This is a genomic window from Tsukamurella ocularis (assembly GCF_965138335.1).
GTDB lineage: Bacteria > Actinomycetota > Actinomycetes > Mycobacteriales > Mycobacteriaceae > Tsukamurella > Tsukamurella ocularis_A.
Genome location: NZ_CBCSDV010000005.1, coordinates 113094 through 168229 on the forward strand (window position 1 = coordinate 113094; position 55136 = coordinate 168229).

Consider the following 55136-nt stretch of genomic DNA (forward strand, 5'->3'; position numbering starts at 1 on the left):
ACGGAGAACCACACCACGTGGAGCTTCACCCTGGTGCCGGACGGCGACAAGACGACCGTCGTCGAGCGCCGCGAGGCCAAGGACGGCAAGACCACGGCCGTCAGCAGCTTCCTCGTGGGCGCCCTCCTCGGCGGCAACGACGACTTCGAGCGCGGCCTGCTGGTCGGCATGAAGCAGACGCTGTCCCACATCAAGACCGAGGCCGAGGCGAAGTAGCCTCCCCGAACCGGACGAAGGGGCGCACCCGCGTGGTGCGCCCCTTCGTCGTCTCCGCAGTCAGGCGTCTCCGCGGTCCGTCGCTGTCCGGCGTCTCCGCGGTCAGGAGTTGTTCTTGAGGATCAGGTAGGCCGCACCGATGGCCTGGATCGACTGCTGTCGCTGCTGCCCGGAGTACTCCGCGACGTACCGACCGACCGCGACGGCGCACCAGGTCAGCTTCGTGGTCGCACCCTCGTAGATGGGGAAGGTCAGGCAGACCGAGCCGGGCACGCCCTTGACCTGCTCCTTCTCGACCTTGGGGAAGGCCTTGCTGTTCTCGTCGGTGAACTCGTCCACGACGTGCTGCGCGCCCTTCGCGTCCTTCGCGCGGTAGACGGTGCTGCCGCCCATGCCTATCACGTCGACGCCCGCGTCGGCGAAGGTCTTCACCGACCGCGCCACGTCGGTCTGTCGCAGCACGCCGGCCCGCGTGGGCAGCGAGTAGCCGCCCTCGGACTTCTCCGGGGCGAGGGTCAGCTTCGCGACGCCCTCGGGGTCGCGCTGCAGCGTGCTCACCTTGTCGAGCGGCGTCGGCTGGAAACCGTCGAGCGCCTTGGTCTGCCGGTCGAAGAAGGTGCGCAGCTGCTCCACCCCCAGGTCGCCGTAGGCGCCGATCACGTACTGCTTGTAGGCGAGGAAGGCGACGGTCACCGTGCCGGAGTACTGGTACGTCTGGGTGTAGGCGACGGCGTCGTCGTACCCGGGGACCTTCGTCTCCACCTTGGCCGGGGAGTCCTTGCCGTCCGAGCCCTTCTCCCCCGCGCGGAGCGCGGGCCCGACGACCGAGGCCGCGTCGCCCGCGTTCGCCATCCGGAGGAGCGCGAGGGTCTCCCCGCGCCGCTTCGTGTTCGCGTCGTACTTCGTGCCCTGCGCCTTGTCGCCCGCGCCCACGGAGACCCAGATCTCGGGCTTGACCCCCACGGCGTCCGCGGCGACCTGCCCGAAGAGGTTCTTCACGCCGCGCTGGATCGTCTCCCGGCTGCCGGTGTTCACGTCGCTCCGGAAGTGCATCGTCGAATCGATCTCGTAGAGGTACGGGATGAGCTCCGCCATCCGGTAGCCCTCGAGGGTCTCCCCGTCGCCCTGGGTCGACGGGGCGATCGTCCGGGACGTGGTCACGAACGAGCCGGTCTCCGGCTTGGGCACGCCGGACGGGTCGGCGACGGGGGTGCCGGCCACCGTCGACGAGCACCCCGCCAGGAACAGGGACGCGGCAGCGAGCACCGCCAGGGACTTCTTCATCGTTCTCCTCACTTCGCTTGCCGCAGAATCAGGTACGAGGCGCCAAGAGCCTGCTTCGCCCGCGCGTCCTGCATGTCACTGACTTCGGCGAGATAGCGGCCCACGGTCACCACACAGTAGGTCCGTTTGTCCTTCGAGCCCGTGTACTGCGGGTAACTCAGGCAGCGACCGCCGGGGACGCCACGCACCGTCGAGGTAGTGCTCGTCGGATAGAAGCGGGTGTTCTCCGCGATGAAGTCATCAGCGAGCTTCGACGCTCCTGCAGCATCGCGCGCCCGGTAAACAACGCTTCCGGCATTGGCGATCCGGTCGACGCCCGTGGCGGTGAAACTCGCGAACGAACCCGGGGTGTCCGTCGAGCTCAATGCGGCGAAGGCGCGCGGCGAGAACGTCGATTCCCACACCGTCGGCGACTCCTCCACCAACGTGTACCGCAGCAGGTCCTCGTCCGCACGCGTCAGGGTGGCGAACTTGTCGACGGGCGTCGGGACGAAACCTGCGAGAGCCTTGACCTGCAGGTCGAAGAACTTCTTGATGAGGTCGGTCGAGCCGCTCGTCCAGGCGGCCAGGACGTACCGCCCGCTCGCCATCACCCCGACGCGCGACGACGAGTATTCGGTCTTCGTGCTGTACGCCTTCGCGTCCCCGTAACCCGGGATCGTCTCGGGTGTCTTCGCTGTCGGTGCAGCGGTCCCGGACACCTTGTCGGGCGACATGATCACGGGATTCCCCGCCGCCGCGCGCGCCGCGGCGTCGTCCTTGAACCGAAACAGACCCGTGACCAGGCTGCGCTCGGACTTGGTATCGGTCGACCCGGGTGCTGTGTCGTCGGCCGAGGTGTACGCACCGACCTCCATGCCGGCGACCGCGGTCCCGACGCCGTCGCCGAAAGCCATCTTGGCGGTGGTCTCGATCCGCCCCACCGACGGGCGACCGCTGTATCGGAGTGCGGCGTCGACCTCGGAGGCCAACGGGATGATCTCGACCATCCGGAACGCCTCGGCCGCGATGTACATCTTCTCGGTCATGGCGCCGAGCTGCCGGGGAGCGGTCGCGTAGGAACCCGTGTCCGGCTTGGGGACGCCCGACGGGTCGGCCACGGGCGAGCCCGGCACAGTCGTCGCACAGCCTGCGAGCATCAAGCCCGCCGCGGTCAGAACAACCGCCCTGAAAGTCATTTCAGGTCCCGCAGCATGAGATAGGAGGCGCCGGTCGCCTGCTTGACCTTCTCGGCCTGAGCGCCGGACATCTCAGCGACGTAGCGCCCGACCGGCACAACACAGTAGTTGGACGTGTCCTTGGCCCCCTTGTACGACGTGAAGGCCACGCACCGTGACCGGGGCACGCCCTTGACCGTGGAATCGACGGCGTCCGAGAAGAACCCCTTGGCCTCCGCGACGAACCTGTCGGCCAGCAGCGCCGCCCCGGCGGCATCCCTGGCGCGATAGACGGTATTGCCCGCCCGCGCGACGTAGTCGACCCCGGCATCGGCGAAGTTCGTCACCGAGCCGGTGATGTCGGATTGATCGACCACCGCGGTCCGCGCGGGGAGCACGACATCGCGGGGCGCCTCCGGGGGCAGGGTGTACTGCAGGAGGTTCTCCCGATCCTTCGGCAGCGTGCCGAACTTGTCGACCGGGGTCGGAGTGAAGCCGCCCAGCGCCTTGCTCTGGAGGTCGAAGAACTTCGCCGGGGCATCCACACCCGTCGTGGCGTAGGCGAAGAGAACGTACTGACCGCGCGCCTGGACCGCCACGGTCGCCGTCGCCCGGCTCTCGGGCCACGTCTGGAGGTACGCGGTCGCATCCGGGTGGCCCGGGACGGTCACCCGCCGCTTCGTCGGGTCGGCCGTGCCGAACCGCGCCTTCTCGGGCGCGAGGACGGCCGGGTGGGCGGAGGCCGCCGTTGCGGCGGCGGCGTCCTTCATGCGAGCGAACCCCATGACGAGCGACGTCGGCGTGGTGTCGACGCTCGACGCACCGGGCACTCGCGATGTCGCCGAGGTGTACGCGGCGACCTCCATGTCCTTGAGCGCGGTCGCCACCCCCGCGCCGAACGCCGAAGCGAGGTCGGGCCGCCCCACCACGATCGCGCCGTTGTAGCGCTGCGAGGGGTCGACGTCCGGCGGGAGCGGGATGATCTCCGCCATCCGGTACCCCTCGGCGGAGCTCGCTTGCGCGTCCGTGACCGGGGCGACGGTCCGCGGTGTCGTCGGGTACGAGCCCACCTCCGGCTTCGGCATCCCGGACGGGTCCACGACCGGGCTGCCCACGACGGTGGTCGAGCAGCCCGCGAGGAGCACTCCGGCCGCCATCTCCGCCAGGACGATGCTGGATCTACCCGCCATGTCGCTCCCCCGCTGACCGTGTCGCACCCGTGGCGCGACCATACGAGTAAAGAATATGCGATACCGAATCTGCGGGTGACGCGGTGCATCGCCGACGTCGCACGTCACACCGATGCGTCCGCGACGAGCGAGCCGTCGTGCACGTGCGCCGCGCTAGGGTGAGCCGATGAGCCAGCGCAGCCTGCAGGACACCGTCGAGAAGCTGATGGAGAAGGCCCGGTCGGACCTGGCGGAGCTGGTGGCGCACCCGTCCGTGCACGACTCCCCCGATTTCGGCGCCGAGCCCAATGCGGCATCGGCGGCGTGGGTGGCGCGGGCCTTCACCGAGGCCGGCGTCGGGAACATCGAGCAGGTCACCACCTCCGACGGGTCGATCGCGATCGTCGGACACACGCCCGCGCCCGAGGGCGCCCCGACGGTGCTGCTCTACAGCCACCACGACGTGCAGCCGCCCGGCCCGCGCGAGGCCTGGGAATCCGACCCGTTCACCCTGACCACCCGCCCCGGCCCCGACGGCGCGGACCGCTGGTACGGCCGCGGCTCCGCCGACTGCAAGGGCAACCTCGTCGCGCACCTCACCGCGCTGCGGGCGGTCCGCGACGCGGACGGGTCGTTCCCCGTGGGCGTGCGGATCATCATCGAGGGCTCCGAGGAGGGCGGCGGCGCCGGCCTCGACGACCTCGTCGCCGAGCGGCCCGAGCTGGCGCAGGCCGACCTCATCGTCATCGGCGACACCGGCAACGTCGCCGTCGGCCGGCCGACGCTGACCACCTCGCTGCGCGGCGTCGCGAGCGTGCGGGTCGAGCTCAGCACCGGCACCTCCGACCTGCATTCCGGCGCCTTCGGCGGCGCGGCCCCCGACGCCCTCGCCGCCCTCATCGCGCTGCTCGCCACCCTGCGCGACGGCTTCGGCAACACCACGATCGACGGCCTCGACAGCTCCGCGCGGTGGGCCGGCGAGCCCTACGAGCCCGCGCAGTTCGCGGCCGACGCCGCGATCTACGACGACGCCGCGATCCTCGGCTCCGGAACCATCGCCGATCAGCTGTGGGCGCGGCCCGCGGTCACCGTCATCGGCCTCGACGCGCCCGCGACGGCGACGGCCGCCGCGGCCATCCAGCCCCGCGCCGCGGCCCTCCTGAACCTGCGCGTGCCCCCGGGCACCGACCCGCACCGGGCCGGCGAGCTCCTCGTCGCGCACCTGCGCAACCACGCCCCGTGGGGCGCGCACGTGGACGCCGCCGTGGAGTCCGTGGGCGAGCCCTTCGCCGCCGAGACCACCGGCCCCGCCTACCGGGTGCTGCAGGAGGCGCTCGTCGAGGCCTACGACGGTGCCGAGGTCGCCTTCAGCGGCCAGGGCGGGTCCATCCCGCTGTGCACGCAGCTGCGCAGGGCCGCGCCGAACGCGGAGATCGCGCTGCTCGGCGTCGAGGAGCCGCAGTGCCGCATCCACGCGCCCAACGAGTCCGTCGACCCCGGCGAGCTGCGCCGCACCGCGCTCGCCGAAGCGCTCCTGCTCACCAGGCTGGGCTCCGCGTGAGGTCCGTCGACGAGCATCGCGCCGCCGTCGCCGCGCTGGTCCCGGCCCCGCGGACCGTCGAGCTGCCGGTGCCGGACGCGCTCGGCCTGGTCCTGGCCCACGACGTCCCGGCGCCGCTCTCGCTGCCGCCCTTCACCAACTCCGCGATGGACGGCTACGCGGTGCGCGCCGCCGACGCCGCCGCGGGCGCCGTGCTCCCCGTCGCCTTCGACGTGCCCGCCGGCCGCACCGACGTGCCCGCGCTCCCGCCGGGGGCCGCGTGCCGCATCATGACCGGCGCGCCCCTGCCCGACGGTGCCGACGCCGTCGTCCCCGTCGAGCGGACCGACGGCGGCACCTCGCGGGTCCGGATCGACGAGGCGCCCGAGCCCGGCCGGTTCTTCCGCGCCGCGGGCAGCGACATCGAGGCCGGCGCGGTCGCGCTGCGCGGCGGCGAGCCCGTGGGCCCGGCGGTCGTCGGGTTCGCGGCGGCCCTGGGCCTGACGACGGTGCCGGTGCTCGCGCCGCCGCACGTCGCCGTCCTGTCCACGGGTTCCGAGCTGGTGGAACCCGGGACGCCGCTGCTCCCCGGGCAGATCTACGAGTCGAACGCGCCGATGCTCGCGAGCGCGATCCGGGACGCCGGGGCCACCGCCGAGGTCGTGCGGTTCGTGGCGGACGACGCCGACGCCTTCCTGGCCCGGCTCGCCGAGCGGATCGCCGCGGGCGGCGTCGACCTCGTCGTGACCAGCGGCGGGGTCAGCGCCGGCGCCTACGAGGTGGTCAAGGACGCGCTGGCCGCCCGCGGCGTCGCCTTCGGCAAGGTCGCGATGCAGCCGGGCATGCCGCAGGGGTGCGGCACCGTCGGATTCGACGACGGCGCGCGAACCCCGTTCGTGACCTTCCCCGGCAACCCCGTCAGCGCGCTGGTCTCCTTCGAGGTGTTCCTGCGGCCCGCGCTGCGCGCCGCGATGGGCCTGCCGGACCGCCCACGACGCACCGCGCGGCTCGCCGAGCCCGTCGACTCGATCCCAGGGAAGCGCCAGTACCTGCGGGGACTCCTCACGAGGAACGACGACGGTACCGATTCGGTCTCGGTTCTCGGCGGTCCGGGTTCGCACTACCTACGATGGCTGTCACAGGCGGATTGCCTACTGGACGTGCCCGCCGAGGTCGAGCATCTGGCCGCGGGTACCCCGGTGGACTTGATCGTCCTGGATGGCACTCACTAGGAGGCACCACATGATCACCCAGTACGCCGACGCACTCCTCGCAGCTTCCTTCACCCCCGACAAGGTGGGGTGGATCGGATGGATCGTCATCGGCGGCCTCGCCGGCTGGATCGCCAGCAAGTTCATGGGCACCGACAAGCAGATGGGCTTCATCCTCAACGTCGTGGTCGGCATCATCGGCGGCGTCGCCGGTGGTTTCATCCTCACCAAGCTGGGGATCGACGTGAAGGGCGGTGGCTACTGGTTCACGTTCTTCACAGCGGTCGCGGGCGCGTGCATTCTGCTGTTCATCGTGAAGCTGGTCACCGGACGCAAGGGATAGCCGCGTCGGGTGACAGAATGTCCCCCGACATGAGCACTGCATCGAAGGGACGTTAGGTGGCGCGCCGACCTCGCACACCGGTCGACGGACATCTGACCGAGCACACCACCGGTATCGAGCACATCACGGAGCTGATCCGGCACACCGTCCCGCCGCTGCACCCCGCGGGGGCCCCGTTCATCGCGGGCTCCCTCGGGGTGGCCGCGGTGGGCTACCGCAAGAGCTGGATCCGGGTGCCCGCCCTGATCACCGCGGCGGCGTGCGCCGGCTTCTTCCGGCATCCCGCGCGCGTGGTCCCCACCGCCGAGGGCGTCGCGGTGGCCCCCGCCGACGGCGAGGTCACCCTCGTCGACGAGCACGTGCCGCCGCGCGAGCTGGGCCTCGGCGATCAGCCCCTGCCCCGGGTGTCGATCTTCCTGTCGGTCTTCGACGCGCACGTGCAGCGCGCGCCGCTGGCCGGTGTGGTCGACTCCGTGGTGCACACCGACGGCCAGTTCCTGCCCGCCGACCTCCCGGACGCCAGCGACCGCAACGAACGCACGTCGGTGCGCCTCGCGACCGAGCACGGGCCCGTCGGCGTCGTGCAGATCGCCGGCCTCGTGGCGCGGCGCATCCGCACCGACTGCGCGCCCGGCGACACCCTCGAGCTCGGCGAGACGTACGGCATCATCCGGTTCGGCTCCCGCGTCGACACCTACTTCCCCGCCGGCACCGAGCTGACCGTCTACAGCGGCCAGCGCGCGGTGGCGGCCGAGACCGTGATCGCGCGCCTGCCGTGACCGAGTCGTCCACCGCACAGCACCGCCCCGTCGGCGTCATGATCCTGCCGTCGATGCTGACGGTGGCCGCGCTCTGCGCCGGCCTGACGGGCGTGCGGTTCGCGGCGGACGGCAAGGTCGACCTGGCGATCATGCTGGTCGTCATCGCCGCGATCCTCGACGGCCTCGACGGCCGGGTGGCGCGACTGCTGGGCGCCTCCACCCGGATCGGCGCCGAGCTGGACTCCCTCGCCGACGCCATCAACTTCGGCGTCACGCCCGCGCTGATCCTGTACTTCGTGTGCTTCCCCGGCTCGCCCGCCGGGTGGATCGTCGCGCTGCTCTACGTGGTGGCGATGGTGCTGCGGCTGGCCCGGTTCAACACCCTCGCCGCCGACCCGACGGCGCCGGCGTACACCAAGGATTTCTTCGTCGGCGTGCCCGCGCCCGCCGGGGCGCTGCTGGTCCTGGCGCCGCTCGCCGCCCAGCAGGAGTGGGGCGACGGCTGGTGGGTGAGCACCCCGATGGTCGCGGCGTGGACGCTGTTCGTCGCCGCCCTCACGGTCTCCCGCATCCCCACCTCCAGCTTCAAGACCATGACCGTGCAGCCCGCGAAGGCGGCCGGCGTGCTCGTGCTGGTCGCGGGTCTCGCGGCGCTGATCCTCACCTACCCGTACATCGCGCTGCTGCTGGTGATCGCGCTGTATCTGCTACACATCCCGTTCGCGTGGCGGTCCAAGCGGTGGGTCACCGCCCGGCCCGAGGCGTGGGACAACAAGCCCGCCGAGCGCCGCCAGATGCGGCGCGCGCAGCGCCGCGCGGTGCGGCCGAGCCGTCGGGCCGCCACCGTCGGGCGCGGTCCCCGACGGTCCGCCGCCCGCATGGGCCTGCGTCGCCCCACGCGCGAGGACTGACGGCCCGTCGTCGCCTGCGAGCCGCCGCCGGTGGCATCGCGAACTAGTGTGGACGGCGTGTCGAACCTCTCGCTCACCGTCCGCCTGCAGACCTCGGCCCTCGAGGCGCGACGGGGCATCGTCCGGATCCATCCCGAGGCCCTCGCGGCGCTCGGCCTGCGCGAGTGGGACGGGATCGAGCTGCTCGGCGCGCGCCGTACGGCCGCGGTCGTCGCCGCCGCCCCCGCCGGTTCCGCCCCGGGGGTCGCACTCCTCGACGAGCTGACCATCACCAATTGCGGCCTCCGCGAGGACGCGACCGTCGTGATCACGCCCGCCACCGTCTACGGCGCGAAGCGGGTCCTGCTGCGGGGCAGTGCCCTCACGCGCAACGCGCTCGACGGTGCCGCGCTGCGGCAGGCGCTGCTCGGCAAGGTCATGATGGCCGGCGACAGCGTCTCGCTGCTGCCGCGCGATCTGGGCCCGGGCACGTCGACCGCGGACGCGACCGCGCAGTTGTCGCGGCTCGTCGGGATCACCTGGACCAACGAGCTGCTCACGGTGGTCGCGGTCGATCCGTCGCCGGGACCGGTGTCGGTGCAGCCGAACTCGGCGGTGATGTGGGCCGACGACGACGGCGTCGCGGTGCCCGCCGCCGCGGCGGCATCCACCGTGACCTTCACCGCCGAGGTACCCGAGGTGGACGCGGCGCCCGTGCGCCCGGTGGCCGACCTGGTCGGCGCCGACAGCGCCGTCCGGCGACTCACCGAGTGGCTCTCCCTGGCCCTCGACGAGCCGGAGCTGCTGGAGAAGCTGGGCGCGCCCGCGCGGCTCGGAGTGCTCATCACCGGGCCGACCGGCGGCGGCAAGGCCACCGTCGCGCGGTCCGTGGTGGCGCCGCGCCCCCTGATCGAGCTCGACGGTGCGCTGACCGGTGCGCTCGAGCCGCAGGCCCGGCTGGAGCGCGTCCGCGACGCCGCGGCCCGCGCGATCGCCGCGGCCGGAACCGGCGCCGCCACCGACGGCGACGCACAGCCCGGCACCGGCTCCGCGCTGCTGGTCCGCGACGTCGAGGCGCTGCTGCCCGCCGCCCGCGAACCGGTCGGGGCGTTGATCCTCGACGAGCTGCGGCGGGTGGTCGCGACCCCGCGGGTCGCGCTGCTCGCCACCACCTCCGCGCCGGGCGAACTGGATTCGCGGCTGCGCGAGCCGGACCTCGCCGAGCGGACGGTCACCGTCGACCTGCCGGACGCCAAGGAGCGCGAGCAGCTCCTCGAGCTGCTGCTGCGGGAGGCGCCGACCGCGGACCTCGACCTGCACGAGATCGCCTTGCGAGCACCAGGATTCGTCGCCGCCGATCTGGCGGCGCTCTGCCGCGAGGGCGCATTGCGCGCCGCGGCGCGGGTCGTCGGCACCGACCTGCCGATCGGGATCACCCAGCCCGACCTGGTGGGCGCGCTCGGCGTGATCCGGCCGGTGTCGCGGTCGGCGACCGAGGAGGTCGCGGTCGGGTCGATCACCCTCGACGACGTGGGCGACATGGTCGAGACCAAGCAGGCCCTCACGGAGACGGTGCTCTGGCCGCTGCGCCATCCCGACACCTTCGCGCGGCTCGGCGTGGAGCCGCCGCGGGGCGTGCTGCTCTACGGCCCGCCCGGCTGCGGCAAGACCTTCGTGGTCCGGGCGCTCGCCGCGTCGGGTCAGCTGTCGGTGCACGCGGTCAAGGGCGCGGAGCTGATGAACAAGTGGGTCGGCGAATCGGAGAAGGCCGTCCGCGACCTGTTCGCGCGGGCGCGTGGCAGCGCACCGTCGCTGATCTTCCTCGACGAGGTGGACGCCCTGGCGCCGCGCCGCGGCCAGTCGTCGGATTCCGGCGTCGGCGACAAGGTGGTCGCCGCGCTGCTCACCGAGCTCGACGGCGCCGAGCCGCTGCGCGACGTGGTGGTCCTCGGCGCGACGAACCGCCCCGACCTCGTGGATCCGGCGCTGTTGCGGCCCGGCCGGTTGGAGCGGCTGATCTTCGTTCCGCCGCCGGACGCCGAGGCGCGCGCGGAGATCCTGCGGACGAGCTCGCGGTCGATCCCGCTGGCCGAGGACGTGGACCTGCCGGTGCTGGCCGAGCAGCTGGACGGGTACTCCGCCGCGGACTGCAGCGCGCTGCTGCGCGAGGCCGCGCTCACCGCCATGCGGCGGGACCTGGACGCGGCCATCGTCAGCGCCGCGGACGTCGAGGCCGCACGCCGGGCCGTGCGGCCGTCGCTGGACCCCGCACAGGTCTCCGACCTGCAGGCCTACGCGGACCGTCGGGCGACGTAGGACGCAGTAGCGTTCTGAAACCGCGCTCCTGCTCGACCGCGGCGAATCATTTCCATCGTGAGCGATTTCAGGCACGGTTTCAGAAGTCGGTCGCGCCGCGATGGCGCCCCTTGCGGACCAGAGCGAGGACTTCCTGGAGGAACGCGGCCCACGCCCGATCGTCCATCACCTCGTCGTAGTCGATCCGGAGCACCCGGTAGTTGCCGACGGTCGAGGCGCGGTCCCGCCTGCAGTCCGCCTTCCGCCGCGCGCCGTTGTGATGGCCGTCGCTGTCGCACTCGATGATGAGACGGTCGCCGACCAGCAGATCCACCCTGCCCACGCCGGGTATCACCACCTGGGTCCGCACTCCGATGTGCGCGCGGCGCAGCCGGTACCGCACCACCGATTCCGTGCCCGATTCGGCCGCCGGATCCAGCTGGTCGAGCAGGCGCAGCGTCCGCGCCGGTGCACCGTCGAACCAGGTCCGGACATCGCCGAGGTCGACGGGCGGGGTCAGCCGGAGCACGGAATCCGCGACGGCGACGAACATGTCCGGGTCGAGGCAGTTCGCTGCGCAGATCAGTGCCTCGGGCAGTGCGTCGACCGCCGCGATCGGCGTCGCGAGCGTGCGGTGGGCGCGGCACTGCACGTCGAACTTCGGCGTGCTGCGATAGCGGGACCATCGCACATGGAGCCGCTTCCGACGCGGTGGGATCCACACGCCGGGCCGGTACGTCAGCGCCGACACGCACGCGACCGTCGCGCCGGCCCGCACCGCCGCGACCACTGCCGCGTCGGCGCCGGGCGTCTCGTACCAGCCGCGGCGAATCACCCTGAGCGCCGCGTTCCGGCGGAGCTCGTCGACGTCGGCGGCGTCCACGCCCGCGCGGACGAGCTGCCTGCGGGAGAGCACTCCGCCGTTCGCCGCGGCGAGTCCGGCGATCGGATCGTGACTGCTCATGGGCCGATCGTGCCGCTGGTCCTGGCCCGGTCAGCCCGATCCGGGGCTCCCCTGTGGACAGAACACGTTAGGTACCCACAGTTGTGGAGAAACCCGTTTCGAAACCGTCGTTCAGCGAGGTCGGGAGGGAAATGCTTCGTCGCGATCGAATTCTGAGCGGGTTTCTGACCGCGCTAGACCTTGCTGACCGAGTAGAAGACGGCGTTGGGGACGGCGCCGGCCTGGACGGAACTCACGGTCACCACGTATCCCTTACCGGAGAACTGCGCCGATCGGGTGGCGTTGTCGGGGGCGCCCGCCCCGGCGCCGAGCGCGATGTACCCGGCGTCGGTGAGCTTCTTGTTCGCCGCGTCGAAGCCGCCGTCGCCGGCCTGCACCGTCACGTTGTAGACGGTGACGCCACCCTGCGACCGCTCGCCCGCGTCGATGAGGTTGCCGTCGACGAGGGGGACATCGGCCTTGGGGAAGGACGCGGGCAGGGTGACGGTGGCCGCCGGGGCGTCCTTGGTGTCGTCGCCGCAGCCCGCGGCGCCGAGGAGGAGCGCCACCGCCGCGAGGGCGCCGAACGCGCCCCGCGCGAGGCGCGCGCCGCGCGCGGCCGAAGTGGTCGGACGATCCGTCAACTGGTCCATGCAGCTCCCGACATGCCTACCGGTAGAATTCGAAAAGAACGACACCCCGCTCACAAAGGACGGAGTGCCCTTGCTTGTCATCCTTGTCTGTTTGTCACTGGCGACCTTAGCCGCACCCATCGTGGTCGGCCGCTTCGGCGCGCGCGGATTCCTGGCGCTCGCACTCGCCCCGGCCGCGGCGCTGGTCTGGATCATCACCGTCTGGCCCGTCTCCGGCGAGCCCGACCGCACGGAGACCCTGCAGTGGGTCCCGGCCCTGAACATGAACGTCGACCTGCGGCTGACGCCGCTCGCCGCGGTCATGTCCGTCCTCGTGCTGGGCGTCGGCGCGGTCATCCTGGTCTACTGCGCCGGCTACTTCACCGGCGTCTCCAACACCCGTAAGCTGCCCACCTTCGCGGCCGAGCTGGTCGCCTTCATGGCCGTCATGTTCGGCCTCGTGGTCAGCGACAACATGCTGGTCATGTACGTCTTCTGGGAGCTCACCTCGGTGCTGAGCTTCCTCCTCGTCGGCTACTACGCCGAGCGCGCCACCAGCCGCCGCGCCGCGACGCAGGCGCTGCTCGTCACCACCCTCGGCGGCCTCGCCATGCTGGTCGGCATCATCGAGCTGGGCGAGCACTACGGCACGTACCTGTTCTCCGAGGTCGTCGCCCGGGCGGTCGGCGACCCGTCGACCATCTCGATCGGCGTCGAGGTCGGCGTGGTGCTCATCCTCATCGGCGCGATCAGCAAGTCGGCGATCGTGCCCTTCCACTTCTGGCTCCCCGGCGCCATGGCCGCGCCGACGCCGGTCTCCGGCTACCTGCACGCCGCCGCGATGGTCAAGGCCGGCGTCTTCCTCGTCGCGCTGCTGGCGCCCGCCTTCGCGCACCTCACGTCGTGGCGGGTGATCGTGCTGGGCCTGGGTATCCTCACGATGATCCTGGCCGGCTGGCGCGCCCTGCGGGAGTTCGACCTCAAGCTGATCCTGGCCTTCGGCACCGTCAGCCAGCTCGGCATGCTCATGGTGCTCGTCGGCACGGGCGAGCGGAACGTCGCGCTCGCGGGGATGACGATGCTCACCGCGCACGCCCTGTTCAAGGCGACGCTGTTCATGGTGGTCGGCATCATCGACCACGCCACCGGCACGCGCGACATCCGGCGCCTGGCCCTGCTCGGCGACCGACACCGGGTGCTCGCCGCGATCGCGGCGCTGGCCGCCGCGTCGATGGCCGGCATCCCACCGCTGTACGGCTTCGTCGGCAAAGAGGCCGCGCTCGAGACGATGCTGCACTCCTCCCTGCCGTCACCGCTCCCGGTGGTGCTGCTGGTGGGACTGTGCGCCGGTTCGGCGCTGACGATGGCCTACAGCATCCGTTTCCTCTGGGGCGCCTTCGGCCGCAAAGGGCAGACCCGGGCGACCAGCGCGGTCGAGAACATGCACGCGATCAGCCCGCTCTTCCTGGCCGGTCCCGCGCTGCTCGCCGCGCTCAGCCTGATCGCCGGAGTCTTCTCGCCGTGGCTCGACCACGTGCTGGCCGAGTACCCCGACCAGTCGTTCCCGCCCGCCGAGGAGCCGTACCACCTCGCGCTCTGGCACGGCTTCACCCTGCCGCTGCTGCTCACCGCGCTGATCATCGCGACGGGCATCGTCATCGCCCAGCCGCACAGCCCCTTCTCCCGGCTGCGGCGGCGCAACAGCGTCCTGCTCGGCAACGCCGACCGGCTCTACGACGCCACGCTGCGCGGCGCCGACGTGCTGTCGCTGCGCATGACGCAGAGCACGCAGCGCGGTTCGCTGCCGCTGACCCAGGGCACGATCCTGCTGACCCTCGTGCTGCTGCCGGTCCTGGTGCTCGCGTTCGGCACCCGCGCCCGCCCCGACATGCGGGTCGAGGCCTCGCCGCTGTTCCTCGCGATCTCGCTGCTCATGTGCGCGGCCGCGATCACGGCCGTCCTGCTGCGGAACCGCCTGGCGACGGTGCTCGTCGTCGGCGCCACCGGCTACGGCACGGGCGTGATCTTCGCGATCTACGGCGCGCCCGACCTGGCGCTCACCCAGTTCCTCGTCGAGACGCTGACCCTGGTGGTCTTCGTGCTGGTGCTGCGCAAGCTGCCCGCCGAGGCGCCCATCACCGGCAGCCGCCCGACGCGCGTCGCACGGGCCCTGCTCGGCATCGCGGTGGCGGCGATGGTCGTCGTGGTGGCGATCGCCGCGCGCGCGGCGCGGGTCGCCGCGCCCGTCGCGGACCGGCTGCCCGAGCAGGCCTACAAGTTCGGCTACGGCCACAACACGGTGAACGTGATCCTGGTCGACATCCGCGCCTGGGACACGTTCGGCGAGATCTCCGTGCTGCTCGTGGCGGCGACGGGTGTCGCCTCGCTGGTCTTCCGCAACCGCCGCTTCGGCTCGGCGCCGCGCGTGAGTGCGGAGGCCGCCGCCGCGGCCGCCGCCGCGCCCGGGACCACGTGGCTGCGGGGCAGCGCGCTCCGCGATCCCCGGCACCGCTCGCTGGTCCTCGAGATCACCTCGCGCATGGCCTTCCCCACGATCATGGTGGTCTCGGTCTACTTCTTCTTCGCCGGGCACAACGCGCCGGGCGGCGGCTTCGCCGGCGGCCTGACCGCCGGCCTCGCGCTGGTGCTGCGCTACCTCGCGGGCGGCCGGTACGAGATCGGCGAGGCCCTCCCGCTCGACGCCGGCCGGATCCTCGGCACCGGCCTGCTGCTCGCCGCGGGCGGCACCATCGTCTCGCTGCTCGCGGGCGCCCCCGCCATGTCGTCGGTCGCCTTCGAGTTCACCCTGCCGGTCTTCGGTGCCGTCAAGGTGGTGACCGCGCTGATCTTCGACGCCGGCGTGTACCTCATCGTCGTGGGCCTGGTCCTCGACGTCCTGCGCAGCCTGGGAGCGCGACTCGACCTGGAGGGATCCCCCGCCGACATGACCTCGCCCCTGCCCGTCCAGTCGGGGGGTGGCGCGCGATGATCGTCGACATCGGCCTGTTCGCCGCGATCGCCGTCATGGTCGCCACCGGCGTGTACCTGCTCCTGGACCGCAGCCTCACCCGCATGCTGATGGGCATCATCCTGTTCGGCAACGCGGTGAACCTGCTGCTGCTCGCGCTGTCCTCCCCGCCCGGCAACCCGCCCATCGTCGGATACTTCTCGGAGGGCCGGCTCACGGAGGCGGATCCGCTGGCGCAGGCGATGATCCTCACCGCCATCGTCATCACGATGGGCATGGCGGCGTTCATCCTGGCGCTGGCCTACCGCTCCTTCACGATCAACACCGACGACGAGGTCGACGACGACCCCGAGGACACGAAGGTCCTCGAGCGCGACGCCGACATCGCGGCCGACGATCCCGACTACGACGCCTCGGACGACCCGATCACGGGCGCACCGTCGGCCCTGGGCGACGCCTACGGCCCCGACGGCGAGCTGCTCTCCGCCGAGGAGCTCCAGCAGGCCCGCGTCGACGTCGTCGACACCGGGGCGCTGCCGCTGCCCAGCGTGCCGCGGGAGAAGCAGCTCCCGCCCGGCGAGACCGGCACGAAGCGCGGCCACGCAGCGAAGGGCGAGCACGGCGGGAAGGGGGGCGAGCGATGACCGAATCGACGATGCTCGCCCTGATCCCGCTGCCGACGGTGCTGCCGATCGTGGCGGCCGCGATCACCATGGTGATGGGCCGGCACCCGCGGCTGCAGCGGCTGATCTCGCTGATCTCCCTCATCGCGATCGTCGCGGTCGCGGCTCTGATGCTCTACTACACCGACCGGCACGGCACCGTCGCGCTGCACGTGGGCGGCTGGGGCGACCGCGACGGCCGAGGCGCGCCGCTCGGCATCACCCTCGTGGCCGACCAGCTCGCGGCGCTCATGGTGCTGGTCTCCGCGATCGTGCTGCTCGGCGTCCTCGTCTACTCGGTGGGGCAGGGCATCCGCGACGGCGACGAGCACCAGCCCGTCTCGATCTTCTACCCCACCTACCTGATCCTCGCGGCGGGCGTGTGCAACGCCTTCCTCGCGGGCGACCTGTTCAACCTGTTCGTCTCCTTCGAGATGCTGCTCGCCGCGTCCTTCGTGCTCCTGACGGTGGGCGGCAGCGCCGACCGCATCCGGGCCGGCGTCTCGTACGTCATGGTCTCGATGGTCTCGTCGGTGATCTTCCTGCTGGGCATCGCCTACGCCTACTTCGCGACGGGCACGCTGAACCTGGCGGACATGGCCATCAAGCTGCAGGACCTGCCGTCGGGCACGCGGACCACGCTGTTCGCGGTGCTGCTCGTGGCGTTCGGGATCAAGGCCGCGGTGTTCCCGCTCTCGACCTGGCTGCCGGACTCCTATCCGACGGCGCCCGCACCGGTCACCGCGGTCTTCGCCGGCCTGCTGACCAAGGTCGGTGTGTACGCGATCATCCGCGCGCACACGCTGCTGTTCCCGGGCGGCTCGCTCGACGACGTGCTGATGATCGCGGGCCTGCTCACCATGATCGTCGGCATCCTCGGCGCGATCGCGCAGACCGACATCAAACGTCTGCTCTCGTTCACGCTGGTCAGCCACATCGGTTACATGATCTTCGGCATCGCCCTCTCCACGCCGCTGGGCCTGAGCTCGACGATCTACTACGTGGTGCACCACATCCTCGTGCAGACGACGCTGTTCCTGGTGGTGGGCCTCATCGAGCGGCAGGCGGGCGCGGCGTCGCTGCGCCGCCTCGGCGGCCTCGCCGCGGCCAGCCCCGTGCTCGCGATCCTGTTCTTCCTACCGGCGCTCAACCTGGGCGGCATCCCGCCCTTCTCGGGCTTCGTCGGCAAGGTCGGCCTCATCGAGGCGGGCGTGCGGCAGGGCTCCGTGCTGGCGTGGGTGCTGGTCGCGGGCAGCGTGATCACCAGCCTGCTCACCCTGTACGCGGTGATCCGCGTGTGGACGAAGGCCTTCTGGCGCCCCCGCTCCGACGCCCCCGAGGGGGAGCTGGCCGTCGCGCACCCGGAGGCCCTGCTCGACGACGCCGACGTCATCGAGTTCGCCGACCGCGAGGACCCGGGGCGGATGCCGCTGAGCATGGTCGCGCCCACCGCGGGCCTGCTCGGGGTCGGCCTCATCCTCGCGCTGCTCGCGGGCCCGATGTTCGAGGTCACCGACCGCGCCGCGGCGCAGCTCATCGGCCGCGCCGACTACATCGAGGCCGTGCTCGGCCCGGAGGCCGTCACGGAACTCACGATGCCCGACGGTACGCCGGTCACCGTCGGCCCCCAGGGAGGCGCGCATGGCTAGGCGACTCGTGACCCGCATCCTGCCCGACCTGCGCGACGGGCGGGCCGTCGCGGTCAAGCTCGGCCAGCTGATCTGGCTCGACGCGGTGTGGGTCATGCTGTGGGGCAGCGTGACCTGGGGCAACATCGCGGGCGGCCTGCTCGTAGGCCTCGCGATCCTGCTGCTGCTCCCGCTGCCGCCCGTGCCCGTGGAGGGCCGCGTGCACCTGGGCTCGCTGCTCAAGCTGATCGGCGTCTTCATCGTGGAGATGTTCCGGTCGTCGATCGAGGTGGCGTGGCTGGCGGTCCGCCCCGGCTCGATGCCGCTGAGCGCGGTGCTACGGGCGAAGGTCTCGATCAAGTCCGATCTCGTACTCACGCTGCTGGTCGACATGATGAACCTGATCCCGGGCACGATGGTGCTGGAGATCGACACCAAGCGGCGCCTGCTCTACGTGCACGTGGTCGACGTGAGCAGCGAGAAGGCGGTGCGGCAGTTCTACCGCAGCACCGCACGCCTGGAGCGGCTGTTCATCGACGCCTTCGAGCGCGACAACGAGTGGCACGCCAGCCCGATGCACGGCATCGACGACGACGATTTCCACCACGTCACCCCCGGCGCCCGCGGGCTGGCGGGCGACGCGCGCCGGATGGCCGCGCCGGAGATCGCCTACCGCAAGGCGAACCACGCGGAGGAGGAGCAGTCATGACCGTCGTCTTCGTCATCACGGGCGTGATCCTCATGACCGCCGCCTTCCTCACGGCCTACCGGCTGCTGCGCGGCCCGAACACGCTCGACCGGGTCGTCGCGGTGGACGCGCTCGTCGCGATCGCGGTGGGCGGCCTCGCGGTGTGGGCGGCGTACAGCCGCAACTCGTCGGTCATCCCCGGCATCGTGGCGCTCTCGCTCATCGGTTTCGTCGGCTCGGTCTCGGTGGTCCGGTTCCGCGTGCCCGACGATGCCGGGACGGCCCCGTCGCCGCCCGACGAGACGCCGGACATCGCGCCGCGGAACGGGGGGCTGCGATGATCGTCGACGTCGTCTCCTCGGTCCTGTTCCTCACGGGCGCCGTCTTCGCCGTGACCGCCGCGATCGGCATCATCCGCTTCCCGGACACGCTCACCCGCATGCACGCGGCGACGAAGCCGCAGACCCTGGGCCTGCTCCTGCTGCTGGCCGGCGCGATCGTGCGGCTGACCGACTCGGTCGACGTGTGGATGCTGGTGCTGGCCGGGCTGTTCACCATGATCACCGCGCCCGCGGTCGCGCACCGCGTGGGCCGGGTGGCCTACCAGGAGCAGCGGCTGCGCGACAGCACCATCGATCCGGACCAGATGGAGACCGGCAGCCGCGACTGACGTCCGCCGGCCCTCGGGTCACGCCCGGTCGCGCCCCGACCAGCGCATCCGCGACCACGGCAGTGCGATGCCGGACGGGTCGTCCACCAGTCGCGGCCGCACCGGTTCCGCCGGTTCTGTGTGCTCGGCCAGGGCGCGCAGGTAGCGGTGCCCGGTGTCCGGGAGCACCTGCACGGTCGCGTCGACCGGGTCGCCGTGGTCCTGCTCGTACCCCGCGACGACGTGCCCGGCGCCGGAGGAGAGCCCGGCGAAGAGCGCGTACTCGCGCAGCAGCCGATGCGTGCCGGCGCGGGCCACCTCGAAGGACACCCAGTGGATCACGTCGTAGAGCCCGTGCCGTACGTTGTCGAACGGGATCGACGAGCCGATGCCGGCGATGAGCATCGCGGGGTCCTCCACGTGCTCGGCGCCGAAGGTGACGCTGCCGAAGGGCTGCACCCCGACGAGTTGCACGGCCAGTCCCGCCTCCTCGAGGCCGAGCCGCAGCGCGCCGCTGGACACGCCCGAGCCGACGGGCGCGACGAGCCGCACCGACGCGACGCCCTCCGCCGCGAGCTCCTCCGCCGCACCGTGGGCGATGTCCCGGTAGCCGAGGTAGTGCACGGGGTCGTGGTACTGCCGCATCCAGTGCAGCGTCGGGTCCTGCGCGAGGAGTTCGGTGATGCGACGGACGCGGCGATCCTGGTCGAGCTTGAGCGAGGCCGACGGCGGCATCTGCTCGAGTTCGACTCCCAGGGCGAGCAATTGGACGCGCAGGCCCTCGTCGATCGTGGTCGATCCGACGATGCGGCACCGCACGCCGGCCTCGTGGCAGGCCAGCGCGAGCGCGTACGCGTAGATGCCCGACGAGGAGTCGATGACGGTGCCGCCCGGCCGGACCCGGCCCGCGTCGAGGGCGGCGCGCAGCGCGGCCCGCGCGGAGGCCACCTTCATCGACTCGAACCGCAGGAGGTACCGGCCGCGCGCACCGCGGAGGAGAGCCGGCCGGCTCAGCGCCTCGGCGATGTGGCCGTGGATCCTCATGCGGCACCGCCGATCGCGATCGGGGCGTCGTCCACGCGGAAGCCTACGGCGCGCACGCGGGTGCAGGTGCGCCGCAGGCGCTCCCGCGGGTGCTCGCGATCGAAGAGCAGGCCGGCGACGTTCCCGGAGTGCGCCACCTGGACGCCGAGCGCGTCGNCGCGCTCGGCGGCGGCGATCAGGCGCTCGAGGCCGGGCTTGTAGTGGCGGGTCTGGTTGAGCAGCGCGCTGCGGGTCGCGACGGCGGCCACGGCGGCGGCGTCCCCGGCGGCGACCGCCCGGCGCAAGCGGGCGCGCAGGTCCTCGTACTCCCCCACGTCGCCGTCGCCGGTCGTCCGCAGCGTCAGGGTGTCGACGGGGCCGCCGAGCACGCACCGCACCAGCAGCATCGGGGGCAGCGCGGCTCCGAGTTCCTCGATGACGTGACCGTGCCGGTGCGCGAACAGGATCGGCCGGTCCGCCCACAGCGGGTCGGAGGCGCCCTCCGCGGCGACGGCGAGCCGCGCGACGGTGTCGGCGTCGAGTTCCACGTCCGCGCAGTCGGCGACGGCGCGGACCGCCGCGAGGACGTCGGCGGTCGAGGAACCCAGTCCCAGGCCGACGGCCGTCGTCCGCGCGATGCGGAGTTCGCCGCCGGTACATCGGAGCGCGTCGTGCTCCCGCAGGTGGGCCAGCGTGGCCTCGGCCGCCCGGCGCGCCTTGTCCAGGTCGCGCTCACCGACGGTGGTCCGTGCCCGCACGGCGCCGGAGGCGTCCGGGGCGAAGACCGCCACGGATCCGACGGTGCCGATCGGCACCGTCACGAGCCCCGGGCATTCGCCCTGGACGTGGCAACGGAACCGGCCCTGAAGGAGCTCGCCGTGGTGGCCCGAGCTCCGTCCCACGCCGCGCCCGCGGGAACCGGTGCGCGGGATGCTCATCCGACGGCCTCCGCGGTGCGGGCGCCGCGCAGTGCGCGCCGGGCGAAGACGGCGGCCAGCGCCGTGGCGCCGCCGAGGGCGAGGCCGACGCCCGTCCAGCCGCCGAGTGCGAGGGCGCCGCCGGCGAGGGAGGCGCCCGCGAAGACGCCGACGCTCTGCGCGGCCCCGTTGAGCGAGAGGACGGTGCCCCGCACCGGTCCCGCGCCCCGCACGAGGGTGGTGGTCACCGCGGCGGCGATGACGGCGTGCGAGGCCGAGACCAGGGCGACCATCGGCCATGCGACGGCGACGTGGGGCGCGGTGTAGAGGGCGACCATCGCGACAGCGGCGACGAGGATCGCGACGAGCACCGTGCCGAGCAGGCGGTCCGTCCCGCGGTCCTGCATCACCCTGCCGCCCAGGAAGTTCCCGAGGAAGAAGGCGAGGCCGGAGGTGGCCCACACGAGGGAGAACCAGCCCGTCCCGATCCCGAAGCGCTCACCGAAGGCGGCGGCGATGTACGCCAGAGAACCCATGAAGGCGAGGGTGCGCAGGAGCGAGACGGCCAGGGTGTCCAGGGCGCCGGGGATGGACCGGACGGTGCGGAAGGCCTGGAGGTAGCTCACCGACGTCTCGCCGCCGCGGGGGTCGCGGCGCCGCGCCACCAGGACCGCGACCACGAGCAGTACCACCGCCGTGGCGGCCATGTCGGCGCGCCACCCCCACAGCACGGCGGGCAGCGCGAGCACCGGCGCGGCGAGGACCGCGGTCAGCGTCATGGTCGACGAGACCAGGGTCGCGGCCCGGGCGGAGGCGGCCGGGGCATCGAACCGATCGGCGGCCATCGCGGACACCGCCGGGTTGAGGACGGCCGTGCCGGCGCCGATCAACAGGCAGAAGGCGACCCAGGCGACCGTGCTGCCCTGGAGCGCGAGCCCGCAGCCCAGCGCGAGGACGAGCAGCGCGAGCGCCGCCACCGACGAGCGCGAGAGCCGGTCGAGCAGGGGCGCGGCCGCGACGCCGACCAGCAGGGCCGCGACCCCGCCGAGGCCGCGCAGGCCGCCGATCAGGTCGACGCCCGCGTGCGCGTCGGCGGCGATGGCGACGAGGAAGTTCGCCATCACGGTGAACGGCACGAGCCCCAGTGCGGCGGCGGCGAGCATCGGCCAGATCGCGCGGACGAGGACCCGATCGGGCAAGGGCCGATCCGCGGCCGCGCTCACGGCGCACTCCGGTACAGGTACATCGGCGAGGCGTCCGCGGAGAACTGCGAGAACGGGAAGTGCTCGGCCGAGAGGGCGGTGAGACCCGCACCGAGGAACGCGCGGGCGACCGCGGCGCCGCTCTGCGCGTACACCGCGAGCGGCACGTCGCGCTCCCGACAGGTCGCCAGGATCTCGTCGAAGCTGCCGTTGCCCAGGGTCATCCCGGTCGCGAGCACCGCGTCGGCCTCGGCGAGCACCGCGCGGTGGTCGTCGGCGACGGGGTCGCCCCAGTGGGTCCGCTCCAGGTTCCGGTCCGCGAGCAGCGGCTCCGCGCCGCGCTCGCGGATGGCGGCCACCAGGGGGTTCACCACGCCGATCAGCGCGACGCGCGTCCCGGGGGCGACGGCGAGCAGCTCGGCGACCGCGGCGTCACGGGCGACGGCCCGGACGTCGGGGGTGCCGGTGGGCAGCGTCCGGAGCTCGGCGCGCGGGTCGTCCCGGTGCGGCGCCGCGGCGCCGAGTGCGGCGTCGGCGGCGGCGATCCGCAGGGGCTGCGCGGCGTGGTCGAGCAGCGCGGCGAGGGGCTCGCCGGACAGGTCCGCGACGTCCGGATCGAGTTCGCCCTCCTCGAAGGCGCAGGCGCCGAAGGAGGCTCCGACGCGGACGAGGACGTAGCGGTTGCGGTACCGCTGGTCGCTGCCGGCGAGGCGGGTGCCGTGGGAGACGAAGAAGACGCTGCGGGCGACCGCGTCGTCCGCGACCTCGCGCGCGAGTTCCAGGACGTCGGCGACGGATTCGGGCGCGGAGCCGGGTGCGGTCATCGGGCCGCCCCGCTCTGCTCCAGGTAGTCCGCGAGCGCCGCGGCGGCGTCGAGGTTCCGTGGGCCGGCGACCAGCTCGGCGTAGTCCACCACCCGGATGCGGTTCTCCCGCACCGCGGGTGAGTCCTTGATCGGCGACGACTGCCGCAGGTAGTCGATCTTCTGCTGCGCGGGCTGCTTGTCGTAGTCGACGATGACGATCACCTCCGGCTGCGCCTGCACCACCGACTCCCAGCCGACCGAGGTCCAGCGGCCGTCCACGTCGTGCGTCACGGAGCGGCCACCGGCCAGGGAGACCACCTGGTCGGCGGCGGCGCGGCGGCCCGCGGTGTACGGTTCCGCCGTCCCCGAGTCGTAGACGAACACCGACGGTTTCACGCTCTTGCGGTCGGCGCGTTCCTGCAGGGCGCGCTCGCGGGCCCGCAGGTCGTCGACCAGCTTCGTGGCGCGGTCCGGGACGCGGAAGATCGCGCCCAGGTTGGTGAGGTCGGTGTACGTGTCGGCCAACGGGTTCGCCGCCCGCGCGGCGGGCTTGTCCCCGTAGTTGTAGCAGGTCTCCTCCTGCATGTAGCTGTCGATCCGCAGCGCGCCCAGCGACTCCGGGGTGACCCCGCGGGCGGGGCTGAATCCCGCCTGCCAGCCCGCGAACACCCAGTCCGCCTTCGCGGCCACGAGCGGCTCCTGGGTGAGCACGCCGTCGCTGAGGATCGGGACCTTGGCGTACTCATCGCGGTACGGGGACTTCGCGATCACGCCGTGCACCGTCTTCGGCAGGACGATGCCCTTGATGCGGTCGGTGAGCCCGAGCGCGAACATCTTCTCGATCGCCGAGACGTCGTAGGGCACCGCAGCGGTCGGCGACCGGTACTGCTGCCGTACACCGCAGTTGGTCACGTCGACGAGGTCCGTCGTGGGTTCGGCGGGGCGCGCGCCGCAGGCGGTAACGGTGAGCAGCGTGCTCGCCGCGACGGCCGCGGCGAACAGGGAACGGGGTTGCATCGGTCGATCCTTCCGATCGGTCGGGGTTCTACAGTTCGAAGCGGATGCGCGGCGGACCGGACGACGCCGCGGCGACCACGGGCCGCACGCCGTAGACCTCGGCGATCCGGTCGGCAGTGAGGACCTCGGCCGGTGTCCCGGCGGCGGCGACGCGACCGCCGTCGAGGAGCACGAGGCGGTCGCAGCTCTGCGCGGCGAGGTCGATGTCGTGGATGGCGGTGACGGTCGTCTTGGTGGTCGCCCGCAGCAGGCGCAGCAGGTCCAGCTGGTGCCGGACGTCGAGGTGGTTGAGCGGCTCGTCGAGCAGGAGGACGGGCGTGTCCTGCGCGAGAGCGCGCGCGATGAGGACGCGTTGCCGCTCGCCGCCGGACAGCCCCAGCACGCTGCGGTGCCGCAGGTGCGTGGCGCCGACCGCGGCGAGCGCGGCCTCGCAGGCCCGCGCCGCGACGGCGCTCCCGGCGTCGCCGTGCGCGAACCGGCCGAGCATGACGGTCTCACCCGCGGTGAAGCCGAGGTGGCCGGTCTCGCTCTGGGTGACCGCGGCGACGCGGCGGGCACCGTCGCGCCGCCGCAGCGCGCCGAGCTCCGTGCCCCCGATGCGCACGGAGCCGGAGGCCGGGGTGATCGCGCGGTACAGGCAGCGCAGCAGGGTCGACTTGCCGCTGCCGTTGGGCCCGATCAGCCCGACGTGCGCGCCCGCGGCGATGTCGAGGGCGATGCCGTGGAGCACCCGGCTTCCGCCCAGGTCGACGGTGATCCGATCCAGTTCGACCCTCATGCGGCACTGCCCAGGAGCCCGCCGCGGCGCCGGAGGAGGACGATGAAGACGGGGACGCCGACGAGCGCGGTGACGATGCCCAGCGGCAGCTCGCGCGGCGCCACCACCAACCGGCTCAGCAGGTCCACCCACACCAGCAGCAGGGCGCCGACGAGCGGGGCGAGCAGGAGCACCGCCCGGTGGGCCGGCCCGACGATCATCCGGACGGCGTGCGGGACCACGAGGCCGACGAAGCCGACGGTGCCCGCGACCGCGACCAGCACCGAGGTCATGACCACAATGACGACGAACAGCATCCGCCGGGCACGGTGCGGATCCAGGCCGAGGGCGGCGGCGGCCTCGTCGCCCTGGGCCAGGACGTCGAGCACGCCCGCGAGGCGCCCGGTGATCGCGGCGCAGACCGCCACCGTCGCCGCGACGAGCGGGAGCACGGACCACTGCGCTCCCCCGAGCCCGCCCAGCAGCCAGAACATCACGGACCGCGCCGCGTCACCGACGGGGTCGAAGAAGACGATCGCGCCGGCGAGGCCCTGGAAGGCGAAGGCGAGCACCACCCCCGTGAGCACCAGCCGGACGGGGCTGAGGGCACCGTCGGACGTGCGGCTGAGCAGGTAGACGAGCAGCGAGGCGAGCACCGCCGTCGCGAAGGCGGCCCCGGCGGTGCCGGCGATGCCGAGTCCCGCGACCAGCCCGGTGGTGACGACGAAGCTCGCGCCCACGGAGGCACCGCTGGAGATCCCGAGGATGAAGGGATCAGCGAGCGGATTGCGCACGAGGGCCTGGCAGGCGACGCCGGCGATCGCGAGGCCGGCGCCGACGAGGGCGGCGAGCAGGACGCGCGGCACGCGCAGGTCCCAGAGGATCGAATAGGTGGAGGCGTCCTCGCGGGCGAGGGCACCGCCGGTCAGCGCGGCCCAGAGCAGGCGGCGGACGTCGTCGAGCGGCACCGTCGCCGCGCCCTGCGACACCGCGACGGCCATCGACACGACGAGGACCGCAGTGAGGGCTCCGACGAGGAGGAGCGGCGAGACGCCGGTGCGGCGGCCGAGCGGGGTGGAGGGCACGCGACAAAGTTAACGACAATCATTTTCGTTAACAAAGACGCATGCGTCTATGCGTCACATCGCCGGAGAGCGGCTACGGCAGCACCAGTTCGCTCGTCACCGACCGCACCACGTCGCGATAGGTGTCGACGTTGCAGACGCCGCCCGCGACGGCACGCTGGCGCTGGTAGGAGGCGCCGCGGCCGGTGATGTCGGCCACGGCCGCCAGCTCGCGGGAGCAGCCGAGGCGCGCCGCGATGGGCGCGAGCTGCTCGAGCAGGTCGTCGAGGTCCTCGGTGACCAGGCGCTCATTGTTGTCCGCGTCCTGGATGATGATGGCGTCCAGTCCGTACCGGGCCGCGCGCCACTTGTTCTCCTGGACGTGCCACGGCGGCAGCGTCGGCAGGGTCTCCCCCGCGTCCAGCCGCGCGTCCAGCCACACGACGAGGCAGTGGATCAGGGCGACGATCGCCTCGAGCTCCGCGAACGTCGACATCCCGTCGCAGATCCGCACCTCGATGGTGCCGAGGTGGCACGCCGGGCGGATGTCCCAGCGGATCTCGTTGAGGTGATCGATGATCCCGGTGGTCTTCTGGTCGTGCACGAAGCGCTCGAACTCGCTCCACCGCTCGAACTGGAAGGGCAGGCCCGCGGTGGGGAGCTGCTGGAACATCATGGCGCGGGTGCTGGCGTAGCCGGTGTCGTGGCCGCCCCACATCGGGGAGCTCGCCGACAGGGCCAGCAGGTGCGGGTAGTGGTTGAGCAGCGCCGAGATGATCGGCAGCACCTTGTCGCGATGGTTCACCCCGACGTGCACGTGCACGCCCCAGATGAGCATCTGCCGGCCCCACCACTGGGTGCGGGCGATCAGCTCGTCGTAGCGCGGATTGTCGGTGAGCTGCTGCGCGTTCCACTGCGCGAACGGGTGCGTGCCGGCCCCGAACAGGTCGACGCCCATCGGATCGGCGGCCGCGCGGACCGCGCGGATCACGGTCGCCAGGTCGGCCATCGCCTCCGCGGTGTTCTCGCAGACACCCGTCACCGCCTCGACGGTGTTGCGCAGCATCTCGGAGTGCACCTGCGGTGCGATGTCCGGGTGGCCGGCACGGATGCCGTCGAACAGCTCACCCGCGCGGCTCACCAGGTCCGCGGTCTCCCGGTCGACGAGGGCGAATTCCCACTCGACGCCGATCGTCGGCCGCGGCGACGCCTCGAAGGCGACGTGCTCGATGACTAACCGACCTTGATCACGCCGCAGGCGATCCGCCCGCCGGCGTCGCCGGTGCTGAGGGTCGTCTCGTCCGGCACGGGCTGGCCCGGAACGACGTTGGCGTAGCGAGCCGACGGGATGTTGCCGAAGTTGTCGGGACCCGCGTGGATCATGAGGGCGTTGCCGTCGGCGTTCTTCTTGATGTCGGCGAGCGTGAAGGCGCCGGTGCTCGTCACGGTCTGGCCGGTGCCGTTGGCGTTGACGTAGATCGAGACCAGGTCACCCGTCATGGGGTGGCCGGTGGCGCCGCTCTTCTGCCAGTGGCCGCCGGCGGAGCCGAAGTTGGTGGCGGAGCCGGGGGCGCCGTTCTTGGCGACCGAGTTCGGCTCGCACTTGCCCACCTCGTGGATGTGCATGCCGTGGAAGCCGGCGGGCAGGCCGGTCACGCGGACGTCGATCACCACGACGCCGTCCTTCTCGGAGAAGGAGGCCTTGCCGGCGCTGCTGCCGTCGGGCTTGACGAGCGAGGCCTCGGCGGCGCCTGCCGACGGCGAGCTCTCGCCCGGCTTCTCCTCGCCGTGCCCGGCGTTCGGGTCCAGGCTGCGGACCGGGCCCTGGCCGGGCACCGTCGCACCGGTGACGACCGCGGGGTTCGTACCGGGCGTGTCCGAGGGCTTCTCGTTCGTCGTACAGCCGGCCAGGGCGATAGCCGCCACCGGAAGGATCGCGATCGGGGCGAGGAACTGACGCTTCGTCATCGATGACTCCTTATGCGACGGCTACCGGGGCCGGGCCGCCCTGGGGCTGGTGTTGCCCGAAATCATATCGGGGTCGCTCTCGCGACGAGGGACAGGTCCCCGCTGCGCCCGTCGGCGGCTACTTTTTCACCACTGCGACGGCGAGCGCGCCCGCGCATGCCTCGAGCCCGGCGGGGCGCTCAGCGGTCGCGGACCCGGGCAGGGCGGTCGAGACGGTCTTCGCGGCGTCCTCGCCGCCGTCCGCGAAGTAGACGGTGGTGGCACGCGGAGCGGCGGGCCGGTTCGGCCAGGCCGCGGCGTTCTCGCCCTGCACGGTGAATCCGGCCTTCGTGAGCTTGTCCCGCGTATCGGCGACCGGCGCCCTGGCGACGGACAGCAGGCACACCGTCGGCTTGTCGGCGGCGGGCTGCGCGGTCTCGGTCGCGGCGGCCTTGATCTTGGCCTCCTGCGCGTTGAGCGCCGCCTGGGGATCGTCGTTGCGGGTCACGAGCCCGTGGACCCCGACGGCCGCAAGGATGATCGCAGCCGAGATCAGGATCATGATGATGGTCCGGATCGGGACGGCGCGGGTGTTCTGAGTGCTCACGACACCCGACTGTATCGGATCACGTGATCTCGAAGCCGAGCTTGCGGGCGGCGCGGGCCTTCTGCCGGCTGGCCCGGACGCGGCGCAGGCGCTTGACGAGCATGGGGTCGGCGGCCAGCGCCTCGGGCGTGTCGACCAGGGCGTTGAGCACCTGGTAGTAGCGGGTCGCGGAGAGCCCGAAGAGCTCCTTGATCGCGTCCTCCTTAGCGCCGGCGTACTTCCACCACTGGCGCTCGAAGGCCAGGATGTCGTGCTCGCGCCTGGTCAGGCCGTCCTCGCCGCGCTCGTCGACGGGCTGCGCGTCAGTTCGGTCCGTCTTCTGCGCGGCCGCACCGGCGCCCTCCATGCGTTCCCCTCGCATTCGAAATAACACTTCTGTAGTTCGCTTCAATCTAACCACGGCCGGCGGTGGCGCCACGGGGCTACGGGCGCGTGTCGCGCAGCTTCCCGCTCCGCCGGTGCCCCACCGCGCCCGGTGCGCCGGTGCGGCCCGCACCGCCCCCGACTACCGTGTTCCCCATGTCCGTTCTCCCCATCGTCATCGTCGGCGACCCCGTGCTGCACGCCCCCACGAAGCCCGTCGAGCTGGACGCGGACGGCAAGCCGTCGGCCGAGATCGTGGCGCTGCTCGACGACATGTACGAGACCATGGACGTCGCGAACGGCGTGGGCCTCGCCGGCAACCAGGTGGGCCGCGACCTGCGGCTGTTCGTCTACGACTGCCCCGACGAGGAGACCCACGAGCGCCGCCGCGGCGAGGTGATCAACCCCGTCCTCACCACCTCGGAGATCCCCGAGACGATGCCGGACCCCGACGACGACTGGGAGGGCTGCCTCTCCGTCCCCGGCGAGTCGTTCCCGACGGGCCGCGCCGACTGGGCGAAGGTCGTCGGCACCGACCGCAACGGCGAGAAGGTCGAGATCGAGGGCACCGGCTTCTTCGCGCGGATGCTGCAGCACGAGACCGGCCACCTCGACGGCTTCCTCTACACCGACGTCCTCACCGGCCGCTACGCGCGCCAGGCGAAGAAGTTCATCAAGAAGCAGGGCTGGAACGTGCCGGGCCTGACCTGGGTGCCGGGCACCGTCGAAGACCCCTTCGGGCACTGACGTGCCGGTTCCCGGCGACCGCGTGGTCGTCCGGCGGCTGCTGCCGTCCGGGCAGGCCTCGGACGTCATCGGGACCCTGCTGTCCGACGGTGACCCGCTGACCGTCCGCGCGGACCGCGACGGCGCCGAGCACCTCATTCCGCGCGCCGCGATCGTCCGGTGGAAGACGGTGCCGGCCCGGCCGGTCCGGGCCGGCGAGATCCGCTCGCTGGACCTCGCGCGGGCCCGGTCGTGGTGGTCGGTGGAGCGGGAGTGGATCGACGGCTGGCTGTGCCGCGCCGCCCCGGGGCTGCGCGGCAATCGCGCCAGCAGTGCCGCCGCCCTGCATCCCGACGCCTCGGCCGCGGCCCTGCCCGCGGTCAGGGCATGGTTCGCCGAGCGGGGGCTCCCGCTGCGGCTGGAGGTGTCGGGCCCGCGACCCGCGGTCGGTCCGGCACCACTGGACACCCTCACCGACACCCTGACCGCTCCCGTCTCCCTGGGTGCCGTCGCTCCGGACGCGCGGGTGGCGGAGGCGCCGGACGTGCAATGGCTCGCAGTGACCGGAGTGTCCGAGCAGCTCATCCGATCCGTGGAGGGCGCGGCGCACTTCGTCTCCATGCGCGACGGTGACAGCACCGTCGCCGCTGCGCGGGTCACCGTGACCGCGGACGCGGGCGGCCGGCTGTGGGGCGGGCTCGCGGCGGTCACCGTCGTCCCTTCGTATCGACGGCGCGGCCTGGCGCAGACGCTCGTGCGGCATGCGATCGCCGAGGCCGAAGGCCTCGGCGCGGCCCGGATCTACCTCGAGGTCACCCGCGACAACGACGCGGCGCAGGCGCTCTACCGGTCGCTCGGCTTCACCGATCACCACACCTACGGCTTCTGGACCGAGCCCGATGACACAGCCTGACGAGCCCGTCTGGGGCCGGACTCCCGCCGAATTCCGGCGCGCGGAGATCACCACGACGATCGGCCGCGGCGACGCGGACTTCGCCCGCGCCGCCCACGACGTGCTGCGGTGGGCCGTGAAGACGCGGAGCGGCTTCACCGTCTCCACCGACGCCCGGGCCGAACCCGGACAGCGACTGATCGTCACCGCGCGGGTCGCCGGCGTCACCGTCCGCGAACCCGTCGAGGTCGTGGACGTGGTGGACACCGACGGCCGGGCCGGCTTCTCCTACCGCGCACTGCCGGGACATCCGGTGCGCGGCGAGGAGGCGTTCGTCGTGCACCGCGACGGCGACGCCGTGCTGCTCACGATCCGTTCATTGACGCGTCCGGCGCCGCGCGGCGTCTGGCGGGCGGCGTACCCGACGCTCCTCGTCGCACAGCGGGTGGCGCGCGCCCGGTACGTCCGGGCGCTGCGCCGGCCCGGCGCCTAGGTGTGCGCCGCGGAGTCGACGACGTCCTGATACTGCGGGAACCGGGAGATGAACGAGCGCACGTACGTGCACACCGGGATCACGCGGCGGTTGCGCGAGCGCAGGTCCTCGAGGACCCCCGCCACCAGAGCGCGGGCGAAGCCCTGCTTGCCGAACTTCTCCATGACCACCGTGTGCAGCAGGATCACGTCGCCGTGGTCGGTGACCTCGTAGCCCTCCACCCCGATGAGGTCGTCGCCCGACCAGAGCTCGTACCGGTCGCGCACCGGATTGTCGAAGAGACGCAACGACTCCCCCAGGTCCAGCGTGGGCGGGGGAACCTCGACCTTGTCAGCCATGAACACCTCCATGTGATGCGGATCACCCCACCGTACGCCCGAACCCCGACAAGTCGGCGCACTCGCGCCGGGTGTTTTCACATCTGTCACATTTCTTGATAGTGAACCTCGGAACGCCGCTACTGTGGAGGCCATGACGCTGGTCGCCCGCGGACTCACGCGGACCTTCAAACAGCACGTCGCCGTCGCGGACGCGACCCTCACGTTGCCACCGGGCCGCATCACCGGCCTGGTCGGGCCGAACGGCGCGGGGAAGACGACCCTGCTGCTCATGCTCGCGGGCCTGCTCCGCCCGTCGTCGGGCACCATCGAGCTCGACGGCGCAGCCATCGCCCCCGAGGCGCTCCGGTCCCGCGTCGGATGGATGCCCGACGTGTTCGGAACGTGGGATTCGCTGACCCCGACGGAGATCCTGACCACCTTCGCGAAGCTGTACGGCGTCCCGTCGGGCGAGGCACGCGCCCGGGCGCACGACCTGCTGGCCCGCGTGCACCTGACGGAGTTCGCCGACCGGCCGGCGCAGGTGCTCTCCCGCGGGCAGAAGCAGCGGCTCGGCTTCGCGCGCGCGATGGTGCACCACCCGCCGATCCTGCTGCTCGACGAGCCGGCCTCCGGCATGGACCCGCGGTCCCGGTTCGAGCTGCGCGACTCGCTGCGGGCCCTCGCCGACAGCGGCGTCGCCGTCCTCGTCTCCTCGCACATCCTCTCCGAGCTCGGCGAGACGGTCGACGACGTCGTGATGATGGCCCGCGGCCGCACCGAGGCGCCGCGCGAGTCCACGGTCACCCGGTGGCGGATCCGGCTGCTCGGCGAACCGCCGAGCGGCGGAACGTATCTCACCTTCGACTCCGAGACCGACGCGGCCGCGCACCTCGCGCAGCGCATCGCCGACGGTGCCGCAGTCGTCGAGTTCGCCCGCGCCACCAACGCCCTCGAGGACTCGTACTTCGCACTGGAGGCTGATCGCACATGAACGGCTTCACCGGATGGTGGCGCACCGTCGGCGTGCTCACGGGGCTGGAACTGCGGCAGCGCACCCGCGCCACCCGCTGGCGCGTCCTGCTGGGCGTGTTCTTCCTCGTGGTCAGTGCGGTCGTGTTCGGATCACTGTGGTTCACGCTGGCAGCAGGAGGCCGGTCGCCGTATCAGGACTGGAGCGAGAACCTCTACCTCATCGTGCTCGGCTTCGTCGGCTTCCTCGGCCTGGTGATAGCGCCCACGATGACGGCGACCTCGATCAACGGCGACCGCAAGGACGCGACGCTGGCCGTCGTGCAGGCCACCCCTGTCAGCGGCCTGCAGCTCGCGACGGGCAAGCTCCTGGGCGCGTGGATCGCCTCGTGCGCGTTGTTGCTGATCTCGGGGCCCTACATCGTCTGGTCGATCGTCGCGGCGAACTACCCGCTCTGGTCCTCGCTTCTCGGCGTCGTCGTGCTCGCGCTCCTCTTCCTCTCCTACTGCGGCATCGGGCTCGGCCTGTCCGCCCTGCTGGCCCGTCCCATCGGATCCGCCGCGATCACCCAGTTGGCGATGCTGTTCCTGCTGATCGGCCTGCCGATCATCGCGGCCATGCTCGTTCCCGCGACGGAATCCGAGGTCGATGCGCAGCGGCCGACCTGGCGATCCACGGCGTCGGACACCGAGTACGGGTGCACGGTCGTCACCGATTCCGTCACGGTGGAGCACACCGAACGCATCTGGTGGATCATCGCCCCGAATCCCGCGGTCGTCCTGGCCGACGCCGCAGCCCAGCGGGACGCCGGCCGCCGCAGCGAACAGCGGCGCTACGCGGACTACACCGGAGCCGACGGCACGCCGCGGAGGGCGCCGTCGGAGTCCGCACTCGGCCATCTCGCCGACGGCGTTTCCGAATTCCGCACACCGCCGAACCCGAACCAGGACCGGGGTTGCCCGCGGGTTCGGGGCGACGTGATCCTCGACGACACCCCCGACTACGACACCGACGGCTACCTCGGACACTCCTGGTACTGGGGCCTGCTGGCGAACCTGGCGCTGGGCGGGATCGGGCTGGCGTTCGCGGCCCGCCGCCTGCGGGTTCCGGCGGCGAACCTGCCGCGGGGCGTACGGATCGCCTGAGACTCCTCGCCGATTGCGCTACCCTCGGTAACGCACACCACACGGGAGCTCACCGCAGTGAGCTGAGAGGACGTCTAGAGCGGGCGTCGACCGTACGAACCTGTCCGGGTAATGCCGGCGTAGGGAAGAGGAGTCCCGCATGCCTGTTTCGTCGTCCACCCCCGTCTCCACCGTCACCGTCGGCCCGATCGAGGGCTCCCAGAAGCAGTACCGCACCCTCCCGGGCGCCGAGGGCGGCGCCGATCTCCAGGTCCCGTTCCGGCGCATCGCCCTCACCAACGGTGATCACCACGACGTCTACGACACCTCCGGCCCGTACACGCAGTACACCGGCGAGGATCAACTGCACGACCTCGCCGAGGGCCTGCCGAAGACCCGCGACGCCTGGACCAAGCCCGCACCGGTCGACGGTGCGAGCACCCAACTCGCCTGGGCACGTGCGGGAATCATCACCGACGAGATGCGTTTCGTGGCCGCCCGCGAGGGCTTCGATCCGGAGAAGGTGCGCGAGGAGGTGGCCGCCGGCCGCGCCGTGATCCCCGCCAATCGCAAGCACCCCGAGCTGGAACCCGCGATCATCGGCAAGGCCTTCGCGGTGAAGATCAACGCGAACATCGGCAACTCGGCGGTCACCAGCTCCATCGCCGAGGAGGTCGAGAAGATGGTGTGGGCCACCCGCTGGGGCGGCGACACCATCATGGACCTCTCGACCGGCAAGGACATCCACGAGACGCGCGAGTGGATCATGCGCAACGCGCCGGTCCCCGTGGGCACCGTCCCGATCTACCAGGCGCTGGAGAAGGTCAAGGGCGACCCGACCAAGCTGACCTGGGAGATCTTCCGGGACACCGTGATCGAGCAGTGCGAACAGGGCGTCGACTACATGACCGTGCATGCGGGTGTGCTGCTGCGCTACGTGCCGCTCGCCGCGAACCGCGTGACCGGCATCGTCAGCCGCGGCGGCTCGATCATGGCCGCCTGGTGCCTGGCGCATCACGAGGAGTCGTTCCTGTACACGCACTTCCGCGAGCTGTGCGAGATCCTCCGCGAGTACGACGTGACCTTCTCCCTCGGCGACGGTCTGCGCCCCGGCTCCATCGCGGACGCCAACGACGAGGCGCAGTTCGCCGAGCTCCGCACCCTGGGCGAGCTGACGAAGATCGCGAAGTCCCGTGGCGTGCAGGTGATGATCGAGGGACCGGGCCACGTCCCGATGCACAAGATCGTGGAGAACGTGCGGCTCGAGGAGGAGCTGTGCGAGGAGGCGCCGTTCTACACGCTCGGCCCGCTCGCCACGGACATCGCGCCGGCGTACGACCACATCACCTCCGCGATCGGGGCGGCGATCATCGCGCAGGCGGGCACGGCGATGCTCTGCTACGTCACGCCGAAGGAGCACCTGGGCCTGCCCAACCGGGGCGACGTGAAGACCGGCGTCATCACGTACAAGATCGCGGCGCACGCCGCGGACCTCGCCAAGGGACACCCCGGCGCGCAGTCGCGCGACGACGAGCTGTCCAAGGCGCGCTTCGAGTTCCGCTGGGTGGACCAGTTCAACCTGTCGCTGGACCCGGACACCGCGCGCGAGTTCCACGACGAGACGCTGCCCGCCGAGCCGGCCAAGACGGCGCACTTCTGCTCGATGTGCGGCCCGAAGTTCTGCTCCATGCGGATCAGCGCCGACGTGCGCGCCTACGCGGAGGAGCACAACCTCGTCACACAGGAGGACATCGACGCCAAGCTCGCGGCGGACATGGCGGCGAAGTCGCAGGAGTTCGCCGACGCCGGTGGCCGCGTGTACATCCCGCTCGAGCCCTCTCGGGCATGACGGGCGAGGTGACCGACCGCTCGACGGTGGCGGTCGGCGCACCGTCGCGCCTGCCCACCGCCCCGCGGGGGACGGCGCCGCGCCGCGTACTGACCATCGCCGGATCGGATTCCGGTGGCGGCGCGGGCATTCAGGCCGACATGCGGACGTTCGCCGTCCTCGGCCTGCACGCCTGCGTCGCGATCACCGCGGTCACGGTGCAGAACAGCGTCGGCGTGCAGGACTTCCGCGGTGTCGACCCGCAGATCGTCGGGGCCCAGATCCGTTCCGTCGCCGGCGACATCGGCGTCGAGGCGGCGAAGACCGGCATGCTGGCGTCCACCGAGATCATCGAGGCCGTCGCCGCGGCGGCCGACGCCGAGGGCATCGGGCACGGCCGCCCGGTGCCGCTCGTGGTCGACCCGGTGGCCGCGTCGATGCACGGCGACCCGCTGCTCGCCACCGAGGCGCTCGACGCGCTGCGCACCGTGCTGATCCCCCGCGCGACGCTGGTCACCCCGAACCTCGACGAGGTCCGGCTGATCACCGGGATCGAGGTGGTGGACGCCGCCACCCAGGCGGCGGCGGCCGACGCCCTGCTGGCGCTGGGCGCGCACTGGGCGCTGGTCAAGGGCGGCCATCTGCGCGATTCGCCCGAGAGCCCGGACCTGCTCACCGACGGAACCGAATCCGTCGCGTTCACCGCGCCGCGCGTCCCGACGGGTCACGATCACGGCGCGGGCGACACCCTGGCCGCGGCGACCACCGCCGCGCTCGCGCACGGCGCGACGATGCCCGCCGCCGTCGAGTTCGGCAAGGCCTGGGTCACCGAGGGCCTGCGCTGGGCCTACCCGCTCGGCGCCGGCCACGGCCCCGTCAACCCCCTCTGGGCCGCCGCCGTCGATTGAACACTGTTCCGGTCGGCGAAAGCCCAGGTCGGGCCGGACCGAAACAGTGTTCAATCGGAGCGGGGTCAGACCGCCGCGGGGCGGAAGGGCTCACGTATCAGACGCATCCCGGCCTCGTCCGGCGTGCGATCGGCCTTGCGGTGATTGCACTCCGCGCAGCACGCGACGAGGTTGGACCACGTGTTGCCGCCGCCGCGGGAGCGTGGGAAGACGTGGTCGATCGTCGTGGCCCGCGCGCCACAGCCCGCGTACTGGCAGGTGGAGTTGTCGCGGCGCAGGATCTCGGACCGACTCGCGTGGTCCGCGGTGCGGCGGTAGGGCACCGCGGCGTACCGCACGAGCAGCATCGACTTGGGCACCTCGATCACGGTGCTGGGTGAGCGCAGCACCCGGGGCGGGTCGTGCGGCTCCAGGGCGAGGGCGACCTCGCGGAGCATCATGCCCACGGCGTCCTGCCAGTGCACCGCGTCGAGCGGGCTGTAGTCCGCGTTGAACACCCGCACCGGCGGTGCGGAGACGAACGTGCTCATGCCGCACCCCCTTCCGGTCGTCCGCGCGTGGCGAGCACGTCGACGATAGGAGCCGCCGATTGCGGCCGCAACGCCTTTTCCGCCCGGACGCACGCGCCGACCTGCCGGTTCTCGGCGGTATCCTCACCCCATGCAGTTCCTCCCCCTGCCCGCGGACGGCGAGACCCCGGTGCGGGTGATGACGATCGCGGGGTCCGATTCGGGCGGGGCCGCGGGGCTCCAGTCCGACCTGCGCACGTTCGCGCTCGCGGGCGTGCACGGCACGAGCGCGGTCACCGCGGTCACGGTGCAGAACAGCCTCGGCGTCACCGGTTTCCACCCGATCCCGCCCGAGACGGTCGCGGGCCAGATCCGGGCGGTGGTGGAGGACATCGGGATCGGGGCCGCCAAGACCGGCATGCTCGCGACGGCCGGGATCATCGACGCGATCGCCGATACCGCCGAGGACCTGGGGATCGGGGCGCGCATCCCGTTCCTCGTCGACCCCGTCTGCGCCTCGCAGCACGGCGATCCGCTGCTCACACCGGAGGCGCTGGAGACCCTGCTGCGCCGGCTGTTCCCGCTCGCGCACCTGGTGACCCCCAACCTCGACGAGGTACGGCTCATCACCGGCATCGACGTCGTCGACGAGGCCACGCAGCGCGACGCGGCGCGCGCGCTGCACGCCCTCGGCCCGCGGTGGGCCCTGGTGAAGGGCGGCCACCTGCGCACCGCAGCCACCAGTACGGACGTGCTGTACGACGGTGCCGAGTTCCTCGAGTTCGAGGCGCCCCGCCTGGCCACCCGGCACGATCACGGCGCGGGCGACACGCTCGGCGCCGCCACCGTCTGCGCGATGGCGCACGGCTACGCGGTGCCGGACGCGGTGGCCTTCGGCAAGGAGTGGGTCACCCGGTCCCTCGCGGCGGCCTATCCCGTCGGCGCGGGGCACGGCCCCGTCAACGCGTCGTGGCGGCTGCGCGCGCGTCCCTGACCCCCGACCAGCGATTCATCGCGGCCACCACCAGCGGCAGCGCGAGCACGACGATGATGAGCCGCAGGCTCTGGACGGTCGCGATCAGCGCCATATCGGCCTCCGCGCTGCCGGTCGCGCTGGCGACCACCGCGTTGATGCCGCCGGGCGTGGTGGCGAGGTAGGCGTCGGCCATCGACACCCCGGTCATGTGCGCCGCGCCGGCCGCGAGGAGCGCGACGAGCCCGCACAGCACGACGATGCCGCCCGCGATCGCCGGCAGCAGGTGCGCGAGCCGGCGCAGCAGCCGGCGGTCGAACATCAGCCCCACCTCCAGCCCGACGACGATGAGCAGCAGTTCCTTGAACGCGCCCTGCGGCGCGAAGCCGCGGGTGAGCTCCGCGCCGCCGATCACGGCGGCCACCAGCATCGGTCCGATGAGCCCGCCGCCGGGGAGGCGCAGCTTGCGCCCGAGCCACATCCCGGCCAGCGCGAACACGAAGGCCGTGGACAGGCCCGCCACCTGGTCGCCGCGGCCCACGATCTGCAGGTCGAAGGACCAAGACTGCGCGGACGCCGTCGCCCCGCCCGCGAGGCCGACCATCACGAACGGCGCCGTGAGGCTCACCAACAGCACGCGGGAGTACTGCATCACGCCCACCACGTCCTTGCGCGCGTCGAGCTCGTCGCACAGCGTCACCACCGCCGACGATCCACCGGCCATGAGCCCGAGCGTCGCGGTGCGCTGATCGAGCCCGGACACCCAGCGGCTGAGCACCCACGCGGCGGCCACCGACAGCGCGACGGTGAGCACCGAGATCGCTAGGAAGGGCGTCAGCACGGGGCCGACGGCGCGCATCGCCTCGAGGTTGAGGTAGCCGCCGAGCATCACCCCGATGAAGGCCTGCGTCCACCGGCCCACCTCCGCCGGGACCGTCACCTCGCGCCCGATCACCATCCGCAGCACCGCGCCCAGGAGTAGCGCGGCGAGCAGCGCGGGCGCGGGGACGCCCACGCGCGCCAACGCCTCGGCGAGCACCCAGGCCACGACGAGGACCGCGAAGTACCGCGCCCCGCGCCGCCCGACGGTGCGCCGCACGAGCCCCGGTGCGGAAGCGCGCACGGGCGCGGCGGGGCGCACGGGCGCGTCCGGAGGGGTCGGCGGGGCGGCGCTCTCGACGGTCACCCCTTGTGTGTAGCACTGCGAACGAACGAGGTGAAGGGGTGCCGCCGAACGTTCACGCGATGCTTACACATCGCCTGTGACCTGCGTCGATGAGCGCTATCAGTGAGTCACGCGTCACGTCGCGCGGTGAGGGTCACTGCCCCTGCCCACAGCGCCCCGATCACCACCAGCAGGTAGACGAACGATACCGGCGGGCCCCACGGGAAGCTGTCGTCGAAGAGCACGCCCATGAAGTTCTGCAGGTTAGACAGCGGCAGGTAGGGGCCCGCCTCCCGGGTCTGCGGGATCGTCGTGATCACGTTGTCGACCACGAACAGGTACCCCAGCAGCAGGGTGATGGCGCCCGCGCCGTTGCGCAGCGCGCAGCCCACCGCCACGCCGAGGACCGCCGCGAAGGCCGTCCCGACGGGGAAGGCGAGGAACGAAGGTGCGCCCGAGCGCAGCACCTCTCCCGGTGAGCCGTCCACGATCACGCCGAACAGCAGCACCGCCACGACCATCGCCACGGCGTAGGTCACCGCGCACACGACGGCCACCACGAAGGTCTTGGCCAGGAGTGCGATCCACCGGTTCGGCACCGCGAGGAAGGTGGCCCGCAGGGTGCTGTAGCGGACCTCGGTGGTCACCGACAGCACGCCGATGACGCCGGCGAAGGTGATGGCGATGCCGGGCAGTGCGGCGAAGCCCGAGAGCGGCGCGAGCGCCACGACCCCGATGTCGTCCACGGTCTCCCCGATGTTGCGGATCACCAGCGCCACGATCGCGGTGATCGCCAGCGCCGCCGCCGACGAGCCGATCAGCAGCCACTTGGTGGCGCGGACCGTCGCGAGCTTGACGAACTCGGCCTGTACAGCGCGGACGATCATCCGATGCCTCCCGTTCCGCGGTACTCGACCGCCCCGCCCGTGAGCCGCATGAACACCTGCTCCAGCGAACTGCTCTGCGGTGCCAGCTCGGCGAGCGGCAACCCCTCCGCGGCCGCGATCTCGCCGACCGCGTCACTCGTGGCGCCGCGGACGGTGAGGACGGTCCGCCCGCCGCCGCCCGGCGCGGCCTCCGCCGTCGCGTCGACCGCCAGCCCCCGCGAGGTCAGCGCCTGCGCGAGCTCGCGGTCGCGCGGGCTGCGCACGCGCACGGTGCGCTCCGAGTTCTGCTCGATGAAGTCGGCCATCGTGCCGTTCCACACCAGGTGCCCGCGCCCGACGATCACCACGTCGTCCGCGGTGAGCGCCATCTCGGCGAGCAGGTGACTGGAGACGAAGACCGTGCGTCCCTGTGCCGCCAGCGATTTCATGAAGGTGCGCACCCACACGATGCCCTCGGGGTCGAGGCCGTTCACCGGCTCGTCGAAGAGCAGCACTCCCGGATCGCCCAGCAGCGCACCGGCGATGCCGAGCCGCTGCGCCATGCCGAGCGAGAAGCCGCCGGCCTTCTTCCGGGCCGCGTCCGACAGCCCGACGGCGGCGAGGCACTCGTCGGCGCGCCCGACGGGGATGCCGCTCGCCACCGCGAGCCAGCGCAGGTGATCGCGCGCGGTCCGGTTGGGGTGCACCCACTTCGCCTCGAGCAGCGCGCCCACCTTCGTCATCGGCCGGTCGATGGCGCGGTAGTCGCTGCCACCGATCGTCGCGCGACCGGCGGTGGGGCGGTCCAGGCCGAGGATGCAGCGCATCGTCGTGGACTTGCCCGCGCCGTTCGGCCCCAGGAATCCGGTGACGCGCCCCGGCCGCACCGCGAAGGACAGGTCGTTCACCGCCTGCACGGCCCCGTAGGTCTTGGTCAAACCCGCGACTTCGATCATGGATGCACGCTAACAATTCTTCGGGCGCGCCGCCGTGACCCGCATCGGGCCATAGACTCGGCTCGACCGGACTCGGCGGAGGGGGCTGGCGGATGAGTGGGGACTCGGCGAACGACCGGGCGGGGACGATCTTCGGTCCGTACCGGCTGGTGCGGCTGCTGGGCCGCGGCGGTATGGGCGAGGTCTACCTCGCGCACGACACGGTGAAGGGCCGCGACGTCGCGCTCAAGCTGCTGCACGCCGGCGTCGCGCAGGATCCCGGTTTCCGCGAGCGGTTCACGCACGAGTCGCAGACCGCCGCGCGGCTCTCCGATCCGCACGTCATCCCGATCCACGACTACGGCTCGATCGAGGGCACCCTCTACCTGGACATGCGGCTCGTCGACGGAAGCAACCTCGCCGAGCTCGTGGCCGCCGGGCCGCTGCCGCCCGAGCGGGCCGTCGACCTCGTGACGCAGGTGGCCTCCGCCCTCGATTCCGCACACCTGCAGGGGCTCGTGCACCGCGACGTCAAACCCGCCAACGTCCAGGTCACCCCGTCGGGCTTCGCCTACCTCCTCGACTTCGGTCTCGTGGTGGACGGCGACGGGGACCGGCGCACCTCCGCCGGCCTGTTCGTCGGCTCGCAGGCCTACGCCGCGCCCGAGCGCTTCGACGGGGGCGGCGCCACCCCCGCGGGCGACGTCTACTCGCTGGCCTGTGTCCTGTACGAGCTCCTCGCCGGCCGGCCACCGTTCGCCGCGAACGCGATCTCCGAGATGATGCGACACCACCTGCTCTCCGCGCCGCCGCGGGCCTCGGCGACCGCGCCCGTCCCCGCGGCCCTCGACGCGGTGATCGCCAAGGGCATGGCCAAGCGGCCGGAGGACCGCTACCCCACCTGCGGCTCGCTCGCCCGGGCCGCGACCGCCGCGCTGCAGGGCACGCCGCAGAGCTGGGGCACCACGACGACGGTGCCGTCGGCGCACCGCCCGGCGGGGCCCCCGTCCGCGCCGCTGCCCACCCAGATCTCGTACCCGCACGGCGCGCCGTCCTCGAGCGGGCAGCCGCAGTACGTCACGCCGAGCTACGCGCCCCCGGCCGCCCATCCGCCCGCCGCGGCCTCGCCGCCGCGCAACCGCGCACTGATCCCCGCGCTGGCGATCGGCGCGGTCCTCCTGGTCGCGGGCATCGTCGCGGCCGTCGTCCTGCTGAACGGCGGCGGACCGTCGACGCCGGTCGCGTCGACCACGACCGCCGCGGCACCCAGCACCGGGGCGACCGCGGCGAGCGCGGCGCCGTCGACCACGCCGTCGGTGACGAAGGCGGCCCAGCCGCCGAACACCGAGGTGTGCCCGGGTGACACCGGCCAGGTCTTCGGCACGGTGGCGGCGGACATCCGGAACAAGGCTGCGGGCGGCAGGTTCACGTCGTGTCCCTTCGCACTCGCGACCGCTGCCGACTACCGCGCGAAGTACACGGCGCCGCAGTCCGGAGTCACCTCAGCGGCAAGCCCCGATCACCCCGAGCTGGGGGTCATCACGATGACCTGCGTCGGCGGCGGCAACATCGTGACGTGCACCGGAGGTAATCAGGCGATTGTCTACATCTATTAGGGCCGCGGCGCTTCTCGCGATCGCGGTGTGCTCCGTCGCGTGCACGATCGGCGACGCCGGCTCGGCCGCCCCGTCATCGCCCGCGTCATCGTCCGAGGCGCCGCACGGCGCGGCGAGCACGCGTCCGGGCGCGCCCGACGCACGGTCGTCGAGCACCGCACCGCGCCCGGCCGATCCGCTCCGGGCGGCACTGGAGCGGGCGATCGCGGGCATCCCCGGGCAGGCGAGCGTCGCCGTCGCGGGCGGTGGGCGCGTGGTGATCGCGGGGAACGGCACCGGACTTCCCGCGTGGTCGACGTCCAAGGTGCCGCTGGTCATGGCGGCGCTCGAGCGGGCGGGCACGCCGCAGCCCGCGGTCACCGCCGACATGCGGGCAGCCATCATCCGCTCGGACAACGCTGCGGCGGAGGCGATCTGGTCGTCCTTCCCCACGCCCGACCAGGCCGGCGCCGCGATGCAGCAGGTGCTCCGCGCGGGCGGCGACGAGCGGACCGTCGTGCAGACGACGAAGGTGCGTCCCGAGTACTCCGCCTTCGGGCAGACCCGCTGGGAGGACGGTCCCGCCGCGACGTTCGCCGCCCGGCTCCCCTGCTCGCCGTCGGGCCGGGCGACCGCCGCGCTGATGCGCGAGGTCGATGCGAATCAGCAGTGGGGCGCGTACCTCCTGCCGGGTGCTCGTTCGGTCGGCGTCAAGGGCGGCTGGGGCCCCGGGACCGACGGCGCCTACGTCGTGCGCCAGCTCGCCGTCGTACAGACCGCCGGCGGCTACACCGGCGTCATGCTGTCGGCGCGACCGGCCGACGGCACGTTCGCGTCGGGCAGGGTCGCGCTCACCCGCCTCGCGGACGCGGTCCGCGCGCAGCTCGGGGCCCTGCCGGCGGCGCCCTGCTGATCCGCCCGCCCGATCCGTCCGCCGATCGATCCGTCCGCCGATCGATCCGTCCGCCGATCGATCCGTCCGCCGATCGATCCGTCCGCCGATCGATCCGTCCGCCTGTGGTTCCCGTCACACGGACGAACCGGTCATGCGATGATGAATCACCCGCTGTGACCGCCCGGAGAGACCGATGACCGCCAGCACGATCGACGCCGATGCGACCCGGTCCGCCCTCCGAACAATTCGTACGCGCACAGAACTTCCCGTGGCCTTCGTGGGCATGGTCGACGAGGACCACGTGATCCTGGGCGGCGGCGTCGGCCTGCGCACCCCCGCGCTCAACGGCCTGCCGGTCGCGTGCGGCGCCGGCCTCGGCGGCCACGTCCTGCGCACCGGTCGCCCCACCGCCGTCGCCGACTACGGCACCGCGGGCATCACCCAGCACTACCACGCGCACGTGCAGGCGGAGGGCCTGCGCTCGATGGTCGCGGTACCCCTCGCGGTGAACGGGGTGGTCCGCGCCGTCTTCTACGCCGCCGATCACCGGCAGAGCACCTTCGGCGACGCCGTGCTCGGCGCCGTCGCGCGCACCGTCCGTGACCTCGCCTACGAGCTGCGCGTGCGCGACGAGGTCGAGCGACGGATGCAGTTCGCCGAGGCCGCGGCCGCGGAGCGCTCCGCCCTCGGCGGCGTCGACCGGGAGCTGCTGCGCGAGGTCTTCTCCGAGCTCCGCGCGCTCGCCGGGGAGATCACCGACGGGGCGGTGCGGTCCCGGCTGGAGTCGGCGTGCGGCCGCATCACCGACCTCGGCCGGCCGCCCGACGGCGTCGCCCCGCCCCAGCGCCCGCTCACCGCCCGCGAACTGGACGCGCTGGCCCACGTGGCCCTGGGCTGCACGAACGCCGAGGTGGCGCAGCGCCTCTCGATCAGCGCCGAGACCGTGAAGGCGTACCTGCGCAGCGCCGGACAGAAGCTCGGCACCCGCACCCGGTTCGAGGCGGTCACCCGCGCCCGCAGCCTCGGCCTCCTGCCGTAGCCCCCGCGCGCCGCCCGGCGGCTACCCCCTTTCGGGGGTACCGGGTGTGTGACCGCGATCACTACCGTTCGTGGGGTCCACCGACCCCGAGGAGCCCACGTGAGCGCACCCGAACTCCCCGTCATCCCGAAGGCCCGGCTCCGCCGGGTGGCGATGGCCAGCTCGATCGGAACCACGATCGAGTTCTACGACTTCTTCATCTACGGCACCGCCGCCGCCCTGGTGTTCCCCACCATCTTCTTCTCGAACATGAGCCCCGGCGTCGCGACGCTGGCCTCGTTCGCGACCTTCGCCGTGGCGTTCTTCGCCCGGCCGGTGGGCGCGATCCTGTTCGGCCACTTCGGCGACCGGATCGGCCGCAAGCGCACGCTGGTGTGGACGCTGCTCATCATGGGCGCCGCGACGGTGATGATCGGCCTGCTGCCCGGCAGCGAGACCGGCGTCTTCGGCCTGTTCCCGGGCGGCATCGGCACGCTCGCACCGGTCCTGCTCGTGGTGATGCGCTTCTTCCAGGGCTTCGCCGTGGGCGGCGAGTGGGCCGGCGCGACGCTGCTCACCGCCGAGTACGCCCCGAAGGGCAAGCGCGGCCTGTACGCGATGTTCCCGCAGCTCGGCCCGTCCTTCGCGTTCTTCCTGTCCAGCGGCACCTTCCTGCTGTTCACGCTGACCGCCGGCGACACCAAGAACGCCGAGAGCGCCTTCATGACCATCGGCTGGCGCATCCCCTTCCTGATGTCCGCGCTGCTCGTGCTCGTCGGGCTGTGGGTGCGACTGACCGTCGAGGAGACCCCCGTCTTCACCGAGGTCCGTAAGCGCGCGATGAGCGAGATCAACCGCACCAAGCTGCCCTTCCTGGACGCGATCCGCTTCCAGTGGAAGGAGATCCTCATCGCCGCCGGAGCGTTGGCGTCGTTGTTCTCGCTGTTCTACATGGGCACGGCGTTCCTCACGAACTACGCGACCAAGAACCTGGGCTTCCCCCGCACCACGGTGCTGGCGATGGGTATGGCGGGCGCCGTCTTCTTCGGCCTCGCGATCGCCGCATCGGCGGTGTACTCCGACAAGATCGGCCGCCGCAAGGTGATCATGACCTCGTGCGCCCTCGCGGTCGTGTGGTCCCTGGTGCTGTTCCCGATCCTCGACACCAAGAGCCTGCCGATGTACGCCGTCGGGCTGATCGGCACGCTGATCATCTTCGGCATCGCCTACGGCCCGGCCGGCGCCGCGCTGCCCGAGATGTTCCACGAGCGCTACCGCTACACCGGCGCCGGACTCGGCTACAACCTGGCGGGCATCCTCGGCGGCGCCATCCCGCCGCTGATCGCGGCGAAGTGGGTCGCCGACGGCAACCAGCTGTGGGTCGGCTTCATGCTGGCCGGCCTGTCCGCGGTGAGCGTGCTGTGCTGCTACCTGATGGTGGAGACGAAGGACCACGACATCGTCGAGTCCGCGCCCGCCGACCGCGACGAGGCGCAGTCGGGCGAGGACCTCGCCGCCGTCTGACCGATCAGAGCGTCCGGGCCCCGCCGAGAAGCAGATTCGTGACCACACGAGCGCTTCCGGCGGGGCTCGTCACGTCCACGTCGTTGACCATCGCCGCGACCGTGCCCAGCATGTAGCCCAGCCAGACCTCCGCGATGTCGGTGGTCTCGAGACTCTCGTGCAGCAGTCCCGCCGCGCGGGCCGGCCCGAGGATCGCGGCGAACCGGGCGATGGCCTCCTGGTAGAGGCCCAGGTAGGTGTCGAAGGCGTCGCCGTCGACACCGGGCACCTCGAGCGCGAGGAACCGGAACTCGTCGAGGCGCTCCGCGATGTCGAGCAGCACGCCGACGTTGAGGTCCAGCACCACGGCCTGCAGCTGCTCGGCGGTGACCTCCGCGGTCAGCGCCCCGACCGCCGCGTCCAGCCGGCCGAACACCGCCTCCCGGTTCCGCTCGATGAGCACCGCGAGCATGTGCCGCTTGCTGTCGAAGTAGTTGTAGAACGTGCCATGGCTGACTCCGGCGCGCTCGGTGATCTCCCGGACCCCGACCGCGGCGTAGCCCTTCTCGACGAACTCGGCGATCGCCGCGTCGAGGAGCTGGGCGGAGCGGCCGGTCACCGGCGCCGGCGGGGCGGTCGGCGCAGGCGTCTCCCGGCTCGACGGTGCGACGGCCGGGAGCGCGGTCCGGGCACCGTCGGACAGGACGCCGCTCGCCGACATCCGCACGGCGGCACGGACGTAGGCCTGCCGTCGTTCGGGGTCGTCGCCGCCGAGCAGCGCCATCACCAGGCCGGGTACGCCGAGCGCGGGAAGGAGACGGCCCAGCTGCACGGTCTCCTTCTCCGGGTGCTCGGTGCGGGTCACGATCCAGCCGCGGTCGCGGGCGTGGCCGAGCGCGCGCCCCATCATCGAGTCGAAGGTCTGGTACAGGCCCTGGATGCGGAACCGGAGTTCCTCGTCGACCGTCCCGGACTGGACCATCACCACCTTGACGATGTCGGGCCGGGAATCGACGAGGTCGAACAGCCGCGCGGCGACGCCCTCCACCATGCTCTCGGTGGCGTCGAGATCGCCGCTCGCGGTCACCTCGACGACCCGGTCCGGCGCGATCGCCGTCATCAGCTCGTCGACGCAGCGGTCGAAGACGAGGTCGAGCAGTTCGCGCTTGCCCTCGACGTACCGGTACAGGGTGCCCTGCCCCATGCCCGCGCGCCGGGCGATGTCTGCGACCGAGGCCTGCTCGTAGCCCTGCTCCGCGAAGACCGTGAAGGCGGCGTCGGTCAGCTCCTCGCGGCGGCGCTCGGCGAGCCCGATCGACGGCGGGCGGCCGCGGCGCGGCCTGGAGGCCTCAGCGACGCCCGACTCCGATCCCGACATAGTTGAAGATTCTATCCCGCATCCGTTCTACGCAGTTCGCGCCACTCTGCAATGGCAATACCCATCGGTGTCGCCGGACCGCCCAGTCCCAGGACCTCGCAGGCGATCGCCCGCCACGGATTCGTCGCGCGGAGCTCGCCGAGCAACGCCACCGTCGACATGTCCGTGCGCCGGCCGAGGGCGTGTTCGGCCTGCAGCATCTGGCCCTCGAACTTGTCGTAGAAGCCGCCCGCGGGGAGCGTCGCGGCGATCACGGCGTCGCGCGCGGTCTCCGGCGTGATGGTCACGTCGCCGTCGTGCAGGTGCCAGCCGACGACGCGGTCGATGTACTCGGCGAGGTCGCCGGCGTCCATGAGGTCGGGGCGGCCGATGAACCCGGCCTGCACGGCGAGTGCGTGCACCTGCTCGGACTCGCCGCGCAGCAGTGCCGTGAACAGGCCGCGCTCGAAGCCGTGCTCCTCGTCGGTCAGCTGCACCGTCATTCCGAAGTCGACGAACCCCGCCCGACCGTCGGGCAGCACGAGCACGTTGCCCGGGTGCGGGTCCGCGCAGAACCTACCGGTGCGATACATCTCGCCGCAGTAGAAGCGGTACACCGCCTCCCCGATCCGGTCCCGCCGGTCCTGGTCGAGGGCCGCGGCCGCCGCGAAGGGTTCGCCGTCGAGGAACTCGGTCACCAGCACGCGGCCGGTGCACAGGTCGTCGACGGGCTGCGGCACGACGATGGCCGGATGCCCGGCGAAGTGATCGGCGAAATAGCGGTGGTGTCGAAGCTCCGCCACGAAATCGAGCTCGGCGAGTACCTGGCGCGCGATCTCCTCGGACAGCGCCGTCGCGTTCGAAGCCGGGATGTACTTGCCCAGCACCTTGAGCAGTAGCCGCATGTTCTTCAGGTCCGCTCGGACCATCGCGTCGACCCGCGGGTACTGGATCTTCACCGCGACGTCCCGGCCGTCGTCGAGGACGCCGCGGTAGACCTGCCCGATCGACGCGGACGCGATCGGACCGTCGAGCCGGACGATCCGCCCGCGCAACTCCCCCAGCTCCTGATCGAGCACCGTCATCATGGCGCTGTCGGTCCAGCGCGGCGCCGCATGGAACAGCGGCTGCATCCGCTCCGTGAAGGCCGCCCGCGCCGTGGTGCCCGTGATGCCGATGTCGATGACGGCCACCAGCTGCCCCAGTTTCATGGCGGCGCCGCGCATGCCGCCGAGCACCGTCACCAGGTCGTCCGCGAGCGCGAGGATCGTCGCGTCCCGGGCGTACCGGGCCGCCTCGTCGTCGCGGAACCGCGAGGTCGCCAGGGTGCCCGCCGTCCGGGCGGCGTGCCGCACCGCGACGCCGCCGATCTGCGCGCTGCGCCGGATCCGACCCGACGGTGCCGTCGACACCCCGTCCGGCGCGCCCCTCGGATCGCTCCCGGCGGGGTTGCGCCCGGCGGCGTCAGGCCCGGCCACGGGATCCCGTCGCTCCGGCCATGCGGCCGTCCATCGGCGAGGAGGGCACCGCCCAGCGGCGCTGCGGGATCCGACCGGCACCGCGGGCGAGCCTGCCCGCCTCCACCGCGAGCCGCATGGCGGTCGCCATCGCCTCCGGATCGGCGGCGCGGGTGACCGCGGAGGCGAGAAGCACGGCGTCGCAGCCGAGTTCCATCGCGAGTGCCGCATCGCTGGCGGTGCCGATCCCGGCGTCCAGGATCACCGGCACGGTGCTCTGCGCCACGATCATCTCGATGTTGTGCGGATTGAGGATCCCGAGGCCCGTGCCGATGGGCGAGCCCGCGGGCATGACCGCGGCGCAGCCCACGTCGGCGAGGCGCCGGGCGAGGATCGGGTCGTCGTTCGTGTAGGGCAGCACGGTGAAACCGTCGGCGACCAGCTCCTCGGCCGCCTCGACGAGCGCCACGGCGTCGGGCAACAGGGTCCGCTCGTCGCCGATCACCTCCAGCTTCACCCAGTCGGTGTGCAGCGCCTCGCGGGCCAGCTGCGCCGTGAGCACCGCCTCGGCGGCACCGAGGCAGCCGGCGGTGTTCGGCAGCGGCATGATGCCCAGCTCGCGGATGGTCCCGAGCACGCCGCCGCCCTCCGCGAGGCTGGTGCGCCGCAGCGAGACGGTGGTCAGCTCCGTGCCGGAGGCCACGAGCGCCGCGCGCAGGTGGTCGAGGTTGGCGCTGCCGCCGGTACCCGTGATGAGCCGCGAGCCGAACGCCCGGCCCGCGATGACCAGCGGATCGGACTGCTCAGCCACCCTGGACCGCCGTCAGCACCTCGACGTCGGCGTACGCGGGCAGCGCCTCGTCCCACCGCGAGCGCGGGTGGACGGCGCCGTTCACCGCGATCGCCACGCCCTTGTCCGGCAGCCCGAGTTGGTCGAGCAGCGAGTGCGCCGACGTCCCGTCGAGCACCTGCCGGTCGTCGCCGTTCACCGTCAGCTCCATGCCTGCACCTCCTGCTGAAGAACCATATCCGCCGCCCGCAACCCCGTCACCGGGGCGAGGAGCAGCCCGTTCCGTCCGTGCCCCGTCGCCGCGAAGACGCGGCCGCGCAGCGGCGCGATCACGGGGACGTTGCCCGCCGTCGTGGGGCGTAGGCCCGCGGTGACCTCCACGAACTCGTACTCGCGGAGGAAGGGCAGCACCGTGAAGGCGTCGTCCAGCAGCTCCGCCACGGGGCCGATCCGCACCCCCAAATCGTGGTCGTTCTCGTACTGCGTGGCGCCGACGACGACCCCGTCGGCGCGGGGCACCACGTACACCTGCCGGCCGCGGACCCGGGCCCGCACCGTCACCTCCGGCGGAGGCAGGCACGTGGCGCCGCGCCGCAACCGGACCACCTCACCCTTAACGGGTCGCACCCCGACCTCCGGCGCGAGGGTCGCGGAATCCGCTCCGGCGCAGACGATCACCGCGTCGCCGGGCAGGTCGTGCAGGGCATCGGCGCCGGCCACCGCCTCCGCGCGGAAGGTCACTCCCGCGGTGGTGCAGGCCGCCCGGAGCGCCCGATGGAGCAGGCGGTTGTCGACGGCGAGCTCGGCCGGCGCCGACGCCGCGGCCCGAATCCGGGGCGCCGCACCGGGAACTGCGCGCGCCGCGGCGGACGGGCGCAGCGGGCAGAACTGCGCGGGGTCGCCCACGGCCGCGGCGATCGTCTCCAGCTCGGCGGCGTCCCCGTCGTCGACGGCAAGGTGCACGGTGCCGCGCGAGGTGATCAGCGGACCGTCGGCGAAGGGCTGGAGATCGCGCGCGAATCCCTCCCACAGGCGCAGGGATTCGACGCCGAGCCGGAACAGCTCCTCCTCGCCCGGCCACGCCTCCGAGTACGGGGCGATCATGCCGCCGGCCACCCAGGACGCGCCCGAGCCCGGCTGCGGATCGACGACGGTGACGGCGCTCCCCCGCACGGCCAGGGCCCGGGCGACGGTGAGGCCGACGGTGCCTCCGCCCACGACGGTCACAGTCCTCGTCACGTGGAAATCCTTCCTTCGCCGGCATTACCCGGATCAGGTCTGACGGTCAGGGGCGCGACGTGCCCCACTCTCAGCCCCGCGGCGGGAGCTCCCGTGTGTACGCACTCCAGCCTACTCCGCCGGGCCTACGCTGGGGCCATGATCTCCCCCCGCGAGCGGCTCGCCTCCGCCTCCCTGTACCTGTGCACCGACGCCCGCCGCGAGCGCGGCGACCTCGCCGAGTTCGTGGCCGCGGCGCTGCGCGGCGGCGTCGACGTCGTGCAGCTGCGCGACAAGGGCTCGGCGGGCGAGCGGGAGTTCGGGGCGCTCGAGGCGGCGCAGGAGATCGAGATCGTCGCGCAGCTGCAGGAGATCGCGCACGAACACGGCGCGCTGGTCGCGGTGAACGACCGCGCCGACATCGCCTTCGCCGCCCGGGCGGACGTGCTGCATCTCGGCCAGGACGACCTTCCGGTCCCGGTGGCCCGCGCGATCGTCGGGCCGGACGTCGTGATCGGGCGGTCCACGCACGACGGTGCCCAGGCGCGCGCGGCCGCCGCGGAGGAGGGCGTCGACTACTTCTGCACCGGACCGTGCTGGCCCACTCCCACCAAGCCCGGGCGCTCCGCGCCGGGCCTGCCGCTGGTGCGGGAGACCGCCGCCGCGTCGCCCGCGCGGAAGTGGTTCGCCATCGGCGGCATCGACCTGCCCCGCGTGCCCGAGGTGACCGCCGCGGGCGCCGACGCGATCGTCGTGGTCCGCGCCATCACCGCCGCCGACGACCCCGAGTCCGCCGCCCGCGCCCTCAAGGCAGCCCTCGGGTAGCCGCACGATTCACGGGTCGCGCTGCAGCTCCTGGAGTCGGGTTCCCGTGCGGTAGAGCTCGATCAGCAGGGGCCGCAGAGCTCGTCCCGCCTCGGTGAGCGAGTACGTCACGCGATTCGGGTAGCCGCGCTGCGCGATCCGATCGACCACGCCGCGGTCGACGAGGGCCGCCAGCCGATCGGCCAGCACCTTGTCGGAGAGCTCGGGCAGAGCCGCCTTCAGACCACCGAAGGTCAGCGCACCCCGGCTCAGCTCACGCAGAAGGAGCGTCGTCCACTTCCCCGTGATCGCCGCGAGCGCCGTCTCGACGGGGCAGTCCGTCGAGGGCGCGCTGTGGTTGCCCGCGCCGTCCGGCACGAGGTCGTCGACCACCGGCGCGCTCACCGTTTGGTGAGCCACGGAGTCGGCTGCCAGCGTGGGCTCATGGTTCACGCGCCCCACGCTATCGAGCTGACCACAGAGCCGCATCGGCATCCGTCCGTCTTCGCCGAAGCCTTCAACTCCGGCGACCCGGCGGCGCTGGATCGGGTCTACGAGCCGGCCGCGGTCTTCGTCACGCCCGACGGTGCCGCCGTCACAGGGGACGACCGGCGGTCCGCGAACACCGCATTGCAGGCGCTGGGAGTCCCGATCACCGTCACGGTGCGGCAGGTGCACCGGTTCGACGACGCCCTCGCCCTGCTGATCGTCGACTGGGAGATCGTCGGGCGAACCGCATCGGGAGCGGACATCGATGTTCGCGGCACCGCGACCGACGTCGCGCGACGCGGGCACGACGGTCGCTGGCGGTACGTCATCGACAACCCGCTCGGTGTCGCCGAGCGTCCGTGACATCGCCTCCCGCCGGGCGGGCACCGATATTCGCCCGAGCGTGCGGTGCGGGAGGATCGGCGTTTCATGGGGGACTCGGCACCGCGCGGGGGACGGCCAGGCCCCCGCCGAACGACCGGCGTCCCGTGGGGGACTGAACGCCGCAGCGGGGATTCGGCGCCGCGCGGGGGACGAATGTCAGCGGCGGTCGGACGGGCGCGACCGCCCGCCACGGCGGCGCGAGCGCGGCGGGACGACGAAGATCACCACGGCCGCGGTAACGAGCAGGACGAGCAGCAGCGCCCACAGCGCGACCCCGTACACGCGACTCCTAATCGCTCGCGAGGGCGCGCACCTGGACCTGGAGGTCCGGCCAGGCCGTGGCGAAGGCGGGGTGCAGTTTGCGCTCGAGCACCGCATCGAGCAGGACCCACTCCAACGCCGTGGACTCCTCGTTGGGCACCAGTTCGCGCGGCTCGACGAGGCGGGCGAGCACCGTCGTATAGGTCCAGCCGACCTGCGAGCGGGCGGTGACCACCTCGGAGAGCACCTCGAGCGACGTGGGTGGGAGCCCCGTCTCCTCGAACGCCTCGCGGAGCGCGGCGTCGGCGGCGGACTCGTGCGAGTCCCGCGCTCCGCCGGGCAGGGCCCAGGTTCCGCCCTGATGACTCCACCACGCGCGGTGCTGGAGTAACACCCGGCTCTCGTCCTGCGACAGAGCCAACAGACCCGCGGCGCCGAACCGGCCCCAGAACCGGGAGCCGTCCGGGTCGCGGACCCACCCGTTCCCGTCACCCAACACGACACCCACCGTAGCCGAACGGGGTCGACTCGGGGCGACGTCTCTGCGCGTCATCCCGTCTGCGGAAGGGCGCCGCGCGATAGGGTCGAAGCCACGATGTCCGCAGTGGCCCGGCCCCGGCCGAAGGGTGGAACGCAGGGAAGGAGCAGACGGTGACAGCCCAGGCGTCGAAGAACCGGCAGCTGTCGTCACTGCGCCTGAGATCCTTCCCTGAATCCTCGGTTTTCGCGGAGCTGCGCGAGTTCTTCACCTCCAGCCCCGGCAAGCTCGTCTCGATGGCGCTCGTGCTGATCACGATGTGTCTCTTCGCGGGCTGGTTCACCTCCGCGGCGCAACTCTCCCGGACCGAGGTACTGCAGCAGAACCTCGCCGACTACGAGCCCCGCGCGCACGCGGCCCAGGTGCTCTACAGCTCCCTCTCGGCGGCGAACGAGTCCGCCAACGCCGCCTTCGTGGCGGGCGGCCTCCCCTCGGACGAGATCCAGAGCAGCTACAGCGTCGCCCTCGCCACCGCCGGGAAGGCGCTCATCACCTCGGCGACGAGCCTGCCCGCCGACGACGGCCGCGCCCACGACAATCTCGACACCCTCGCGATGAACCTGCCCGTGTACACGGGACTGGTCGAGACGGCGCGCACCAACAACCGCCTCGACAACTCGGTGGCGGCCGCCTACCTGGCGACCGCATCCACCCTCATGCAGGACACCCTGCTGCCCGCGGCGGAGAGCTTCTACCGCGAGGAGACGGAGAACCTGCGCCGCACGCACGATCAGTTCGCGTCGCCGCCGTGGGCGATCTACGGCGTGCTCGGCATCGCGCTGGCCTCGGTCCTGCTCACCCACCAGTACCTCGCGCGACGCACGCAACGCCGGGTCAACCGCGGCCTGATCGTGGCCGCCGCGGCGCTCACCATCGCGATGACCTGGGTGGTGATCGCCGGCCTGACGTCCTCGACCTACTCGCTGCGCGCCGAACAGCGCGGCACCGCGGCGGTCGACGCGCTCTCCCAGGCCCGCACCCTGACGCAGAAGGCCCGATCCATGGAGACGATGGGCCTGGTGCAGCGCGGCGCCGGCCGCGGCGTGTCCGCTTCGGCCTTCGCCGAGACCCTCCAGGCGGCGGAGGAGGACCTGAAGTCGGTCGGCGACTCCGACCCGCAGATCGCGGCCGCCGTCGAGGCGGCGCGCGCCGACGCGCAGCGCTGGGTCACCGCGCACCAGCAGATCGCCGCCCGCGAGGCGACGGGCGACTACTTGGGCGCGACGCGCGTCGCCATCGGCACCGACCCCGGCTCCGCGGCCGTCGCCTACCGGTCGCTCGACGGGCACCTCACGGCGGCGATCGACCGGGCGCGCACGCTCTACCGCGACAACGTCAACACCGCCCGGTTCGCGATCGCCTTCTCCGGCCCGGGCGCGTTCATCCTCTGCGTGCTCGCGGCCGCCGGGGTCGCTGCCGGCTTCTACCCCCGGGTGAGGGAGTACCGATGATGCGCCGCACACTCACCGGGATCGCCCTCGGCCTGACCGTCGCGCTGGCGTCGACGGGCTGCGTCGTCTCCGCCCCCGAAGCCCCCGGCGACGCGGTCACCGCAGTCACGCAGCCGGTCCCCGGCTCCGGCGCGGTGGTGCCGACCGACACCCCGATCCCGGCCGAGGTGCAGATGTGCACCGCGACGCCGTCGCCGTCGGGGCTGCCCGCGCCGGGGCAGATGGTGCCCGGCACGACGATGGCCGACATCCACGACCGCGGCCGGCTCGTGGTGGGCATCGACATCGGCTCCAACCTGCTCTCGTTCCGCGACCCCATCACGGGCGAGATCAAGGGCTTCGACGCCGACATCGCGCACCAGATCGCCGCCGCGATCTTCGGCGACCCCGATCGGATCCACTTCCGGATCCTCTCCACGGCGGAGCGGCAGAAGGCGCTCGAGGAGGGCACCGTCGACGTGGTGGTCAAGACCATGTCCGCCACCTGCGACCGGGCCAAGTCGGTGGCCTTCTCCGCCACCTACTTCATCGCGCAGCAACGCATCCTCGCGCCGCGGGGCGCGCCGATCAACACCGTCGGCGACCTCTCCAGCCGCCGGGTGTGCGAGGTGCGCGGCACCACCTCGCTCGACCGGGTGCGCCGGCTGGTGCCGAGCGCCACCGTCGTGGCGGCGGACTCCTGGTCGGACTGCCTGGTGATGCTGCAGCAGTCGCAGGTGGATGCGATCTCCACCGACGACGCCATCCTCGCGGGGCTCGAGGACCAGGACCCGAACCTCACGATCACCGGCCCGTCGATGGGGCTCGAGTACTACGCGGTCGGCGTCGGGAAGAACCGGACCGACCTCGTGCGTTTCATCAATGGGGTGCTTCTGCGGATGGCCTTCGACGGGACGTGGATGCGCCTGTACAACCAGTGGTTCGCCCCG

The 55136-nt window shown here is 72.4% G+C and carries 58 protein-coding genes, 1 pseudogene and 2 riboswitches (2 of these 61 cut by a window edge); of the genes and pseudogenes, 29 read left to right on the forward strand and 30 right to left on the reverse strand.

Annotated features, from left to right (window positions below):
* Window positions 1–216, forward strand: the final stretch of a protein-coding gene (locus ACNAYW_RS07110) for an SRPBCC family protein (RefSeq protein WP_415849009.1). The gene continues 246 nt to the left of window position 1, outside the view; the window shows 216 of its 462 coding nt (coding positions 247–462); its start codon lies beyond the left edge, outside the window; its stop codon occupies window positions 214–216.
* 102 nt (window positions 217–318) lie between these two features.
* Here the strand turns inward: ACNAYW_RS07110 and ACNAYW_RS07115 are convergent, their stop codons facing one another.
* From ACNAYW_RS07115 to ACNAYW_RS07125, 3 genes are read right to left on the reverse strand one after another with little or no spacing between them, the layout of a single operon-like run.
* Complete coding sequence (locus ACNAYW_RS07115) at window positions 319–1500, reverse strand: DUF7373 family lipoprotein (protein WP_415849010.1); 1182 nt, start codon at window positions 1498–1500, stop codon at window positions 319–321.
* Window positions 1501–1508: 8 nt separating this feature from the next.
* The gene (locus tag ACNAYW_RS07120) at window positions 1509–2615 is read right to left on the reverse strand and encodes a DUF7373 family lipoprotein (RefSeq protein WP_415849011.1); all 1107 of its coding nucleotides are present in this window, start codon (window positions 2613–2615) and stop codon (window positions 1509–1511) included.
* Between the two features lie 59 nt (window positions 2616–2674).
* Window positions 2675–3847: a DUF7373 family lipoprotein gene (locus ACNAYW_RS07125; RefSeq protein WP_415849012.1), complete on the reverse strand. Its 1173-nt coding sequence runs from the start codon at window positions 3845–3847 to the stop codon at window positions 2675–2677.
* A 166-nt stretch (window positions 3848–4013) separates the two neighbouring features.
* Between ACNAYW_RS07125 and ACNAYW_RS07130 the strand changes: the two genes are divergently transcribed.
* Genes ACNAYW_RS07130 through ACNAYW_RS07155 form a run of 6 tightly spaced genes read left to right on the forward strand, consistent with a single transcriptional unit; the run spans window position 4014 to window position 10887 of the window.
* The gene (locus ACNAYW_RS07130; RefSeq protein ID WP_415849013.1) at window positions 4014–5387 is read left to right on the forward strand and encodes a M20/M25/M40 family metallo-hydrolase; all 1374 of its coding nucleotides are present in this window, start codon (window positions 4014–4016) and stop codon (window positions 5385–5387) included.
* A complete protein-coding gene (gene moeA, locus ACNAYW_RS07135; protein ID WP_415849014.1) occupies window positions 5384–6598 on the forward strand; it encodes a molybdopterin molybdotransferase MoeA in 1215 nt (404 codons plus the stop codon). Before ACNAYW_RS07130 ends, moeA begins: the two co-directional genes overlap by 4 nt.
* Before the next feature lie 10 nt (window positions 6599–6608).
* Window positions 6609–6920, forward strand: coding sequence for a GlsB/YeaQ/YmgE family stress response membrane protein (locus ACNAYW_RS07140; protein WP_415849015.1), 312 nt, complete (start codon window positions 6609–6611; stop codon window positions 6918–6920).
* A 56-nt stretch (window positions 6921–6976) separates the two neighbouring features.
* Window positions 6977–7699: a phosphatidylserine decarboxylase gene (locus ACNAYW_RS07145; RefSeq protein WP_415849016.1), complete on the forward strand. Its 723-nt coding sequence runs from the start codon at window positions 6977–6979 to the stop codon at window positions 7697–7699.
* 38 nt (window positions 7700–7737) lie between these two features.
* Window positions 7738–8592 (forward strand): CDP-alcohol phosphatidyltransferase family protein, encoded by an 855-nt coding sequence (locus ACNAYW_RS07150; RefSeq protein WP_415849097.1) that lies wholly within the window; start codon window positions 7738–7740, stop codon window positions 8590–8592.
* 57 nt (window positions 8593–8649) lie between these two features.
* Window positions 8650–10887 (forward strand): AAA family ATPase, encoded by a 2238-nt coding sequence (locus tag ACNAYW_RS07155; RefSeq protein ID WP_415849017.1) that lies wholly within the window; start codon window positions 8650–8652, stop codon window positions 10885–10887.
* 79 nt (window positions 10888–10966) lie between these two features.
* On the opposite strand, the gene ACNAYW_RS07160 is transcribed toward ACNAYW_RS07155, so the two are convergent.
* Window positions 10967–11830, reverse strand: a complete 864-nt coding sequence (locus ACNAYW_RS07160) for a hypothetical protein (protein ID WP_415849018.1) — start codon at window positions 11828–11830, stop codon at window positions 10967–10969.
* 173 nt (window positions 11831–12003) lie between these two features.
* The gene (locus ACNAYW_RS07165; protein ID WP_415849019.1) at window positions 12004–12462 is read right to left on the reverse strand and encodes a hypothetical protein; all 459 of its coding nucleotides are present in this window, start codon (window positions 12460–12462) and stop codon (window positions 12004–12006) included.
* 70 nt (window positions 12463–12532) lie between these two features.
* Between ACNAYW_RS07165 and ACNAYW_RS07170 the strand changes: the two genes are divergently transcribed.
* From ACNAYW_RS07170 to mnhG, 6 genes are read left to right on the forward strand one after another with little or no spacing between them, the layout of a single operon-like run.
* Window positions 12533–15430, forward strand: coding sequence for a Na+/H+ antiporter subunit A (locus tag ACNAYW_RS07170; RefSeq protein ID WP_415849020.1), 2898 nt, complete (start codon window positions 12533–12535; stop codon window positions 15428–15430).
* The gene (locus tag ACNAYW_RS07175) at window positions 15427–16053 is read left to right on the forward strand and encodes a Na(+)/H(+) antiporter subunit C (protein WP_415849021.1); all 627 of its coding nucleotides are present in this window, start codon (window positions 15427–15429) and stop codon (window positions 16051–16053) included. The genes ACNAYW_RS07170 and ACNAYW_RS07175 overlap by 4 nt, the downstream gene beginning before the upstream one ends.
* On the forward strand, window positions 16050–17720 hold the full coding sequence (locus tag ACNAYW_RS07180; RefSeq protein ID WP_415849022.1) for a Na+/H+ antiporter subunit D: 1671 nt from the start codon (window positions 16050–16052) through the stop codon (window positions 17718–17720). The genes ACNAYW_RS07175 and ACNAYW_RS07180 overlap by 4 nt, the downstream gene beginning before the upstream one ends.
* Entirely contained in the window at window positions 17713–18408 is a 696-nt protein-coding gene (locus ACNAYW_RS07185; RefSeq protein WP_415849023.1) for a Na+/H+ antiporter subunit E, read from the forward strand. The genes ACNAYW_RS07180 and ACNAYW_RS07185 overlap by 8 nt, the downstream gene beginning before the upstream one ends.
* Window positions 18405–18728, forward strand: coding sequence for a monovalent cation/H+ antiporter complex subunit F (locus ACNAYW_RS07190; protein ID WP_415849024.1), 324 nt, complete (start codon window positions 18405–18407; stop codon window positions 18726–18728). Before ACNAYW_RS07185 ends, ACNAYW_RS07190 begins: the two co-directional genes overlap by 4 nt.
* Window positions 18725–19057 (forward strand): monovalent cation/H(+) antiporter subunit G, encoded by a 333-nt coding sequence (gene mnhG / locus ACNAYW_RS07195; RefSeq protein WP_415849025.1) that lies wholly within the window; start codon window positions 18725–18727, stop codon window positions 19055–19057. The genes ACNAYW_RS07190 and mnhG overlap by 4 nt, the downstream gene beginning before the upstream one ends.
* A gap of 18 nt (window positions 19058–19075) precedes the next feature.
* Here the strand turns inward: mnhG and ACNAYW_RS07200 are convergent, their stop codons facing one another.
* The 12 genes and pseudogenes from ACNAYW_RS07200 to ACNAYW_RS07255 all read right to left on the reverse strand — a co-directional run bounded on the left by ACNAYW_RS07200 (window position 19076) and on the right by ACNAYW_RS07255 (window position 28721).
* On the reverse strand, window positions 19076–20080 hold the full coding sequence (locus ACNAYW_RS07200) for a pyridoxal-phosphate dependent enzyme (RefSeq protein WP_415849026.1): 1005 nt from the start codon (window positions 20078–20080) through the stop codon (window positions 19076–19078).
* Window positions 20077–20236: hypothetical protein (locus ACNAYW_RS07205; RefSeq protein ID WP_415849098.1), on the reverse strand; the 160-nt coding region annotated here is incomplete at its 5' end. The genes ACNAYW_RS07200 and ACNAYW_RS07205, both read right to left, overlap by 4 nt.
* A 1-nt stretch (window position 20237) precedes the next feature.
* Window positions 20238–20997: pseudogene (locus ACNAYW_RS07210) on the reverse strand (GHMP family kinase ATP-binding protein); the annotation flags it as partial.
* Window positions 20994–22175: an MFS transporter gene (locus ACNAYW_RS07215; protein ID WP_415849027.1), complete on the reverse strand. Its 1182-nt coding sequence runs from the start codon at window positions 22173–22175 to the stop codon at window positions 20994–20996. The pseudogene ACNAYW_RS07210 and the gene ACNAYW_RS07215, both read right to left, overlap by 4 nt.
* A 20-nt stretch (window positions 22176–22195) precedes the next feature.
* On the reverse strand, window positions 22196–23002 hold the full coding sequence (locus tag ACNAYW_RS07220; RefSeq protein WP_415849028.1) for a Rossmann-like domain-containing protein: 807 nt from the start codon (window positions 23000–23002) through the stop codon (window positions 22196–22198).
* Window positions 22999–24000 carry an ABC transporter substrate-binding protein gene (locus ACNAYW_RS07225; RefSeq protein ID WP_415849029.1) on the reverse strand — a complete coding sequence of 334 codons (1002 nt, stop codon included), beginning with the start codon at window positions 23998–24000 and terminating at the stop codon, window positions 22999–23001. The genes ACNAYW_RS07220 and ACNAYW_RS07225 overlap by 4 nt, the downstream gene beginning before the upstream one ends.
* 28 nt (window positions 24001–24028) lie before the next feature.
* Window positions 24029–24778, reverse strand: a complete 750-nt coding sequence (locus tag ACNAYW_RS07230) for an ABC transporter ATP-binding protein (RefSeq protein WP_415849030.1) — start codon at window positions 24776–24778, stop codon at window positions 24029–24031.
* Complete coding sequence (locus ACNAYW_RS07235; RefSeq protein WP_415849031.1) at window positions 24775–25842, reverse strand: FecCD family ABC transporter permease; 1068 nt, start codon at window positions 25840–25842, stop codon at window positions 24775–24777. The genes ACNAYW_RS07230 and ACNAYW_RS07235 overlap by 4 nt, the downstream gene beginning before the upstream one ends.
* A gap of 73 nt (window positions 25843–25915) precedes the next feature.
* Window positions 25916–27052: a glutamate--cysteine ligase gene (locus tag ACNAYW_RS07240; protein ID WP_415849099.1), complete on the reverse strand. Its 1137-nt coding sequence runs from the start codon at window positions 27050–27052 to the stop codon at window positions 25916–25918.
* 2 nt (window positions 27053–27054) lie between these two features.
* On the reverse strand, window positions 27055–27789 hold the full coding sequence (gene sodC, locus ACNAYW_RS07245) for a superoxide dismutase[Cu-Zn] (RefSeq protein WP_415849032.1): 735 nt from the start codon (window positions 27787–27789) through the stop codon (window positions 27055–27057).
* A gap of 118 nt (window positions 27790–27907) precedes the next feature.
* Window positions 27908–28375: a LytR C-terminal domain-containing protein gene (locus tag ACNAYW_RS07250; protein WP_415849033.1), complete on the reverse strand. Its 468-nt coding sequence runs from the start codon at window positions 28373–28375 to the stop codon at window positions 27908–27910.
* 19 nt (window positions 28376–28394) lie between these two features.
* On the reverse strand, window positions 28395–28721 hold the full coding sequence (locus ACNAYW_RS07255) for a DUF3263 domain-containing protein (protein WP_146485192.1): 327 nt from the start codon (window positions 28719–28721) through the stop codon (window positions 28395–28397).
* A gap of 173 nt (window positions 28722–28894) precedes the next feature.
* Between ACNAYW_RS07255 and ACNAYW_RS07260 the strand changes: the two genes are divergently transcribed.
* Genes ACNAYW_RS07260 through ACNAYW_RS07270 form a run of 3 tightly spaced genes read left to right on the forward strand, consistent with a single transcriptional unit; the run spans window position 28895 to window position 30849 of the window.
* Entirely contained in the window at window positions 28895–29485 is a 591-nt protein-coding gene (locus tag ACNAYW_RS07260; RefSeq protein WP_415849034.1) for a peptide deformylase, read from the forward strand.
* A 1-nt stretch (window position 29486) separates the two neighbouring features.
* Window positions 29487–30377 (forward strand): GNAT family N-acetyltransferase, encoded by an 891-nt coding sequence (locus ACNAYW_RS07265; RefSeq protein WP_415849035.1) that lies wholly within the window; start codon window positions 29487–29489, stop codon window positions 30375–30377.
* A complete protein-coding gene (locus ACNAYW_RS07270) occupies window positions 30364–30849 on the forward strand; it encodes a DUF1990 family protein (protein WP_415849036.1) in 486 nt (161 codons plus the stop codon). The genes ACNAYW_RS07265 and ACNAYW_RS07270 overlap by 14 nt, the downstream gene beginning before the upstream one ends.
* Here the strand turns inward: ACNAYW_RS07270 and ACNAYW_RS07275 are convergent.
* A complete protein-coding gene (locus ACNAYW_RS07275; protein WP_415849037.1) occupies window positions 30846–31187 on the reverse strand; it encodes a GNAT family N-acetyltransferase in 342 nt (113 codons plus the stop codon). The two genes, ACNAYW_RS07270 and ACNAYW_RS07275, sit on opposite strands and share 4 nt — an antisense overlap.
* A 133-nt stretch (window positions 31188–31320) precedes the next feature.
* Between ACNAYW_RS07275 and ACNAYW_RS07280 the strand changes: the two genes are divergently transcribed.
* From ACNAYW_RS07280 to thiD (ACNAYW_RS07295), 4 genes are all read left to right on the forward strand, one after another.
* Window positions 31321–32160, forward strand: a complete 840-nt coding sequence (locus ACNAYW_RS07280) for an ABC transporter ATP-binding protein (RefSeq protein WP_415849038.1) — start codon at window positions 31321–31323, stop codon at window positions 32158–32160.
* Window positions 32157–33284: an ABC transporter permease gene (locus tag ACNAYW_RS07285; RefSeq protein ID WP_415849039.1), complete on the forward strand. Its 1128-nt coding sequence runs from the start codon at window positions 32157–32159 to the stop codon at window positions 33282–33284. The genes ACNAYW_RS07280 and ACNAYW_RS07285 overlap by 4 nt, the downstream gene beginning before the upstream one ends.
* A gap of 31 nt (window positions 33285–33315) precedes the next feature.
* Window positions 33316–33428: riboswitch (TPP riboswitch) on the forward strand.
* Window positions 33424–35112 (forward strand): phosphomethylpyrimidine synthase ThiC, encoded by a 1689-nt coding sequence (gene thiC, locus ACNAYW_RS07290; RefSeq protein WP_415849040.1) that lies wholly within the window; start codon window positions 33424–33426, stop codon window positions 35110–35112. Its footprint overlaps the riboswitch before it by 5 nt.
* A complete protein-coding gene (gene thiD / locus ACNAYW_RS07295) occupies window positions 35109–35999 on the forward strand; it encodes a bifunctional hydroxymethylpyrimidine kinase/phosphomethylpyrimidine kinase (protein WP_415849041.1) in 891 nt (296 codons plus the stop codon). Before thiC ends, thiD (ACNAYW_RS07295) begins: the two co-directional genes overlap by 4 nt.
* A gap of 65 nt (window positions 36000–36064) precedes the next feature.
* Here the strand turns inward: thiD (ACNAYW_RS07295) and ACNAYW_RS07300 are convergent, their stop codons facing one another.
* The gene (locus ACNAYW_RS07300; RefSeq protein WP_415849042.1) at window positions 36065–36529 is read right to left on the reverse strand and encodes an HNH endonuclease; all 465 of its coding nucleotides are present in this window, start codon (window positions 36527–36529) and stop codon (window positions 36065–36067) included.
* Between the two features lie 130 nt (window positions 36530–36659).
* On the opposite strand from ACNAYW_RS07300, the gene thiD (ACNAYW_RS07305) reads away from it, so the two are divergent.
* A complete protein-coding gene (thiD, locus tag ACNAYW_RS07305) occupies window positions 36660–37502 on the forward strand; it encodes a bifunctional hydroxymethylpyrimidine kinase/phosphomethylpyrimidine kinase (protein ID WP_415849043.1) in 843 nt (280 codons plus the stop codon).
* Here the strand turns inward: thiD (ACNAYW_RS07305) and ACNAYW_RS07310 are convergent.
* The 3 genes from ACNAYW_RS07310 to ACNAYW_RS07320 form a co-directional block, all read right to left on the reverse strand.
* Window positions 37468–38667, reverse strand: coding sequence for an AbrB family transcriptional regulator (locus tag ACNAYW_RS07310; RefSeq protein WP_415849044.1), 1200 nt, complete (start codon window positions 38665–38667; stop codon window positions 37468–37470). The genes thiD (ACNAYW_RS07305) and ACNAYW_RS07310 overlap by 35 nt on opposite strands.
* A 107-nt stretch (window positions 38668–38774) precedes the next feature.
* Entirely contained in the window at window positions 38775–39533 is a 759-nt protein-coding gene (locus ACNAYW_RS07315) for a hypothetical protein (RefSeq protein ID WP_415849045.1), read from the reverse strand.
* Window positions 39530–40468, reverse strand: a complete 939-nt coding sequence (locus ACNAYW_RS07320; protein WP_415849046.1) for an ABC transporter ATP-binding protein — start codon at window positions 40466–40468, stop codon at window positions 39530–39532. Before ACNAYW_RS07320 ends, ACNAYW_RS07315 begins: the two co-directional genes overlap by 4 nt.
* A gap of 92 nt (window positions 40469–40560) precedes the next feature.
* Here ACNAYW_RS07320 and ACNAYW_RS07325 point away from each other — a divergent pair, with 92 nt between their 5' ends.
* The 4 genes from ACNAYW_RS07325 to ACNAYW_RS07340 all read left to right on the forward strand — a co-directional run bounded on the left by ACNAYW_RS07325 (window position 40561) and on the right by ACNAYW_RS07340 (window position 45479).
* Window positions 40561–42063: a serine/threonine-protein kinase gene (locus tag ACNAYW_RS07325; RefSeq protein ID WP_415849047.1), complete on the forward strand. Its 1503-nt coding sequence runs from the start codon at window positions 40561–40563 to the stop codon at window positions 42061–42063.
* Window positions 42047–42955: a serine hydrolase gene (locus tag ACNAYW_RS07330; protein WP_415849048.1), complete on the forward strand. Its 909-nt coding sequence runs from the start codon at window positions 42047–42049 to the stop codon at window positions 42953–42955. The genes ACNAYW_RS07325 and ACNAYW_RS07330 overlap by 17 nt, the downstream gene beginning before the upstream one ends.
* A 175-nt stretch (window positions 42956–43130) precedes the next feature.
* Window positions 43131–43976 (forward strand): LuxR C-terminal-related transcriptional regulator, encoded by an 846-nt coding sequence (locus ACNAYW_RS07335; RefSeq protein ID WP_415849049.1) that lies wholly within the window; start codon window positions 43131–43133, stop codon window positions 43974–43976.
* Between the two features lie 153 nt (window positions 43977–44129).
* Window positions 44130–45479, forward strand: a complete 1350-nt coding sequence (locus ACNAYW_RS07340) for an MFS transporter (RefSeq protein ID WP_415849100.1) — start codon at window positions 44130–44132, stop codon at window positions 45477–45479.
* Between the two features lie 4 nt (window positions 45480–45483).
* Here ACNAYW_RS07340 and ACNAYW_RS07345 read toward each other — a convergent pair whose 3' ends face one another.
* The 5 genes from ACNAYW_RS07345 to thiO all read right to left on the reverse strand — a co-directional run bounded on the left by ACNAYW_RS07345 (window position 45484) and on the right by thiO (window position 50301).
* Window positions 45484–46836, reverse strand: a complete 1353-nt coding sequence (locus tag ACNAYW_RS07345) for a TetR/AcrR family transcriptional regulator (RefSeq protein ID WP_415849050.1) — start codon at window positions 46834–46836, stop codon at window positions 45484–45486.
* A gap of 11 nt (window positions 46837–46847) precedes the next feature.
* Window positions 46848–48227, reverse strand: a complete 1380-nt coding sequence (locus ACNAYW_RS07350; RefSeq protein WP_415849101.1) for an ABC1 kinase family protein — start codon at window positions 48225–48227, stop codon at window positions 46848–46850.
* A gap of 52 nt (window positions 48228–48279) precedes the next feature.
* Entirely contained in the window at window positions 48280–49083 is an 804-nt protein-coding gene (gene thiG / locus ACNAYW_RS07355; RefSeq protein ID WP_415849051.1) for a thiazole synthase, read from the reverse strand.
* Window positions 49076–49273: a sulfur carrier protein ThiS gene (thiS, locus tag ACNAYW_RS07360; protein WP_415849052.1), complete on the reverse strand. Its 198-nt coding sequence runs from the start codon at window positions 49271–49273 to the stop codon at window positions 49076–49078. Before thiS ends, thiG begins: the two co-directional genes overlap by 8 nt.
* Window positions 49264–50301, reverse strand: coding sequence for a glycine oxidase ThiO (thiO, locus tag ACNAYW_RS07365; RefSeq protein ID WP_415849053.1), 1038 nt, complete (start codon window positions 50299–50301; stop codon window positions 49264–49266). Before thiO ends, thiS begins: the two co-directional genes overlap by 10 nt.
* A riboswitch (TPP riboswitch) is annotated at window positions 50295–50406 on the reverse strand. It overlaps the preceding gene by 7 nt.
* Window positions 50407–50439: 33 nt before the next feature.
* On the opposite strand from thiO, the gene thiE reads away from it, so the two are divergent.
* Complete coding sequence (gene thiE, locus ACNAYW_RS07370; protein ID WP_415849054.1) at window positions 50440–51105, forward strand: thiamine phosphate synthase; 666 nt, start codon at window positions 50440–50442, stop codon at window positions 51103–51105.
* Between the two features lie 9 nt (window positions 51106–51114).
* On the opposite strand, the gene ACNAYW_RS07375 is transcribed toward thiE, so the two are convergent.
* Entirely contained in the window at window positions 51115–51537 is a 423-nt protein-coding gene (locus ACNAYW_RS07375; protein WP_415849055.1) for a winged helix-turn-helix transcriptional regulator, read from the reverse strand.
* Here ACNAYW_RS07375 and ACNAYW_RS07380 point away from each other — a divergent pair.
* Window positions 51529–51936, forward strand: coding sequence for a YybH family protein (locus ACNAYW_RS07380; RefSeq protein ID WP_415849056.1), 408 nt, complete (start codon window positions 51529–51531; stop codon window positions 51934–51936). The two genes, ACNAYW_RS07375 and ACNAYW_RS07380, sit on opposite strands and share 9 nt — an antisense overlap.
* Before the next feature lie 177 nt (window positions 51937–52113).
* Here ACNAYW_RS07380 and ACNAYW_RS07385 read toward each other — a convergent pair whose 3' ends face one another.
* Together ACNAYW_RS07385 and ACNAYW_RS07390 are read right to left on the reverse strand one after the other, a co-directional pair.
* Window positions 52114–52239 carry a hypothetical protein gene (locus ACNAYW_RS07385; protein ID WP_415849057.1) on the reverse strand — a complete coding sequence of 42 codons (126 nt, stop codon included), beginning with the start codon at window positions 52237–52239 and terminating at the stop codon, window positions 52114–52116.
* 7 nt (window positions 52240–52246) lie between these two features.
* Window positions 52247–52717, reverse strand: a complete 471-nt coding sequence (locus tag ACNAYW_RS07390) for an NUDIX hydrolase (protein WP_415849058.1) — start codon at window positions 52715–52717, stop codon at window positions 52247–52249.
* Between the two features lie 152 nt (window positions 52718–52869).
* Here ACNAYW_RS07390 and ACNAYW_RS07395 point away from each other — a divergent pair, with 152 nt between their 5' ends.
* Both ACNAYW_RS07395 and ACNAYW_RS07400 read left to right on the forward strand, forming a co-directional pair.
* Window positions 52870–54207 (forward strand): hypothetical protein, encoded by a 1338-nt coding sequence (locus ACNAYW_RS07395; RefSeq protein WP_415849059.1) that lies wholly within the window; start codon window positions 52870–52872, stop codon window positions 54205–54207.
* Window positions 54204–55136 carry the 5' portion of a glutamate ABC transporter substrate-binding protein gene (locus ACNAYW_RS07400; protein WP_415849060.1) on the forward strand. The gene runs 48 nt beyond the window's last position, so only the first 933 of its 981 coding nucleotides appear in the window; the start codon lies at window positions 54204–54206; the stop codon falls past the right edge of the window. The genes ACNAYW_RS07395 and ACNAYW_RS07400 overlap by 4 nt, the downstream gene beginning before the upstream one ends.

Coding starts and splice junctions, on each gene's coding strand:
- ACNAYW_RS07115 (WP_415849010.1), bottom strand. CDS start 1,500: ATGAAGAAGTCCCTGGCGGTGCTCGCTGCCGCGTCCCTGTTCCTGGCG.
- ACNAYW_RS07125 (WP_415849012.1), bottom strand. CDS start 3,847: ATGGCGGGTAGATCCAGCATCGTCCTGGCGGAGATGGCGGCCGGAGTG.
- ACNAYW_RS07130 (WP_415849013.1), top strand. CDS start 4,014: ATGAGCCAGCGCAGCCTGCAGGACACCGTCGAGAAGCTGATGGAGAAG.
- ACNAYW_RS07140 (WP_415849015.1), top strand. CDS start 6,609: ATGATCACCCAGTACGCCGACGCACTCCTCGCAGCTTCCTTCACCCCC.
- ACNAYW_RS07150 (WP_415849097.1), top strand. CDS start 7,738: ATGATCCTGCCGTCGATGCTGACGGTGGCCGCGCTCTGCGCCGGCCTG.
- ACNAYW_RS07160 (WP_415849018.1), bottom strand. CDS start 11,830: ATGAGCAGTCACGATCCGATCGCCGGACTCGCCGCGGCGAACGGCGGA.
- ACNAYW_RS07165 (WP_415849019.1), bottom strand. CDS start 12,462: ATGGACCAGTTGACGGATCGTCCGACCACTTCGGCCGCGCGCGGCGCG.
- ACNAYW_RS07175 (WP_415849021.1), top strand. CDS start 15,427: ATGATCGTCGACATCGGCCTGTTCGCCGCGATCGCCGTCATGGTCGCC.
- ACNAYW_RS07180 (WP_415849022.1), top strand. CDS start 16,050: ATGACCGAATCGACGATGCTCGCCCTGATCCCGCTGCCGACGGTGCTG.
- ACNAYW_RS07185 (WP_415849023.1), top strand. CDS start 17,713: ATGGCTAGGCGACTCGTGACCCGCATCCTGCCCGACCTGCGCGACGGG.
- ACNAYW_RS07190 (WP_415849024.1), top strand. CDS start 18,405: ATGACCGTCGTCTTCGTCATCACGGGCGTGATCCTCATGACCGCCGCC.
- mnhG (WP_415849025.1), top strand. CDS start 18,725: ATGATCGTCGACGTCGTCTCCTCGGTCCTGTTCCTCACGGGCGCCGTC.
- ACNAYW_RS07200 (WP_415849026.1), bottom strand. CDS start 20,080: ATGAGGATCCACGGCCACATCGCCGAGGCGCTGAGCCGGCCGGCTCTC.
- ACNAYW_RS07220 (WP_415849028.1), bottom strand. CDS start 23,002: ATGACCGCACCCGGCTCCGCGCCCGAATCCGTCGCCGACGTCCTGGAA.
- ACNAYW_RS07225 (WP_415849029.1), bottom strand. CDS start 24,000: ATGCAACCCCGTTCCCTGTTCGCCGCGGCCGTCGCGGCGAGCACGCTG.
- ACNAYW_RS07230 (WP_415849030.1), bottom strand. CDS start 24,778: ATGAGGGTCGAACTGGATCGGATCACCGTCGACCTGGGCGGAAGCCGG.
- sodC (WP_415849032.1), bottom strand. CDS start 27,789: ATGACGAAGCGTCAGTTCCTCGCCCCGATCGCGATCCTTCCGGTGGCG.
- ACNAYW_RS07255 (WP_146485192.1), bottom strand. CDS start 28,721: ATGGAGGGCGCCGGTGCGGCCGCGCAGAAGACGGACCGAACTGACGCG.
- ACNAYW_RS07260 (WP_415849034.1), top strand. CDS start 28,895: ATGTCCGTTCTCCCCATCGTCATCGTCGGCGACCCCGTGCTGCACGCC.
- ACNAYW_RS07270 (WP_415849036.1), top strand. CDS start 30,364: ATGACACAGCCTGACGAGCCCGTCTGGGGCCGGACTCCCGCCGAATTC.
- ACNAYW_RS07275 (WP_415849037.1), bottom strand. CDS start 31,187: ATGGCTGACAAGGTCGAGGTTCCCCCGCCCACGCTGGACCTGGGGGAG.
- ACNAYW_RS07280 (WP_415849038.1), top strand. CDS start 31,321: ATGACGCTGGTCGCCCGCGGACTCACGCGGACCTTCAAACAGCACGTC.
- ACNAYW_RS07285 (WP_415849039.1), top strand. CDS start 32,157: ATGAACGGCTTCACCGGATGGTGGCGCACCGTCGGCGTGCTCACGGGG.
- thiC (WP_415849040.1), top strand. CDS start 33,424: ATGCCTGTTTCGTCGTCCACCCCCGTCTCCACCGTCACCGTCGGCCCG.
- thiD (WP_415849041.1), top strand. CDS start 35,109: ATGACGGGCGAGGTGACCGACCGCTCGACGGTGGCGGTCGGCGCACCG.
- ACNAYW_RS07300 (WP_415849042.1), bottom strand. CDS start 36,529: ATGAGCACGTTCGTCTCCGCACCGCCGGTGCGGGTGTTCAACGCGGAC.
- thiD (WP_415849043.1), top strand. CDS start 36,660: ATGCAGTTCCTCCCCCTGCCCGCGGACGGCGAGACCCCGGTGCGGGTG.
- ACNAYW_RS07315 (WP_415849045.1), bottom strand. CDS start 39,533: ATGATCGTCCGCGCTGTACAGGCCGAGTTCGTCAAGCTCGCGACGGTC.
- ACNAYW_RS07320 (WP_415849046.1), bottom strand. CDS start 40,468: ATGATCGAAGTCGCGGGTTTGACCAAGACCTACGGGGCCGTGCAGGCG.
- ACNAYW_RS07325 (WP_415849047.1), top strand. CDS start 40,561: ATGAGTGGGGACTCGGCGAACGACCGGGCGGGGACGATCTTCGGTCCG.
- ACNAYW_RS07335 (WP_415849049.1), top strand. CDS start 43,131: ATGACCGCCAGCACGATCGACGCCGATGCGACCCGGTCCGCCCTCCGA.
- ACNAYW_RS07340 (WP_415849100.1), top strand. CDS start 44,130: ATGGCCAGCTCGATCGGAACCACGATCGAGTTCTACGACTTCTTCATC.
- ACNAYW_RS07345 (WP_415849050.1), bottom strand. CDS start 46,836: ATGTCGGGATCGGAGTCGGGCGTCGCTGAGGCCTCCAGGCCGCGCCGC.
- thiS (WP_415849052.1), bottom strand. CDS start 49,273: ATGGAGCTGACGGTGAACGGCGACGACCGGCAGGTGCTCGACGGGACG.
- thiE (WP_415849054.1), top strand. CDS start 50,440: ATGATCTCCCCCCGCGAGCGGCTCGCCTCCGCCTCCCTGTACCTGTGC.
- ACNAYW_RS07380 (WP_415849056.1), top strand. CDS start 51,529: ATGGTTCACGCGCCCCACGCTATCGAGCTGACCACAGAGCCGCATCGG.